Origin of the sequence: Arthrobacter sp. NPDC057009, assembly GCF_042673905.1 — a bacterium.
Taxonomy (GTDB): Bacteria; Actinomycetota; Actinomycetes; order Actinomycetales; family Micrococcaceae; genus Arthrobacter.
Genome location: NZ_JBHUSB010000021.1, coordinates 1 through 57671 on the forward strand (window position 1 = coordinate 1; position 57671 = coordinate 57671).

Annotated in this window: 44 protein-coding genes and 2 pseudogenes (1 of these 46 running past the window's edge); 21 read left to right on the forward strand and 25 right to left on the reverse strand. The window is 61.1% G+C overall.

Annotated features, from left to right (window positions below; all coding sequences use genetic code 11):
* From ACFTR6_RS18285 to ACFTR6_RS18300, 4 genes and pseudogenes are all read left to right on the forward strand, one after another.
* Positions 1-386: pseudogene (locus ACFTR6_RS18285) on the forward strand (hypothetical protein); the annotation flags it as partial.
* A gap of 283 nt (positions 387-669) precedes the next feature.
* Entirely contained in the window at positions 670-1926 is a 1257-nt protein-coding gene (locus ACFTR6_RS18290) for an MFS transporter (protein WP_377958922.1), read from the forward strand.
* A 102-nt stretch (positions 1927-2028) separates the two neighbouring features.
* The gene (locus ACFTR6_RS18295) at positions 2029-3249 is read left to right on the forward strand and encodes a multidrug effflux MFS transporter (protein WP_377958923.1); all 1221 of its coding nucleotides are present in this window, start codon (positions 2029-2031) and stop codon (positions 3247-3249) included.
* On the forward strand, positions 3246-4451 hold the full coding sequence (locus ACFTR6_RS18300) for an MFS transporter (protein WP_377958924.1): 1206 nt from the start codon (positions 3246-3248) through the stop codon (positions 4449-4451). The genes ACFTR6_RS18295 and ACFTR6_RS18300 overlap by 4 nt, the downstream gene beginning before the upstream one ends.
* A 767-nt stretch (positions 4452-5218) precedes the next feature.
* Here the strand turns inward: ACFTR6_RS18300 and ACFTR6_RS18305 are convergent.
* From ACFTR6_RS18305 to ACFTR6_RS18315, 3 genes are all read right to left on the reverse strand, one after another.
* On the reverse strand, positions 5219-6655 hold the full coding sequence (locus tag ACFTR6_RS18305; RefSeq protein ID WP_377958925.1) for an MmgE/PrpD family protein: 1437 nt from the start codon (positions 6653-6655) through the stop codon (positions 5219-5221).
* A gap of 531 nt (positions 6656-7186) precedes the next feature.
* Positions 7187-8689, reverse strand: coding sequence for an NAD-dependent succinate-semialdehyde dehydrogenase (locus ACFTR6_RS18310; protein WP_377958926.1), 1503 nt, complete (start codon positions 8687-8689; stop codon positions 7187-7189).
* 88 nt (positions 8690-8777) lie between these two features.
* Complete coding sequence (locus tag ACFTR6_RS18315; protein ID WP_377958927.1) at positions 8778-10463, reverse strand: thiamine pyrophosphate-dependent enzyme; 1686 nt, start codon at positions 10461-10463, stop codon at positions 8778-8780.
* Between the two features lie 577 nt (positions 10464-11040).
* Between ACFTR6_RS18315 and ACFTR6_RS18320 the strand changes: the two genes are divergently transcribed.
* Entirely contained in the window at positions 11041-11694 is a 654-nt protein-coding gene (locus tag ACFTR6_RS18320) for a GntR family transcriptional regulator (RefSeq protein WP_377958928.1), read from the forward strand.
* 124 nt (positions 11695-11818) lie between these two features.
* Here the strand turns inward: ACFTR6_RS18320 and ACFTR6_RS18325 are convergent, their stop codons facing one another.
* Positions 11819-12220, reverse strand: coding sequence for a hypothetical protein (locus ACFTR6_RS18325; protein WP_377958929.1), 402 nt, complete (start codon positions 12218-12220; stop codon positions 11819-11821).
* A gap of 230 nt (positions 12221-12450) precedes the next feature.
* Complete coding sequence (locus ACFTR6_RS18330) at positions 12451-12786, reverse strand: YegP family protein (protein WP_377958930.1); 336 nt, start codon at positions 12784-12786, stop codon at positions 12451-12453.
* Positions 12787-13213: 427 nt separating this feature from the next.
* On the opposite strand from ACFTR6_RS18330, the gene ACFTR6_RS18335 reads away from it, so the two are divergent.
* Together ACFTR6_RS18335 and ACFTR6_RS18340 are read left to right on the forward strand one after the other, a co-directional pair.
* Entirely contained in the window at positions 13214-17161 is a 3948-nt protein-coding gene (locus ACFTR6_RS18335; RefSeq protein WP_377958931.1) for an NACHT domain-containing protein, read from the forward strand.
* Positions 17162-17950: 789 nt separating this feature from the next.
* Positions 17951-19378 carry an IS1380 family transposase gene (locus ACFTR6_RS18340; protein WP_377958932.1) on the forward strand — a complete coding sequence of 476 codons (1428 nt, stop codon included), beginning with the start codon at positions 17951-17953 and terminating at the stop codon, positions 19376-19378.
* 350 nt (positions 19379-19728) lie between these two features.
* Here the strand turns inward: ACFTR6_RS18340 and ACFTR6_RS18345 are convergent.
* The 5 genes and pseudogenes from ACFTR6_RS18345 to ACFTR6_RS18365 all read right to left on the reverse strand — a co-directional run.
* Positions 19729-19881, reverse strand: a pseudogene (locus tag ACFTR6_RS18345) (IS1380 family transposase); the annotation flags it as partial.
* Positions 19882-20244: 363 nt separating this feature from the next.
* Positions 20245-21585 carry an MFS transporter gene (locus tag ACFTR6_RS18350; RefSeq protein ID WP_377958933.1) on the reverse strand — a complete coding sequence of 447 codons (1341 nt, stop codon included), beginning with the start codon at positions 21583-21585 and terminating at the stop codon, positions 20245-20247.
* Between the two features lie 239 nt (positions 21586-21824).
* Complete coding sequence (locus ACFTR6_RS18355) at positions 21825-22679, reverse strand: bifunctional 5,10-methylenetetrahydrofolate dehydrogenase/5,10-methenyltetrahydrofolate cyclohydrolase (protein WP_377958934.1); 855 nt, start codon at positions 22677-22679, stop codon at positions 21825-21827.
* Positions 22680-22835: 156 nt separating this feature from the next.
* The gene (locus ACFTR6_RS18360; protein WP_377958935.1) at positions 22836-24503 is read right to left on the reverse strand and encodes a GMC oxidoreductase; all 1668 of its coding nucleotides are present in this window, start codon (positions 24501-24503) and stop codon (positions 22836-22838) included.
* 455 nt (positions 24504-24958) lie between these two features.
* Entirely contained in the window at positions 24959-25663 is a 705-nt protein-coding gene (locus ACFTR6_RS18365; RefSeq protein ID WP_377958936.1) for a GntR family transcriptional regulator, read from the reverse strand.
* A gap of 275 nt (positions 25664-25938) precedes the next feature.
* Between ACFTR6_RS18365 and ACFTR6_RS18370 the strand changes: the two genes are divergently transcribed.
* From ACFTR6_RS18370 to ACFTR6_RS18380, 3 genes are all read left to right on the forward strand, one after another.
* Entirely contained in the window at positions 25939-27207 is a 1269-nt protein-coding gene (locus ACFTR6_RS18370; protein ID WP_377958937.1) for an ABC transporter substrate-binding protein, read from the forward strand.
* A 154-nt stretch (positions 27208-27361) separates the two neighbouring features.
* Positions 27362-28183 (forward strand): carbohydrate ABC transporter permease, encoded by an 822-nt coding sequence (locus ACFTR6_RS18375; protein ID WP_377958938.1) that lies wholly within the window; start codon positions 27362-27364, stop codon positions 28181-28183.
* Between the two features lie 3 nt (positions 28184-28186).
* The gene (locus ACFTR6_RS18380) at positions 28187-29017 is read left to right on the forward strand and encodes a carbohydrate ABC transporter permease (RefSeq protein ID WP_377958939.1); all 831 of its coding nucleotides are present in this window, start codon (positions 28187-28189) and stop codon (positions 29015-29017) included.
* Between the two features lie 186 nt (positions 29018-29203).
* Here ACFTR6_RS18380 and ACFTR6_RS18385 read toward each other — a convergent pair whose 3' ends face one another.
* The 7 genes from ACFTR6_RS18385 to ACFTR6_RS18415 form a co-directional block, all read right to left on the reverse strand.
* Positions 29204-30232, reverse strand: coding sequence for an ROK family protein (locus ACFTR6_RS18385; RefSeq protein WP_377958940.1), 1029 nt, complete (start codon positions 30230-30232; stop codon positions 29204-29206).
* 91 nt (positions 30233-30323) lie between these two features.
* Complete coding sequence (locus ACFTR6_RS18390) at positions 30324-31442, reverse strand: Gfo/Idh/MocA family protein (protein WP_377958941.1); 1119 nt, start codon at positions 31440-31442, stop codon at positions 30324-30326.
* Positions 31443-31523: 81 nt separating this feature from the next.
* Positions 31524-32720 carry a lactonase family protein gene (locus tag ACFTR6_RS18395; protein ID WP_377958942.1) on the reverse strand — a complete coding sequence of 399 codons (1197 nt, stop codon included), beginning with the start codon at positions 32718-32720 and terminating at the stop codon, positions 31524-31526.
* Positions 32717-33838 (reverse strand): hypothetical protein, encoded by a 1122-nt coding sequence (locus ACFTR6_RS18400; protein ID WP_377958943.1) that lies wholly within the window; start codon positions 33836-33838, stop codon positions 32717-32719. The genes ACFTR6_RS18395 and ACFTR6_RS18400 overlap by 4 nt, the downstream gene beginning before the upstream one ends.
* Positions 33838-34305 carry a DUF6379 domain-containing protein gene (locus ACFTR6_RS18405; RefSeq protein ID WP_377958944.1) on the reverse strand — a complete coding sequence of 156 codons (468 nt, stop codon included), beginning with the start codon at positions 34303-34305 and terminating at the stop codon, positions 33838-33840. Before ACFTR6_RS18405 ends, ACFTR6_RS18400 begins: the two co-directional genes overlap by 1 nt.
* 229 nt (positions 34306-34534) lie before the next feature.
* On the reverse strand, positions 34535-35851 hold the full coding sequence (locus ACFTR6_RS18410; protein WP_377958945.1) for an MFS transporter: 1317 nt from the start codon (positions 35849-35851) through the stop codon (positions 34535-34537).
* Positions 35852-35964: 113 nt separating this feature from the next.
* Complete coding sequence (locus tag ACFTR6_RS18415) at positions 35965-37203, reverse strand: ROK family transcriptional regulator (RefSeq protein WP_377958946.1); 1239 nt, start codon at positions 37201-37203, stop codon at positions 35965-35967.
* A gap of 156 nt (positions 37204-37359) precedes the next feature.
* Between ACFTR6_RS18415 and ACFTR6_RS18420 the strand changes: the two genes are divergently transcribed.
* Together ACFTR6_RS18420 and ACFTR6_RS18425 are read left to right on the forward strand one after the other, a co-directional pair.
* Positions 37360-38493, forward strand: a complete 1134-nt coding sequence (locus ACFTR6_RS18420; protein ID WP_377958947.1) for an FUSC family protein — start codon at positions 37360-37362, stop codon at positions 38491-38493.
* A gap of 46 nt (positions 38494-38539) precedes the next feature.
* A complete protein-coding gene (locus ACFTR6_RS18425; protein ID WP_377958948.1) occupies positions 38540-39541 on the forward strand; it encodes a sugar phosphate isomerase/epimerase family protein in 1002 nt (333 codons plus the stop codon).
* Positions 39542-39644: 103 nt separating this feature from the next.
* On the opposite strand, the gene ACFTR6_RS18430 is transcribed toward ACFTR6_RS18425, so the two are convergent.
* From ACFTR6_RS18430 to ACFTR6_RS18445, 4 genes are all read right to left on the reverse strand, one after another.
* Entirely contained in the window at positions 39645-40607 is a 963-nt protein-coding gene (locus ACFTR6_RS18430) for a VOC family protein (RefSeq protein WP_377958949.1), read from the reverse strand.
* A gap of 42 nt (positions 40608-40649) precedes the next feature.
* Complete coding sequence (gene purU / locus ACFTR6_RS18435; RefSeq protein ID WP_377958950.1) at positions 40650-41528, reverse strand: formyltetrahydrofolate deformylase; 879 nt, start codon at positions 41526-41528, stop codon at positions 40650-40652.
* A gap of 64 nt (positions 41529-41592) precedes the next feature.
* Positions 41593-42303, reverse strand: a complete 711-nt coding sequence (locus tag ACFTR6_RS18440) for a methylenetetrahydrofolate reductase (protein ID WP_377958951.1) — start codon at positions 42301-42303, stop codon at positions 41593-41595.
* 180 nt (positions 42304-42483) lie between these two features.
* Positions 42484-43839: an aminomethyl transferase family protein gene (locus ACFTR6_RS18445; RefSeq protein WP_377958952.1), complete on the reverse strand. Its 1356-nt coding sequence runs from the start codon at positions 43837-43839 to the stop codon at positions 42484-42486.
* Between the two features lie 271 nt (positions 43840-44110).
* Between ACFTR6_RS18445 and ACFTR6_RS18450 the strand changes: the two genes are divergently transcribed.
* The 8 genes from ACFTR6_RS18450 to ACFTR6_RS18485 all read left to right on the forward strand — a co-directional run bounded on the left by ACFTR6_RS18450 (position 44111) and on the right by ACFTR6_RS18485 (position 51451).
* A complete protein-coding gene (locus ACFTR6_RS18450) occupies positions 44111-45277 on the forward strand; it encodes a 4-oxalomesaconate tautomerase (protein ID WP_377958954.1) in 1167 nt (388 codons plus the stop codon).
* Positions 45274-46299: an amidohydrolase family protein gene (locus tag ACFTR6_RS18455; protein ID WP_377958955.1), complete on the forward strand. Its 1026-nt coding sequence runs from the start codon at positions 45274-45276 to the stop codon at positions 46297-46299. The genes ACFTR6_RS18450 and ACFTR6_RS18455 overlap by 4 nt, the downstream gene beginning before the upstream one ends.
* A gap of 20 nt (positions 46300-46319) precedes the next feature.
* Positions 46320-47003, forward strand: coding sequence for a 4-carboxy-4-hydroxy-2-oxoadipate aldolase/oxaloacetate decarboxylase (ligK, locus tag ACFTR6_RS18460; protein ID WP_377958956.1), 684 nt, complete (start codon positions 46320-46322; stop codon positions 47001-47003).
* Positions 47004-47006: 3 nt separating this feature from the next.
* Positions 47007-47855 (forward strand): polyphosphate--glucose phosphotransferase, encoded by an 849-nt coding sequence (ppgK, locus tag ACFTR6_RS18465; protein WP_377958957.1) that lies wholly within the window; start codon positions 47007-47009, stop codon positions 47853-47855.
* Positions 47856-48236: 381 nt separating this feature from the next.
* A complete protein-coding gene (locus tag ACFTR6_RS18470) occupies positions 48237-48527 on the forward strand; it encodes a DUF2218 domain-containing protein (protein WP_377958958.1) in 291 nt (96 codons plus the stop codon).
* A gap of 258 nt (positions 48528-48785) precedes the next feature.
* Complete coding sequence (locus tag ACFTR6_RS18475; RefSeq protein ID WP_377958959.1) at positions 48786-49508, forward strand: RusA family crossover junction endodeoxyribonuclease; 723 nt, start codon at positions 48786-48788, stop codon at positions 49506-49508.
* 595 nt (positions 49509-50103) lie between these two features.
* A complete protein-coding gene (locus tag ACFTR6_RS18480; RefSeq protein ID WP_377958960.1) occupies positions 50104-50631 on the forward strand; it encodes a hypothetical protein in 528 nt (175 codons plus the stop codon).
* Positions 50632-50692: 61 nt separating this feature from the next.
* The gene (locus ACFTR6_RS18485) at positions 50693-51451 is read left to right on the forward strand and encodes a hypothetical protein (protein ID WP_377958961.1); all 759 of its coding nucleotides are present in this window, start codon (positions 50693-50695) and stop codon (positions 51449-51451) included.
* 27 nt (positions 51452-51478) lie between these two features.
* Here ACFTR6_RS18485 and ACFTR6_RS18490 read toward each other — a convergent pair whose 3' ends face one another.
* Both ACFTR6_RS18490 and ACFTR6_RS18495 read right to left on the reverse strand, forming a co-directional pair.
* Positions 51479-52753 (reverse strand): RES family NAD+ phosphorylase, encoded by a 1275-nt coding sequence (locus ACFTR6_RS18490; protein WP_377958962.1) that lies wholly within the window; start codon positions 52751-52753, stop codon positions 51479-51481.
* 112 nt (positions 52754-52865) lie between these two features.
* Complete coding sequence (locus ACFTR6_RS18495; RefSeq protein ID WP_377958963.1) at positions 52866-53864, reverse strand: hypothetical protein; 999 nt, start codon at positions 53862-53864, stop codon at positions 52866-52868.
* Between the two features lie 627 nt (positions 53865-54491).
* Between ACFTR6_RS18495 and ACFTR6_RS18500 the strand changes: the two genes are divergently transcribed.
* A complete protein-coding gene (locus ACFTR6_RS18500) occupies positions 54492-54737 on the forward strand; it encodes a hypothetical protein (protein ID WP_377958964.1) in 246 nt (81 codons plus the stop codon).
* A gap of 1030 nt (positions 54738-55767) precedes the next feature.
* Here the strand turns inward: ACFTR6_RS18500 and ACFTR6_RS18505 are convergent.
* Positions 55768-56808, reverse strand: coding sequence for a YhcG family protein (locus ACFTR6_RS18505; protein WP_377958965.1), 1041 nt, complete (start codon positions 56806-56808; stop codon positions 55768-55770).
* 646 nt (positions 56809-57454) lie between these two features.
* Positions 57455-57671, reverse strand: the 3' portion of a protein-coding gene (locus tag ACFTR6_RS18510) for an Lsr2 family protein (protein ID WP_377958966.1). 110 nt of this gene lie beyond the right edge of the window; the window shows 217 of its 327 coding nt (coding positions 111-327); its start codon lies off the right edge, out of view; the stop codon is at positions 57455-57457.

Consider the following 57671-nt stretch of genomic DNA (forward strand, 5'->3'; position numbering starts at 1 on the left):
TGGACGGATCGCAGGCGATCTTCGAACACGCCACCGGCGGCAAGCTCGAGTTCGCCACCCCGCGCTACGAAGACGTCATCGCCATGAACCCGGACACCTACGACTGGCTGCCCACCGATAACGAGGGCGTGTCCGAGAAGTGGCTGGGCACTTTCACCGAGCGCAACTTCCGCATCGGCTTCGTCCGGCTCGATGCCGGCGCGACCTACCAGGCCGGCCAGTTCCCGTCCATCGAAATCCTGTTCCAGACCAAGGGCCAGGTCACCGCGGGCGGCGAAAAGTACGGCCCCGAAACCGGCTACGAATTCCTCGCCAACGAAGGCCCCGTGCCCGTTGAAGCGATCGAACCCACCGAATTCCTCCGCTTCGTCCTCCACACCTTCTAAGAACCAGATACACCAGCGGGCAAAGACCGCCGCCCGTTCTGCTCCTGAATGCCTACTGCCGACAGGAGGGGCTCATGCCCATGACTGGGTTCACCAACCGTCGAGTGCGCCTCTTCCCGGCATCCGGCTTGCTGCGGCCAGTAGGTGGAGCTATCGGCAATGGCGCATGCGGCAACCATTGCCGTCGCAGCAAAGATTCGGAACAAGGGGAGGCCTGCACCGCAACCAATCGGATCTTCGAGCAGCGTTACGCCAATCTCCTTCCCGTGAAAGGTCTGCCCTCTTGGTTACCGCCACAGAAAACACCACTCGGAACTCCGGGATCAGCCCGGGGCTCACCCGGCTATTGGCCTTCACAGGTGGTGCCGCTGTCGGAAACCTGTATTGGGCGCAGCCGCTGCTCGGAGACATTGCCGCGACGCTGCGAGTCTCGCCTGATACAGCCGGGCTACTCGTGACCCTAAGTCAGCTCGGGTACGCCCTCGGGATATTCCTCGTCGTGCCGCTTGGTGACACTTTGAACCGAAGACGCATGATCCCAATGATCATGTTCTTGTGCTCCTTGTCGCTGGGGGCATGCGCTCTGGCGCCGAACTTTGCTGTCCTACTGACCACGCTTGCGTTAGTGGGATTCACCAACGTGGCCGGGCAACTGCTTATCCCGCTGGCCGGAGATCTCGCCACTGATAATCAACGGGGACGCGCAGTCGGGACAGTAGCATCAGGATTCCTCGTCGGAATTCTCCTGTCTCGGACAGTCAGCGGAATCGTGGCAGACGCCTTCGGCTGGCGCACGATTTATGTTGCAGCGGCAGGCATGATGCTGATCCTCGCGGTCATTATGGGGCGTGCGATACCGGCCCTGCCATCTCGAGTCCGCATACCGTACGGCAGACTGCTCCGCTCGGTAGTTGAGGCCGCCGCACGACACCGCCCCGTGAGAGTCGTCCTGATCTTTGGTGCCGCCCTGATGTGTGTTTTCACGGCTTTCTGGACTGGACTCACGTTCTTGCTTGCAGAGAGCCCGTTCATGTTCACAGCATTTCAAATCGGTCTCGTAAGCCTGCTCGGTGTGATGGGAGTCATCGGCGCCCAATTCACGGGGCGTCTCTTCGACCGCGGACGGTCTGTTTCTGCCATCGGTGCAGGACTTGCAGTCACCCTGGCTTCCCTCGTTGTCGCTTGGTTTTGCGGGTCCTCAATCGCGGGAGTGCTCATAGCCGTCGCACTGCTTTCAGTCGGCGTCCAGTCAGTGCTGGTACTCCTCCAGACCATGATCGTCTCCATCAACCCTGAGGCACGAAGCCGGCTCAACACCGCCCTTATCGTTGCCAATTTCATTGGAGGTGCCACGGGATCCACTATCGCAGCCCTCCTATGGCCAATTGGCCGATGGGCTACAGTCATGGGTGCTTCCGCCCTTGTCGTCGTAGTCGCCCTAGCCATTTGGTTTATCCAGAGAACGCGATCTCTCACCGCGTTTAAAAACGCGTTACCAGCGACACCTGCTCGAGACGAAATCTCTAGCCAGCAAAACTAGATGCCTAAACGCAAGCCTCGCGCGACCACGACAATTCTGCCCCCACTACGTAGAGGGGTTGCCCTGGACGCTGCAGAAGGCCCATCCCGCGAGTGGAACAGCATGGTCAGCACCGATAATGCGGCTGCAGCATCACGAACGACAATAGGCCGGCCACTGGCCATTGTCCTTGGTCTGCTGACGATCTTCGGTCCGATTTCAACCAACCTCTACCTGCCAGTACTCCCGGCACTCACTGCAGACTTTCAAAGCAGCACTTCGGAGGGACAGCTAACAGTCACAGCCTGTCTGCTCGGCTTGGCAGTAGGCCAAGTCATTGCGGGCTCCCTGTCGGACCGCTTTGGGCGCCGCAGGCCACTATTGGTCGGGGTGCTCACCTATGTGGCGATGTCAGTGGTGTGTGCCGTCAGTCCGACTATCGAAACCCTTATTGCGGCGAGATTCGTCCAAGGATTGGCCGCAGCAGTGGGAATCGTCACTGCCCAGGCCGCCGGCCGGGATGTATATTCAGGCGGAAAGCTCGTTCGCTATTATGGGCGTCTTACGGTCCTGGGCGGAATGTCGGCAGTGCTCGGCCCGCTTATCGGAGGCCAGCTCGCGAGGTTCACCGATTGGCACGGTGTATTCCTCTTCCTGGCGACGGCCGGAGCATTGGTCATGCTGACCGCCCTTGTGTTCTTCCCTGAGACCCTGCCCACAGGGTGCCGGTCAACAGGGGGCTTTTCCCAAGGCATGCGAAACTACCGCCAGCTACTTACCGACCGCACGTTCGTTGGAGCCGTGTTGATTACGGGTCTTACATACTCCGCCATATATGCCTACCTCGGTGCCGCAACCTTCGTCCTTCAAGGAATGTATGGGCTTTCACCCCAGGAGTATTCGTTTGCCTTCGCCCTGAACGCGGTGGGAGTCATGGTTTTTGGCCATGTTGGTGGCCGCCTTTCCGAGCGGTGGTCCGAGAAAAAAACATTGGGCATAGGTCTCGGCATGGCCATGAGCGGGTCCTTGGGCTTGCTCGCTACAGCCCTGTCGAGCCCGCCTTTGATCGGGATTCTTGTCTCACTATTCGTGATGGTGGGTGGCGTAGCCATGGCAAGTCCTCCCGCCACGTCCCTTGCCTTAAGAGATCATCCAGAGATTGCCGGCACCGCTTCCTCCATGGTTGGACTGTCCCGGTTTGCTCTCGGCGGTCTTACTGCCCCTCTGGTAGGAATCGGCGGGCCTGACACCGCCGTCCCCTTCGGAATTGTCGCAGTTGCTTCGGTTTCTGCAGCAATCGCCTGTTTGGGTCTCCTTGGCTCACGGCAGAGGCTTCGATCATGACGACGGGCTGGCGGATGACGCTCAGTGTGCAGGCGGTCCTGGCGCAGGCATCCTGGGTGGGCATCAGAGTGATTATTGGATACCGGGCACTATCTGAGGGCGCCGACGCAGTCTTTCTCGGTGTTCTGGCTTCAAGCTTCGCGCTACCCGCACTCGTGGCGGCCCTGCCTTCCGGCCGCCTGGCCGATAGATTCGGCGGACCGGTCATGACCCTGGTAGGCCTGGTAACGGCCATAGCCGGAACCGTAACCATGCTGGCATTCCGCGGACTCTCAGTACTGCTGGCGGCCAGCGCCATCATCGGGCTGGGCAACCTCCTGGTGATAGTCGGCCAACAGGCCTTCGTGGCTCACGTAAGCCACGGTGACTCACCCGACAGCGCATTCGGGACGCTTGCAGCCGCTGCTTCCACCGGTCAACTCATTGGCCCGCCGGCCGTGACCCTGGCGGCATCGCTGGGAGCCCCGACCGGGGGACAACCGGACACCACTATTGGACTCTTGGTTTGCGTGTCATTTAGCGCCCTGGCCGCTCCTGCCTACCTCCTCCTTCGGCTCACAGACGCTCGGATAAGTGGCGGGAGACAAGAAGCATCATCCGACCCCATCACTGTCGGCGACGTCCTCAAAGCGCCAGGCCTCTGGCGCTCACTGGTAGTCAGCGGCGCCGTGCTCGTCACGGTCGACCTGATGTACGCATTTGTACCGGTGTGGGCGGCAGAGCAAAAAGTGAGCGCGGCTGCAGTAGGAATGCTCCTGGGGTTAAGGGCTGCAATTTCAGTCCTCAGCAGGCTCGGACTGACCCGGCTTGTCAACCGCTTTGGGCGGAAGGTAATGATTATCTCTTCCATCACCGCAGCCGTCCTCTCTCTCGCGATCCTACCCTTGGTGGGCTTGTGGGGCGCTGTCGCCGTGATGGTAGGACTTGGCCTCGGACTCGGCATCCCCCAACCGCTCACCATGGCATGGGTGGTGTCTCTAACTGCCGCCTCCAGCCACGGAGCTGCCCTGGGATTACGTATGACAGTCAACCGCCTGGCGCAGATCACACTACCCATTGCCGTTGGCAGCCTTGCAGCGCCCGTGGGCGTCCTTGGAATCTTCTGGGCAAACGCAGCTCTACTTGTCGGTGCCATTGCTGTCCTAGCGGGCGCGGACACCGATCCCAGAGCTTCACAGGAGAAGAATTATCGACACGATTAGACTGGACGGGGCTATTGGCTTCACGGGTACGTCTACATGAGTCGTGTGCTCGGCTGGCAAGGTGCAAAGTAGCCCACAATGACCGCTGGCAGAAGTCCGTGACGAGATCTCCGCCCATTGACAAGACCGCTATGCGGATCTTGGATCAGAGTCCCTCGGGACATCCTAAAGCGGCCGAGCAGTGCGCGCACCGCACTCTCTAGGGCCTCGACCCACAAGAACATGCCCTATCCCGATGGCCCGCCGATTTGAGGGCCGTCTACCCCTACCATGGCATTCCAAAAGGATCGTTGACGGGCCATGCCTGTACGAATGATCTTGAGGGGCACGACAGTACAGGGGACTTTTCCGTGGAGCTGAAAGCTTCAGTCGCTTGCTGAGAGCCATCAGCGAAGCTCGTAGTTCTCTTGCTTTCGGGAAGACTCTTGCCTAAAACCCGGCCTTCAGCCGAGCCAGAACCAGCAAGAGATGCAATGTCCTTCTTTTCAAACAATTGCATCGCCCTACCTTTGACCCTGGGCCAATACTTATAAATTCCCACAATATAGGATATGCCTCAATGTGGAGCAGGGGAATACTTTCCCAGATAACCCTGGCGGGCGAGCAGCGGGTCTGCCAACTGCCCGAAGCCGCTTACGACTGAGCCCGCCCGCCTGATGAATCCCGAATGGAGCGGCTCGAACGACCGTTGCCATTCCGCGTGCGGGTCCGGACAGCTATGCTCGTTCTCCGGACCCCGTCCGCACGGTCATCTCAAGAGCACGCGGCTACAGGGCGGAACCGGCTAGCATCTCCATGAGGGTCGCGACGTCATCAACGTTTTCCAGGTTGAGGATGGTTTCCGCGGCTAGTGCCGCCATCTCGTCGGTCAGGACTCCCTGCGCGCAGGCCTTGAATTTGGTGACCAGGTCGGCGTCGCTCGCGCGTGACTCAGGCACGTCGTTTGTCATCCAGCGGGCATAGTCGGTGCTGTGGACGAAGCTGGTGCCTCTCGTGAAGACCTCGACCTGTGCTGGTCGGCGCTTGAGATTCCGGCGACCGTCTACGATCAGGTCTTCATAGCGGCACTCCTCGCTGCGGTAGTAGACCTCATGAGAGACACGTTTTGCGAAGGCGCGGATGTCCTCGCGGGCCAGCGTTTCGGGTGCCTGCCACTGGGGCCCCCACGGCACACGATGGGCCGCTACGGCGATGTTGTAAGGCAGGCTGGAGGCTGCCTCGACATGGTCTTCGATGTCGGTGCTGTTGTACTTTGGAAGTCCGACCAGCCCTTCGTTGCGCACCACTACCTTTTCGATGTCGTCCGGCTTCAGGTCATGCTTCGTGAGAATGGCATCGAAGCAATCCAGCGGTGCTTGGTGCGATCCACAGCAGGGCCAGTACTTGTAGCCGATCGCCTCGAAGCTCCAGTTCTCTCCCAGTCCGACGGTTAGCTTGTCCCAGTCACAAGCCGGCGAACCGTTCATGGCCCAGAATCCATAATCACCATCGAGCACGGTGGCGTCGCCCCGGTAGCCTTTTTCCGCGAGCCGCGCGGTGACGATTCCGGCTTGCGCCGCCCATCCCGACGGGCCGTATTTCGCCATTCCAACATGAATCGTGTGGTTGTATTTGACGTGGGATGCGACCGGGGCATGATAGCCCGCCAGCCCGAGGGCATGGGCCATGCGCTCGGCGTCCAGGCCCATGATCCGCGCCGCACCGGCCGTGGCGCCAAACTGCGTACAGCCAACGCCGAAACTTTTCAGGGGAAGGCCGCCCGGCGTCGCCCGCAAATTACCGAGGGAATCGGCGACGCGGCAGCTCATTTCGTGCGCGACCGCCAGCGCGGCGATAAGGTCCTTTCCGGTCGCATGGCGGACCTCGGCCATGGTCAGAGCCGGAGGCACGACATATGGGGTTACGTGCGCTGGCGGCTGCAGGGCACAGTAATCAAGGGCATTCATAAGTTCGCCGTTCACAAAAGCCGCCATGGACGCCGGCAGTTTGTCCCGGCGGCCGACAACTGTTGCCTGAGGCGTCCCGCCTTCTTCGCGTGCGAACTCCAGCGCGAGGCGCCCCTTGTCCAGGAGGTGCCCTCCCAGTCCGCACGCCACCGTATCCAGCAGGAGACGCTTAACCTCCTGCACAACGTGATCCGGGAGGTCCTCGAACTTCAGATTGGCGCTGAAGTCCGCCATACGCCTCGTGACGCTCTCACCCATGGTGCTTCCCTCCGAAGCATTTCGCAGACTGCGTCGCTTCAGTCCCCAGGCTCCCCACTGTGAGGCTCCTGGTATCGAACATGCCACCCCAGCAACCGCGATGTCTCAACACGCTAGTAATACTTCCTTCTCGTAGCAGAAGAGGTCTGATGACTTTCCGGCCCGTCGTATGGCCTGACAAGGCACCACCTCGAACCCTGATAAAGTGACGATATCCGGCTATATAGGATTTCGTCAACAACTTCGGCATAAGACCCTCTGCTTCGAAGGTGACGCTCCTGCTGATGCACCTGCACGAAGTTGGGAAGAAGATGTAACGGCCGGTCCCGGCAACCTACCCTTGACCCTCACTAGCATCCTTGACGAGAAGGCGAAGCCGGACATTCGGCCTGCCTCACGGGTGGTTTTCCGAGCGCCCCTCAAGGCTGCGACTGGAACACAGATGCTACGACTGGATGCAAGCGCACGAACGCCTACAGCAAAGGCCGGGCCTGCCGCTTCATGTTGGCGGGCCCGGCCTTTTAGGTCCGGTTACCCTGCGTAGGGGTCGGTGATGCCGATGTATTGGGTGGTGGTGTACTCGGCGATGCCTTCGGAGCCGCCTTCGCGTCCGAGGCCTGACTGCTTGACGCCGCCGAAGGGTGCTGCGGCGTTGGAGATGACGCCGGCGTTGAAACCGACCATGCCGAACTCGATCTGTTCCGCGACGCGCAGGAGACGGTTGAAGTCGCGGCTGTAAAGGTAGGAGGCCAAGCCGTACTCGCTGGCGTTGGCCAGGCGGATCGCTTCCTCTTCGGTGGCGAAGGTGATGACGGGGGCGACGGGGCCGAAGATCTCCTGGCGAAGGATCGCGGCATCGATGGGCACGTTGCCGAGCACGGTGGGCTGGTAGAAGTACCCGGCACCCTCAACGGGCGAGCCGCCTGTCACCGCGACAGCTCCGGCGTCGACGGCGGCGGTGACCAGGGCGTGCACGTCGTCGCGGGCGCCGGCGTCGATCAGCGGACCGACCTGGGTGGCGGGTTCGGTGCCGCGGCCGGTGGCCAGGGCGCCCATGGCGGCGGCAAACTTCGCGGTGAACTCGGCGGCGACGGATTCGTGGACGAGGAAGCGGTTGGCGGCGGTACAGGCTTCTCCCATGTTCCGCATCTTGGCGGCCATGGCTCCGTCGACGGCGGCGTCGAGGTCGGCGTCGTCGAAGACGATGAAGGGCGCGTTCCCCCCGAGTTCCATCGAGGTGCGCAGGACGTTCTTGGCGGCGTCGGCCATGAGCCGCTTGCCGACAGGGGTGGAGCCGGTGAAGGAGACCTTCCGCAGGCGGGGGTCGGCCAGCAGCGGCCCGGAAATACCCGAAGCCGACGAGGAGGCGACGACGTTAAGGACGCCGGCGGGCAGGCCGGCGTCGAGCATGGTCTGGGCGAAGTACTGCGCGGTGAGCGGGGTGAGTTTGGCGGGTTTGAGGACCATGGTGCAGCCGGCGGCGACGGCGGGGGCGACCTTGCGGGTGGCCATGGCGAGCGGGAAGTTCCACGGGGTGATCAGCAGGCACGGGCCGACGGGTTTGTGCTGGACGAGGATCTTGTTCTTGCCTTCGGGTGTGGTGAGGTAGCGGCCGTAGTCGCGGACGGTTTCCTCGGAGAACCAGCGCAGGAACTCGGCCCCGTAAGTGACTTCGCCGCGGGCTTCTGCCAGGGGTTTGCCCATTTCCAGGGTCATGAGCAGGGCGAAGTCCTCGGCGCGTTCGGTGACCAGGTCGAACGCGCGGCGCAGGATCTCGGCGCGTTCCCGCGGTGCGGTCCGTGCCCAGGACGCCTGGGCGGCGTCGGCCGCATCGAGTGCGGCGATCGCGTCCTCGCTGGTGGCGGAGGCGAGGGTGGCGAGCACCTCCCCGGTGGCCGGGTCATGCACGTCGAACGTGCCGCCGTCGGACGCGTCCCGCCACTGGCCGTTGATGAGCAGGCCGGTCGGCACGGAGGCGACCAGCGCGGCCTCGCGCTCCGATGAGATGGCAGGGGATAGTGCAGAAAGAGTCATGAGAATGTCCTTCGGAAGTGTCAGTAGCTGCCGTGATCTTCAGGGTCAACTGCAGCGGTGAGGTTGGGGGCGTTGCGGGGGAGCGTTCTTAATAGGCCTTGACCCTCTGCTCGACCACGAGGTGAATAAGTGCGAACACTTTGTCCTGGTCGATGGTCTGGAGCGCCGCCTTAATGGCGGTGGGGACGTCCGCGTCGCGTTCTACTTTAATGCCGAAACCACCGAAGGCTTGGGCCATGAGTGCGAAGTCCGGGTTCTTCAGCTGTGTTCCGGAAACGCGCGCGGGGTAGTGGCGTTCCTGGTGTGTGCGGATGGTGCCGTATTCCTGGTTGTCCATCACGATTACCAGGGGAGTGGCGCCGTACTGGGCGGCCGTGGCGAGTTCCTGGCCGTTCATGAGGAACTCGCCATCACCGGCAATCGTCACCACGCGCCGGTCCGGGTATTCCAGGGACGCTGCAATGGCTGACGGAACGGAATAGCCCATAGAGCCGTTGCGGGCGCTGATCATGGAAGCATAGCGTTGGGTGGGGAAGTAGCGGTGCGCCCAGTTTGTGTGCTCACCTGCGCCGAGGGTGACCATGGCGTCTTCGGGCAAAGTGGGCACGAGGTGGGCCATCAGGGTGTCCATCCGGGCCTGGCCGGCTGATGGCGAGGCGGTGGGGAGGGCGGCGAACGATTCCTGCTCGTAGCGCATCCTCAATGTCCAGGCCTTCCATTCCTCCTTGACCGGGAGCTCGATTTTCGCGAGGTCACGGACGAAAACGTCCGGCTTGGCCACGATCTGGTAGGAGACAGGTCCGGAACGCCCGCGGAGGGACGGATCAATGGTGACCAGGAAGTTCTTCTTATTCCAGTCCTGACGGCAGACGAAGCCGTCGGTAATGACGTCGCCAGGAACCGTGCCGACGAAGATCAGCAGATCTGTTTCTTCGAGCAGGTCGTAGGTGGGGCGGGGACGTCCGTAGCCGATGGGGCCGACGTATGAGGGCGAATCGAACGGGACGGTGCCTTCGGTGCGCCACTCAGCTGCGGCAGGGATGTGGTGCTTCTCCAGCCATGCGGTGAGCTGGTCGGCGCCAGCCTGAGTCCAGTCATTGCCGCCGGTAACGAACAGGGGCTTAGTGGATGCCGCGAGGGCAGTGGCCAGGGCTTCCGAGTCCACGGTGGTCATGCCACCGGTGGCCACAGGGATCGGGGGGTGGAGTTCGCCCGAGATCTGCTGTCGGATGACATCTTCGGGCAGTCCGACGACAACGGGACCGGGGCGGCCGCTCATGGCCGCGAACAGGGCCTCAGCGACGATCTCGGAAGCACGCTCGGCGTGATCCAGGACCATGACGCGTTTGGCGCCGGTGTCGAACCAGGCCTTTATGTCGAATTCCTGGAAGGCCTCGCGGTCACGATGGGCGAAGGGGATGAGTCCCACAAACAGCACCATGGGTGTGGAGTCCTGCCAGGAGGTGTGCAGGCCAACGTGGGCGTTCGCCGCACCGGGACCCCGGGTGACCATGGCAATGCCCGGTAGTTGGTTCATTTTGCCGTCGGCCTCAGCCATGTAGGTTGCGCCACCTTCGTGGCGGCAGACGATGGTTTCAATCTCGGACCCGTACAGTCCGTCAAGAACATCAAGGAAGCTCTCGCCCGGCACTACATGGGCCCTCTTAATCCCGTGGGCAACAAGGGTGTCAACGATGACGTGGCCTGCTGATTTCATTGGGCGTGCCGGCGTATTCGTTGTTGTCTCGGAGGGTTCGGCCAAGGTTTGCGTCATTGCTGCGGTGCCTTTTGTAGTTGTTTCGGTATGGAATCAGGTGTTGGGCCAGCTTCCCGGGGGAATGCGAACTGGCGAAGCGTTTGCATGAGTATGGAGCGGCATGACCTGATGATGGTGCGGGCCTCAACGCCGCGTAGTTTAGATCCGCTACGCATCCAGGCCTTTGTTGCTGCGAGGACGTTGGGCAGTGCTGCGTGCATGCGTGCGTGCAGGCAACGGGTCCTCTGCTGGAGACGTAGTGTGCGGTTCGCCCCAGGGGACTACATATGCCTCCTTTTCCGAATAACCCCTTCCCCTGAGATCCCAAAAGGGTGTCCGGCCAGAATGGTGCGCCGTCAAAAGGGGTACTCTCTTGACGGCCGTTGAGGGCCAGGCAGATTCAAAAATATCCCATAATTTAGGATATGATAAGTATGTCGTAACGCCCGTGCGGGTGCCCCGTGAGCCGGTCCATCGCGTGCGCCACGACGGCATCCCGGACGCGGGCGCACCGCAACAGCTCCGTCAACTGTTGCTGCGGCCGGCCCTACCGGATGCTTTGTCGCATATGCGCGAGCATTGATTGGAGAAAAGTTTGAAGGAAGCGTCAGGGCTAGTAGACATGACGCCCCAGTCGACGTCGGTCAAAATCGCGGATTTGCTGCGAGAACGCATTGTCGATGGATATTTCGCTCCCGGGCAACAAGTCAACGAGGCGCAGGTCTCTGCCCAGCTGAATCTTTCGCGCGGACCCGTTAGGGAAGCGCTACAACGGCTGAGCCAAGAGGGATTGCTCGTTAGCAAGCCCAACAGGGGAGTGTTTGTAGTTGAGCTCACTGCTGATGACGTGGACGAAATCTACGGAGCCAGGGAGATCATTGAACTCGGCGCCGCTGAACTGATCGCGAATCAGTCAGGGGGGAAGAGAAACAAGACGGCAAGCAGACTGAAGAAGATCGCCTCTAGACTTACCGAGGCCGCAACCTCTGACGATTGGCAGAAGGTACGCAAGCTGGACCTCGAGTTCCATACGACCCTCGTCTCCGAGTCAGGCAACTCACGTCTCCTTCGCGCCTACACGACACTAGCCACTGAGGCGCTGATTTGCATGAAGAATCTGGAGCGGGCATATCCGACTCCGAGTTCTGTGACTCACCACCTCGTGATGGCTGAGCTGATTGCTACAGGCTCAATGAAAGAGATCCGCTCCTCATTCCACCGACACTTGTCCTTAGGTGAATCGACGTAAGGGGTGCGCCCTGACCTCACATAAACATCGCGCCGATAATGGGGATTTCGTCAACCTAGGGGAGTGGGTCCCACGACTGTCGCCCCGTGCTAGCCGCGCCTTGCACGGGGCGCCCAGCTAGTCTTCAAGCACCGCGCGCCGCTGCCGCGTCGTGGAGGTCCGGCAGGTACTTCTCCTGCTCCTCGATCTTTCGGCGGTAGAAGTCATGGGCAGCTTGTTTGGTGATCCCCAACGCTTCACCGATCTGGGCCCACGTCGCGCCGGCCTCACGTGCCGATTTGATGACGTACCAGCGCCTGCCCGTGAGCAGCTCGACGGCTCTCGCGTTCGCGCGCAGCGCCTCAAGCGCCGCGACCTCCCTTACCTCCGTAAGGAACTGTGCCGCGGCCGCCCGCGCCCGGTCGCTGCCGGTGGCAGTCATCTCACGCCAGGTCTCGCCGTTGTTGAAGTCTTCCCACACTTTGAGCACCTCGTGGACATCGCCGCTGTTGAGTGCCTGCTCCACCGACCCCGCATCACGATCCATGAAGTCAAGCTAACTTGACGCCTCCGACGGGTCAAGAGAAATACTGGTCCGCTGTGGACTGCGGCCGGCCACCCCGGCGGCCACACGCGGTTACCGGTTGCTTAAGGACGCAAGACCTGGCAACTGGATGAGCGATTCCCGCATCAAATGACCGCCCGGATCGAACGCCGATAACGATCCTTATGTCAAGCTGGGGCTCAGAAGGGGCCGAAAGAGGCCCTCCCCGGCGCTCAGGAGAGGTTGTGTATTGCACCGGCCCAGCGGGGGCCGGACACGGCTCTGCGGACGGCCCTGGCGCGCGCGTGAAAGTCAATCTTTGGGACCCGCGCGGAATCGGCGGGCTGAGCGGCATCGTAGGCTCGGGGCTGTGTGGTATCGACGGTCGTTGTGCAGTGGTCGCTAATCAGGCCCATGCCGGCGTACTCGCGCACAGCGGCGATGCCGGCAACGGCGTCGGTCTTGGTGTTAAAGGGCTTGGACACTGCCATGATGGTGCCATCCGGCGCTGTCAGCCGGAACCTATAAGCCGCTTCCTCGTCGACAAACAGTTCGAACATTCCTGCCATTGCGATCCTTTCGGTCTGCGGGACCCCCGAGGCTACGTCTTTGCCGCTCTCAAGTACGAGGCATCGTTGCCTCCGTGTTTTCAGTGGTATCCCGCCATCCAAATTTCCATCAATTCAGCATGCGTTCCCCGAGTCTTCCCTAGGGACGCCTGCCCGCGCAAGGCTTTGTCCGGCAATCCAGAGCAAGTGATCCCCCGCTCTCAGGCTCAGCCCAGGGTCAACAACGAGCACGCATGACTCACCGGCTGATATTCCACGTTATGTAAAGTAGTAACGACTGGAGCTTTGAATCTGCGACCATTCGAACCTAGGCCCCTAACGGCGTGGATGGAAGTTCTCCCCCGAACCGCAGAACATTCTCTCCTACTGCGCCCAAACTGGTCACGTCATTCCCGGTCATTAGCAAACCATCTGGCATCTTTGTACTGTGGACTACAACCTAGAAGCGCTGAGCTGGCGGCAATTTGAACAGATGACGCAAGCGCTGGCGCTGCACCATATCGGGCCTTCAGTTTCAGTATTTGGAGATGGGCCGGACGGCGGCAGGGAAGCAACCTGGGAAGGCACCGTCCCTTCGCTTGGTTCTCTTCCCGAATGGGATGGGTACGGAGTCCTGCAGGCAAAATTTCACGTACACACGGGTGACGTCGCGGATAATCTCGGGTGGCTCACCCGTCAGGTGAAGAGTGAGCTGAATGATTGGGCTAAGCCGGATACGAAGCGACTGAGAAAGCCCGATTTCCTTCTCTTTGCTACCAACGTCCGTCTCTCACCGGCAGGCAAGGACCAGATTAAGAGGACCCTGACGGATGAGGCACTAAGACTAGAGCTTCCCCTGAAGGAGTCGCGCGTCTGGGATTACGACGATTTGCGAGCGATCCTCGACGGCGCAGCTGATATCCGTTCGGCTTACGCGGCACTCATCACTCCCGGGGACCTAATAAGCCGCCTAATCGATCAAGCCGATGCGCAGGAACAAAACTTTGCAGAAGCCTTGACTCTCCATGCAGCAAGCGCCTTCGAGGACGACACGTACCTAAAGCTATCGCAGGCCGGAACCTACGGCGACCGGCGCATAGCAGTCGCAGACGTATTCGTCGACCTCCCCCTCGAGGAGCCGATGCACTTCAGTAACATCGGCACCGAAACAGACGATCCTGAAGAGGAGTCAAACGTAGTTGCCGCGCTCGTTCGCCGCTTCGATGAGCTTGCCACAACACCCGACGGGGACCACGCTCAGAAAAAGAAGTGTGTGCTGATCGGTGGGCCAGGGCAGGGTAAGAGTACGGTGACTCAGTTCCTGGCGCAGTTGTACCGCGCGACCTTCCTTTCAGGATCGACGGTAATGGCGGACGCAGATCTAGCGATTAATGTCAAGGGGGTACTAGCCAGAGCAGCGTCTATAAACGTTCCCCACCCGCGCGCTAGGCGTTGGCCTTTCAGAATCGATCTTACAGATTTGGCGGACTCACTAGCCTCCGGGCGCTCCAATGGGCTGCTCGAATATATCGCTAATGCCATTTCCAAGAGCTCCGAACGGGATGTCAGCACGGATCGCATACATGGCTGGCTCGGCGAGTTCCCCTGGCTGCTTATACTGGACGGTCTTGATGAAGTTCCGAATTCGAGCAACCGTGACCAGGTCATTAGATGCGTACAGGATTTCAATATCAAGGCGGTTGCAGCAGGTGGGGACGTCACAATACTGGCAACTACCCGACCGCAGGGATATAGCGAAGAATTCAGTCCTGCCTCATTCAAGCATATTGAACTTGCGAGCCTACCCCTAAAGAATGCACTATCTTACGCTAAGGGATTCATCGCAGTCAGGATGCCCGAAGGATCCTCACGAGCGGAAGCAGTGTATCAAGGTCTAGTGCGGGCCAGCGCAGACGAAAGCACAGCGAATCTTTTTACGACACCTCTCCAAGTTACTATCTTGACGGTACTCGTAGAAACAAGCGGCCAAGTTCCGCGAGACCGCTGGCGGCTGTTCTCCAGATATTATGATGTGATTAATCAACGCGAACTTGAAAAGGGCGGTGAGCTCTCCACCCTATTGCAAGAATACGAATCCGATGTGGTGTTCCTGCACCGACACATTGGAAACTTACTCCAGCATCGAGGGGCAAGAGCTGGTGATACTTCCGCGACAATCACCCGCGAAGAATTTCTACAAATAATCCGTGATCGCCTTTCGGCGATGGATCACGAGCCTTCGAAAGTTTCATTCCTTGCAGAAGAATTTGCCCGACTTGTAACGGACCGACTGGTCTTCTTGGCCGTAATAAACTCGGAACGCATCGGGTTCGAGATTCGAAGCCTCCAAGAGTACATGGCCGGTGCCTATATATCGGATCTTCCCGACTCGCAGATTGTCCCCACAATTCGCTCGTTATCAATTGACCCCTACTGGCGCAATGTTCTTCTATTCGCTATAGGTTACATATTCACAAGCAAAGATCATCTGAAAGCTGAGATACCCCAGCTTTGCGAGGAACTTGATGATGATAGCGTTGATGGGATGCTAGTTGTGCCGGGTGCGCAATTGGCGTTGGACATTTTGCGTGATGGCGCCACACAATCACAGCCAAGATTTGCTAGAAGACTGGCGCGCAAAGCGTCAGCACTCTTGATTGGCCCGGTCCAAGAACGTGTTGCAGAGTTTTCACGTTTCGCTGATGACGTTGTTTCTCCGATACTCAAAGAAGCAGCTCAGAGCCTGGACCCAACAACTACTACCGGATGGATCAACCGAACTCTTGCTTGCCTGGCGATCCTTCCCCCAGGGGAAGTGCGCGATGCTCATATTTCATCAATCTTCTCGCTGGCTGACGAAACTGCTCGCAAGGGAATACTTCGTATTTTAGGTGAACGGCTTGAGAGCTCTGCACTAGACGCCCTAAAATCCCAGCTCGGCAACTACAGTCCGGCTCTCTTGCTGGGTGAAACCGGACGAGCCGGCATACGTTTGCATCGACACGAGGATGAAATCCTACCTGATTGGTTCCATGCGGTGCTGAGCGTTTCCAGCCGCTCTGGTGACCGAATTTTCGTTCGGGTTGGCTCCCATAAGGAGGCCAGGATTCGTCTCTCTCTTATGCCCATCAAGGAGAAGTTGGATGACTGGATAAAGCTATCCGAACTCAACTTCGAACATGCTGCCTGGCGCTTCCTGTCAAAAATCGGTTCATTCGTTCAAGATCCATCAACTGATGCTTTAGCCGATCTCATCCTCGGTCTTAAGGCCTTGGATCCTGTGGAGCGAGAGGTGGCACTGATGGGACCCTGGGTTTTGGCTGCCTGTTACGAAGCGGCCTCGAAATATCCGCACTCCTACGGTGCGGAAACTTTTGATGATGCTGCAGATTTCCTTGTCGCAGCTTGCAGGGCTGGTGAATTGGGTTCGGCTGGTGACTGGGAGCGGACTGAAGCGCGTTACCGGGCACTGCAGGGAAAGCCGATCAGGCCCGTCATCGGCCGTCCTGGTACGGAGGAGCCGAAAGCGTCTCTTCCAATTTGGCCAGAACTGGCGGATGCGGGCATATCCCTTCTAGGCCTGAATGCAGGGTTCACGCATGGGTACGCAACCATGCACGAAACCGCTGCCGAGCAGGCGGCTGACCTCGAAGAGCTAATGATGTTGGCGGATAGCACCGTCGGCGCTTCTCAGGCCGCCGCCCTTACTAACTACATCTCGTTCGCGGCGACGATGATAGTGAACGGCTTCAACCCATTGCATACCACCCCGGCAGCAGCTCTACCAGCCTGGGCACGCGTGAGGCAGCACTTAGAGGCGGAAGTTCAACAGCTCCCTGCGAATTCACCGTTGTGGGGCCGGTGGGCCTTCATTGGTCATCCAGAACAGACGCAACGTGAGGACTATCCAATTCTCTTGGAAAAGTTAGGCGGTATGAAGCTGGAGGATGCACGCTTCGGAATCGTCTCAGATGACTTGGAATGGGTAAAGGACGGAGCGACATATTCGACTGACGGTTGGCGCCGGTATCGACTTGCGACGAGCTATTCTCCGAGCATCATCAGGAAACTTCGTCCGCACGAGCAACACTTCATCCGCGCTGCACGCGCTAAGGGGGGGATGGCGGCTGAACTTGCCGCTTTCTTGGATGTATGTAACGCAACTTCCGGCGCATTGGATGACGGTTCGCTAGATGATCTTATTTTGTCTTTCTTCCAAGCAGAAGAAGCGGGCACCGGAGACCTACTAGAACAGCTATGGATGGTGGGCGCCATAGAGAGCGCCGAATTAGCACCTCTTATACGTCGGATAGTTCACGTTTCGATGAACCGTTATCCAATACAGGCTGTTCGATTTGTGGAGTTGCTGACTAAATCGAGTATTGCGGAGGTGTGAACTCATCCATCCTAGACCCAGGTCTAGGCCCTAACGGGGTGCGCATTAACCCCGATTTTTCGTTGGGTCGGGTGATGGCCGTGGTCGCGGTCAGCGCGGTGGCCGGTGGTTGTTTTCTGTTTTCGGGCAGTCTGGTGTGGCCCTTTTGGATCGCCTTGGGGTTGGGCGCCGGTTCCACTTCCGGTGGTGGGGCTGGTTGTCGGGGCTGGGGTGAGTGCCTACTCAGCCGGGGGCGGCCAGGGATTGTTTGACCTGACTTGGCTCACGGGTCGTGGTTTCGCGGTGGCGCAGCGCTCTGACCTGCAGTGATGTCGGCGGAAGAATGCCTTTTCACGCACTAATAGTGTTCGCTAAGTGTCACCCCGGGGCGTTCAGCGGTCGGTTGGGACGGGCGTCCGCGAATGACGGCGTGCAGATCTCCGAGAAAATGGGCAGTCGAGAGGATCCAGTGGACGGCGTCAGCACGGCCCAGGCCACGGCCGACCTTAGTAAGTTGCTTCAGCGTGCTTTTGAGCTGTGGAAAAACGTCTCTGTGCTCGAGTGTGGTGCCGACGGTCCTGTGCAAAGCCTGGTAGACCCGCCGGCGACGCGAATTCTCCGATTCTTGCGGCGCGTTGGCCGCTCGCGGGCCGGGAAAACGCAGTTGCCAGCCCAAAGCCACGCACTAGCCCCGGGTTTTCCTGAGGCGGCGTTGCTGGGCGCGTGTTTAAACAGGGGAAGGGTGCTCTGAGCTGGGAAAATAGTGGTTGTCGAAGCCGTTATTTCGCCGAGCGAAGGAGCACCCTTCCGGTGTCTTATCCTACCCGCGCATTCCCTTCCGTTCCTGTCACTTTCACCGGCCAGTCGCTGGTCTCCCACGCCGGCGCAAAGGTCCTGTGCGACTTCATCGATGCCCTCGGGTTCCGCCAGTTGTGCGAAGAGCGGCTCGGCCAGTTCGTACCTGCCGGCGCCATTCACCGGCCCGGACGGGTCCTGGGCTCGCTCGCGGTGATGCTCGCGGCCGGAGGCGAACACGCCTCGGACCTGGACATCCTGCGTTCCTCACCCGGGGTCTTCGGTCAGCTGCCCTCGAACGCGACCGTTTCCCGGTTCTTCGAACGCACCGTGACCAACCCGGAGCTGTTCAGCTACGGCATGGAAACCCTCACCCGCGAACTGCGTACCCGGGCCTGGAACGCCGCAGGGAACCGGAACCCGGCACTGGCCGCGACAGCCGCGGACCCGCTCATCATCGACCTAGACGCGACCCTGGTGACCTCGCACTCCGATAAGGAAAACGTCGCAGGAAATTACAAGGGCGGTTACGGGTTCGCCCCGTTCATCGCCACCGCCGATTACGGCACCGGCAACGGCTCCGGGGAGATCCTCGCCTGCGTGTTGCGGCCCGGGAACGCCGGAGCGAACAGCGCCGAGGACCACATCAGGGTCTTCCACACCGCCATCGCCCAACTCCCGCACGGGTTCTATGACGAGACCGGGGCGCTGGCCGGGGAGAAGGTCCTGGTCCGCACCGACAGCGCCGGGGCCTCACGGAAGTTCCTCTGGCACCTGCACAGCCTCGGCGTGCAGTTCTCCACCAGCTACACCCTCCCGGTCGGCAAGGCCCACATGATCGATTGGATCACCGACAAAGAGTACTGGCAGCCGGCCCTGGACCAGCACGGCCACGACCGGAGCGATGCGTGGGTCATTAACGCCACCGACATCATCCCGCTCACGGATTACCCGCCAGGCACGAAACTGTTCCTGCGCGCCGAGCCGCTGCACCCCGGAGCGCAGCCGAGCCTGCTCGATGCCGACGGGCACCGCATCACCGCCCTGCTGACGAACTCTCCGCGCTGGCACGGACCGTTCCTGGACGCCCGGCACCGCGCCCGGGGCAGGTGTGAGAACAGGATCAAAACCCTGAAAAACACCGGCCTGGGCAAGCTGCCGTTCTTCGACTTCGCCGCCAACCAGGCCTGGGCGAACATCGCAGCCCTGGCCTTCAACCTGGTCTCATGGCTCCAGCTCACCGCACTCCCGGATGCCCACCACGCCAAGGCCTGGGACATCAAACGCTGGCGCTACCGGATCTTCGCGACCGCCGGGAAAATCATCACCCGAGCCCGCCGCAACCAGCTCTTGCTACCGGAATCAGCGCCGGAGAAAAACCTCCTAAAACTGCTTGTGGAGAACACCGGCCGCCTCAAACGCCTCCTGCCAGCCCCCGGCTGAGCCAGGCACTCACCCCGTCCCGACGAGAAGACTTATCACCGGAAGTGGAACCGGCGCCCAACCAGGCGAGCCAACAGGCCGGATCAAACTGCCCGAAAACAGAAAACAACCGCGGGCCGCCCCGTCCACGAGGACCGGCAACCATCACGGACCATCATGAAAAATCGGGGCTAGGGAAATGAGCCAAGTCAGGCGGTGTGGCCCTTTTGGATCGCCTTGGGGTTGGGCGCCGGTTCCACTTCCGGTAGTGGGGCTGGTTGTCGGGGCTGGGGTGAGTGCCTGCTCAGCCGGGGGCGGCCAGGGATTGTTTGAGGCGGCCGGTGGTTTCCAGGAGCAGTTTCAATAGGTTTTTCCGGGGCTGAGTCCGGCAGCAGGAGCTGGTTGCGGCGGGCGCGGGTGATGATTTTCCCGGCGGTCGCGAAGAGCCGATAGCGCCAGCGTTTGATGTCCCAGGCTTTGGCGTGGTGGCCGTCCGGGAGGGCGGTAAGTTGGAGCCAGGAGACTGGCATCAGGGGCTGTCGACGGCCACTTCAGTGCTTCCTCTGTGCTTTAGGGGAAGCCAAGCGGTCCCCGGCCTAGCCCTCGTAGCCGGCGGGGACGATCCACACGAAGCCGGCGGATCCCTGCACCATGAGAAGGTGCCGTCGGCGTTGGTAGAGGACCGCCACACTCCGGCACCCATGGCTGTCTCAACCACTCCCCTAGATTAACGAAATATTCGTTATCGGCGTTTTGGATGCGGAGCTAGAAGTAGATTCAAGGACTCGCCTCACACCGCTTTTGGGAGCGTTTTGGCTGGGACAATCTCCCGCACCGACCGAGGTAGGGCCCTGCCACCAACGCGTGCAGGGCCCTACGGCGTCCAACTACTTTTCGTGTAGAGCTTTGTCTCTGGGGCTGAGCCGATGCGGTGCTGTCTCCCGGACCGTGAAGGCGGTAGCCAGTGAGATGCCCGCGACTAGCATCAGGTAGAAAGCGGGGGCGAAGGGGTTCTGTGTGACTCCAACGAGGTATGTGGCCACGAGTGGAACTGTGCCTCCGAAGATGGCTGCCGTAAGCCCGTATGCCAGGGCAAACCCGGAGTACCGCAGCCGGGTTGGGAACAGTTCGATCATGACGATGGCCGTGATGCCGGTGACTGCGCCCCGGATGACACCCATGAGGGTCTGCCCGGCGACAGCGAAGGGTGCCGTGCCCTGCATCATCACCATGTATGCGGGGAAGGCCATGACTATGGCCAACGCCAGGCTGCCGAAGAGTACCGGCCGGCGTCCGAAGCGGTCGCTGAGTCGACCCGAAACCACTGTGAATGCCATGGCCACAATGGTGGCAATCAGAGTGGCGGTGAGGGCTTCAGATTGACTGATCTTGATGGTGACCAAAAGGTAGTTCGTGTTGTAGGCCTCCATGAGGTAGATAGGGAGCATCGCTACGATTGCCAGTCCAGCGCATTTCAGCAGCGACCTGTAATGTCCCCGCACCACGGCGCGGAGCGGGAATTGCTCGACTTCACCGGCGTCCTGGATTGCCCGGAATGCGGGCGTTTCATCGAGGCGGCGCCGGATGTAGAGGCCGATCAGACCCAGCGGCCCGGCTACCAGGAAGGGCACGCGCCAACCCCAAGCTTGCATGTCAGCGGGGCTAAGAAATGAGGAAAGCGTGGTGATCACTGCCAGCGCCAGCAGGTTGCCGACGAAGGCCGCGGCCATGACGAGCCCAACGAGGGAGCCACGTTTGGTGGATTTTGCGTGTTCGACAATAAAGGCCAGGACTCCGCCCAGTTCGCCTCCGAAGGACAGGCCCTGCATGATTCGAAGAATCACAAGCAGGATGGGTGCGGCAATGCCGATCGCGTCATAGCCGGGCAGCAGGCCGATGCCTACCGTTGCCACGGTCATCAGCATGATCACGAGAATTAGGGTCTTTTGGCGCCCCAGTCGGTCGCCCAGGGATCCAAAGATGAGGCCGCCGAAGGGGCGGGCAAGGAAGGTCACCGCGAACGCCGAGAAGGCCGCCAGGAGCGAGACGGTGGGGTCGGTAGAAGGGAAAAAGACTTTCCCCAGAGTTGCTGCGAGCAGGCCAAAGGCGATGTTGTCGTAAAACTCGACTACGTTGCCGGCGGATGCTGCCGCCACTGCGTGGCGGGCCGACACTGCCTCGGGTTCTGGCTTTGTAGGTGCTCCGGTTGGACTCAGCGGTGAGCTCATATTTCCTCCGAGATGATGGGTAGGCCGAGGGGCATCTTTGCCCTGTAACGGCGCGCCCATCCAGCCAACGCTGATTCCGCACATGTGTCAATAGTTTTGCTGGCAGAATTGTTAATAATTCTTGCCGCTACTTGAGTCGGAGAGAGGGATGCCGCCCGGGGAGCGTGCTGGAGGTGCTGGGCTTAAACTCCAAATCGCCCCACCCACGTGGGCTGAGGCGAAGTGGAGCAGCTTGTTGGTTAGGTGGCTGTGAGGGTCCGGGCGTCCAATGCCGCGGCAACGGTCTGCTCGAGGAGCGTGGCTATGGTCATTGGGCCTACGCCTCCGGGGACTGGGGTGATGAGGCTGGCGGCTTCGCTGGCCTTTTCGTACTCCACGTCTCCTACATTGCCTGGGTTGTATCCTGCGTCGATGACGACAGCGCCCGGTTTGATCCAGGACCCTTGGATGAGCTCCGGACGGCCGACGGCCGCGATGACAATGTCGGCGGTCGAGACGATGGCGTCGAGGTCCTTCGTCTTGGAGTGGCAGTAGGTGACGGTGGCGTCCCGTTCCAGCAGCAGCATTCCAGCCGGTTTGCCAAGGATCGGGCTTCTTCCGATCACGACTGCATGTTTTCCTGCCAGTGGAACGTCGTAAGCGTCCAACAGGGAGAGAATGCCTCCCGGCGTAGCTGCCCTGAATCCGGTGGCGCCGAGTGCCATCTTGGCGAAGGAGGCGTAGGTGACACCGTCAACGTCCTTGGAAGGGATTATCGCTTCGAAGGCTGCCCGCCCGTCGACGTGTGCGGGGACGGGGTGCTGGAGCAGGATTCCGTCTACGCCAGGGTCCTGCGAAAGCTCCTCGATGCGGGCGACGACCTCCTCGGTGCTGGCTTCGGCAGGTATTTCGATCCGGCGCGATTCCATCCCAACAGATTTGCAGCGGTTGGCCTTCATCCGCACATAGGTCTGCGACGCGGGGTCGTCACCCACGAGTACGGTCGCGAGCACTGGCGCGCGGCCATAGATGCGGGTGAATTCCTGGACGTCGGCTTGGATGCGGTCGTAGGCTTTCGCGGCGACGGCTGTGCCATCAATGATCTGCGCTGTCACTGGTGCTGGGTCTCCTCGTCTGTTTGGCGCCGCGCAGGCTCGGTTCAGAGGGTGGTGAAACGATCAGCTTGGCGGCAGAAATGTAGGTGCCGAAATGGCAGTGGGCGGGAGCCGATTAGCGATTCCCGCCCACTGCTAACAGTTCGTCCGGTCTGGTTAGAGCGTGCCTGCTGCGTGTTCCTTTGCAATGTAGTCGCAGGCCCTGGCGGTCAGCGCCATGATGGTAAGCGTGGGTCCCACCGCTCCGTTGGAGACGTAGCTGCTTGCGTCGGTGACGAAGAGGTTCGGCACATCCCAGGACTGGTTGAATTCGTTAAGCACCGACGTGGTTGGGTCGTTGCCCATGCGTGCGCCACCGCACTCGTGGATGGCAGCTCCCATGGCCAGGCTCTTCTTGAATCCGAGCCTGAAGATTGCCCGGCTGACTGGGTCCACATTGGGCCAGATTTTCTTGGAGTCCAGTCCAAGCGCGGAGCCGGCGAAGTTGATGCTGTAGCCCGATGCCAGTGCCATTTCTTTCAGGCCAGCCACCTGGGCACGCATGAGGTTGCGCTCGTTGTCGGTGATTTCCAGCCGGATACGGGGCGCGGGAATACCCCAGGCATCCTTGCGTCGGCGGTCGATGGTGATCCGGTTGCTGCGGTACGGAAGCATCTCGCCGAATCCCATGAGTCCCACGACACCGGGTGCGCCCTTGGGAACCGGCATCCGGCCGATCGTGCCTTGGACGGCCCACCCGCGCGCGAAGTTCGTTTCCTGTTTTCCGTCCTTCTTCAGGTTGTCGAAACGCGGAATGTACACCCCGCCAACCGCCGGGTAGTAGGGGTCTTCCGGTGCGGGGTTGACGACCTCATGGCCGGGGTTGGACGGGTCACCGCCGAACAGCAGGCTGGGGGTCTGGTCCATAAAGTAACTGCCCAGGAGCCCGGACGAATTTCCCAGACCATCCGGGTGGCCATCGGTGGCGGAGTTGAGCATGATCCGAACAGATTCAATCGTGGACGCGCACAGCACAACGACGTCGGCACTTACGTGCTGTTGCTTCTTGGTGAGACGGTCGATGAAAAGGACGCCGTCAGCGCGGCGCGTCTTGGAGTTCATCGTTACTTTGTGTGCGACGGCGTCGGTGCGGATCGTCAGGCGTCCGGTCTTCTTGGCTGCAACGATGCCTACGGGGACCCTGGCAAGGTTCGGTGCCTGGTAGCGCCACGGCACAACGTGCCGCTCCGGCCATTGGTTCTCCACTGTGCCCTTGAATTGCTTTTCGGCCTCTGTGAACAGGGAGGGACCGACGTAGCGGCCGTCGGGAAGGTTGCTCAGGTTGTCCGTCGTTCCGTACACGCCCATGTACTCTTCGACGTGGTCATAGTAGGGAGCGAGGTCCTTGTAGGAGATGGGCCAGTCTGCGCCGTGTCCATCGTGGGAAGCGGCCTTGAACTCGTGATCTGAGGACCGAAGGAGAACCCGGCCGTAGGCGTGGAATCGACCGCCCAGCTGGCGGCCTCGGATCCACAGGAAGTCCCCGCCCTCGGTCGTGTAGGGGTTCCGGAGATCATTGACGAGGAACTTGCTCTTCTGGGGCTGGAACATCGCGCGGCGGGCCTGCACGTGCTGACCCATGAGGCCTGCCTTGACCCGGTCGTAGAGACCGATGCTCATCTCTTTTGGATCTGCCGGCGGAAGGGGTTCAAAGTCCGCCTCGGTGAGGTCGCGGCCCGCCTCCAGAAGCAGAACTTCCAGGCCGCGTTCGGTCAGTTCCTTAACTGCTGTGCTGCCCGCCGGGCCAGATCCCACGACGACGGCGTCATAGTGCTTTTTATCCACGAGGGGAAATCCTTCCATTGGTGATTCTGGGGTCGTACGCGTTCATGCGCTCCGACCTGCGGGCATCACCGATCTTTTGAAACAACGATGTTTGTTTAGCTCCCGGACCGTTCATTCATTGAATGGTCTAGAACCTGAGGGGAGACAAGCGTACAAGTTTAGTGATTTATGTCAAGAAAATATTCCCAAACTATTCAAAATATGAACAGTTCCTTGGCCGCTGGTTCACGTGCGAACTCCAGCAGGCCGCGCACCCTCTGCCATCGACGCCGCTCTCCTGGAGAAGATGCAGCCAAAGGGCACGGCCGGGTCGATCTCTCCCCCATCCGGCGCCGGGCCGGCCCGGGGTGTACAGACCCGGCCGTGCGGCTCTCGACGGCGGCTTGAAAGCGCCTTAAAACGCCATTGCAGCTATAGCCCCGGGCTGCAGCTGCAATGTGCGGAACGAAGGGGGCTTAGACGGCGATGGGCTGGCGCTGCGGCGCCGCTTCCCGCTCTTCTTCTTTGATTTCCAGGAGTGTCTCGATGACGCTTTGCACGTGGCGGCGGGCAGCCTGCTCGGCCATCTGCGGGTCCTTGGATGTAACAGCCTCGATGATGGCCAGGTGCTGGCCTAAAGAAACCTGCGGCCGCCCGGGACGCTGGGACAGCTGAAACTGATGACGGACGATTTGGGAGCGCAGTTTCAGGATCAAGGCCGTCGCTATTTCCTGGGCTCCGATCTCAGCGACCAGCTCATGCAGCTGCGAATTGAGCCGGGCGTACGTCCGCAGCTCAGCCCCTGCCACCGCTTCTTGCATCTGGGTCCCAATGCGGTTAAGGCGCTCCGCTTGTTCGGCAGTCACGCGCTCCGCAGCCCGGGCGGCGATCAGCCCCTCCAGGACACCACGGCACTCCAGGATTGCGATGGCCTCGTCCAGGGAAACACGACGGACGCGCGCGCCCCGATTGGGAATCTTCTCGACGAGGCCATCGCCCGTCAGATCATCGATCGCCGAGCGCACGCTGCCCCGGGTGACCCCGAACATTTCCATGAGCTCTGCTTCGACCAGGCGCTGTCCGGGCGACATTTCTCCGCCAAGGATCGCACGTCGTACTCCGTCCACTACCAGCTCCGTCGCGGCAGCTCCTGACAGGACGTTCTGTCCCTCACCTTGCATCAGTGCCTCCCTCAGGCCCAGTCGTCATTGACTTTAAATGTTGCCAATAGTGTAAGCGATCCGGGCTGGCAAGCTCGCCCAGATGCTTTCCCAGATCTTTGTCACGTACTGGGGCTGAGAATGAAACTACAGAAAGATTGACATTCATGGCAACTAAATTGTTGCCAATAATAGGTGACGAGCCTAACATTGGGATGCGGCTAGCCGCAGCAAGACGGCAAAGGAGCAACGTGCTCGCCCGCCGCATCAACCAGGGCGCTCTGGCCCAAGGAGGAATGACAATGTCGTCGATCAAGAAACGCCACCGGTGGATGGCTGCCATCGCCGGGGCCTGTCTGGTCCCCGCTCTCGCCGCTTGCTCCTCAGGCTCTGCCGGCACCAATAACTCCAGCGGCGGAACGCTCCGCTTCCTCGGCCACACCGGTTTGCAGGCTTCGATGGACCCGGTGATCAAGTCTTTTAAAGAAGCCCACCCGGACATTGATGTACAGGTCCAGTACTCCCCCGCCGGACCCACATACGGACAGACTCTGATTACACAAATCCAGGGCGGCAACGCACCGGATGTCTTTTACGGCAACGGCGGTACCGGTGCCACCGAGTCGCTGATCCCCTTGGCCAAGTCGGGCAAGCTGCTGGATCTGTCCGATCAGTCATGGGCGTCCAGCATCCCTGCGGAAGCCGCGGACATGTACAAGGTCGACGGCAAGGTCTACGGCATGGTCATGGACGCCGCTCCTCACGGAATCCTGTTCAAGCCCGCAAACCTGACTGCCTTGGGCGTCAAGGCGCCCGAGACGTTCTCCGATGTCCTGAATATTTGCAAGACAGCCCGCGCGCAGGACAAATACGGCATCGCCCTGGCCGGCCAGTCTGCGGGATTCGCCGCCGAGATCGTCGCGGCCAGCCTCGTGTACAGCAAGACACCGGACTGGAACGCCCAGCGGACCGCGAACAAGGTCACTTTCGCCGGCACCCCGGAATGGCAGGAAACGCTGAAGCGGTTCCAGCAGATGCGTGACGCCCAGTGCTTCCAGCCAGGGGCGGAGTCTGCGAGCACCCCGCAGTCATTCCAGCCCATGACCGCCGGGCAGACGCTCATGACCATTGTGCCGTCCGGGGCGCTTGGCTCCGTGGCCAACGGCAGCCCGAAGGACTGGGCGATGGTTCCCTTCCCGGGTGACACGAAGGACCAGACACGGGCACCCATCGGATACCAGGACGGCCTGGCGGTCTCGGCCAAAACCAAGAACAAAGCCGCGGCACTGGAATTCGTGAAGTTCGTTGCAGGCCAGGGCGCGGCCACACGCGCCGAGCTTAGCGGCACCGTCACCCTCGCTGATGCCAAGAACGCGAAACTCCCCCAGAGCCTGAAGGGCTTCGAACCGTACATCACCAAGGGCCAGACGATCCCCCGGTCCCACGACACCTGGGCGGGCGGCGGCGCACTGAACACGCTCAGCACCGCCGTCATCTCATCGATGAACGGCCAGGCGTCCATCCCCGACGCTTTGAAGACCGTCGATGCTGCCTGGGGCAAGTAGAACAATGAATGTCGACGAACGAGTAGCCACGCGGCGCTCCGGGGCCCGGGCGGAGGGCGATGCCCTCAGCCCGGGGGCACCCGGGAAACCACGCACCCGCAAGAGTGGCCGCAGCCGGCTAACGGTTCCCTTGCTGTGGGCGGTCCCTGGAGTCGTGATCGCCCTTGCTGTCCACTTCTTGGCGGTCGGCGCCGGCGCCATCTATGCCTTCACCGACTGGAACGGCACCGACACCCCCACCTGGATCGGCCTGGACAATTTCAAGGAAATCTTCCAAAGCACCGAAGCACTGGGCTCAGTCATCAACACGATCCTGCTGTCCTTCGTCGCCGTGGTGCTGTCCAACATCTTCGGAATGGCCCTGGCGATGGGCCTCCACCGGACCATACGCTCCAGAAACTGGCTGCGCGGCATCTTCTTCGCACCCGTGGTGCTGAGCCCTCTGGCGGTTTCCTACATCTGGCAGTTCATCTTCGATGCACAAGGTCCCCTGAACAAGCTGCTGGAAGCGGTCGGACTGGAATCATGGGCGCGCCCGTGGCTGGCCGATCCCACCTGGTCTAAATGGACCATCCTCGTCGTTCTTGTCTGGCAGTATTCCGGCCTGGCCATGGCCTTCTACCTCGCAGGGCTGCAGAGCATCCCTGCTGAAGTCGAAGAGGCCGCATCAGTTGACGGCGCCTCAACCCTGCGCCGGCTCCGGTCTATCACACTGCCTCTGCTGGCCCCCGCGGTAACCGCCAGCGTGACCATCACGACCGTGTTCAGCCTTCGGGTCTTCGACCAGGTTCTGGCCCTGACTGGCGGCGGACCCGCCCAGGCATCCGAAACACTCGCGACCCAGATCTACGCCCAAACCTTTGTCGCAGGCCGGTTCGGCTACGGTGCAGCCCTTGCCCTCGTGCTGACGGCCCTTGTCGCTTTTGTCTCGATCATGCAGCTGGTTGTTCTGCGCGCCCAAGAAAAGAGAATCTAACCGATGTTCCCCTACACCCGCCGAACCTTCGGCCGCGAACTGTTGCTCCTGGCCGTGGGGGCCATCTGGGCCATTCCCTTCTTCCTCCTGGTCACGATCTCCCTGAAGCCCTCAGACGAGATGCTGCTCAACCCCACAGGAATGCCCACCAGGCTTGACACCTCCACCTTCCCCCAAGCCTGGAAAGGCAGCGCCGGCGTCAGCCTCGGAGAGGCCCTGGTCAACAGCCTTGTCATCACCCTCGGCAGCGTGCTGGCGCTGATCGCCATCGGCTCGATCTGCGCCTACGTCGTCGCACGCCGGGGCGGACGGATGGGAGCGGGCCTGTATGGCCTGTTCGTCGTCGGAATCATCCTGCCCTTCCAGCTCGGCATCGTCCCGGCGTATGCCGTGCTGCGTGAGCTGAACCTCGCCGGTACTTATCCGGGCATGATTCTGCTGTACACCGGGCTGCTCATGCCCCTGACGGTCTTCCTCTACACAGGCTTCGTCCGTACCCTGCCCAAGGACTATGAAGAAGCGGCCTTCGTGGACGGCGCCTCGCGGCTGCAAACGTTCAGAAAGATCGTCTTTCCCCTGCTGCGTCCCATCACGGCAACCGTCGCGGTCCTCACCGGCGTCATGGTCTGGAACGACTTCTTCGTCCAGCTGATCTTCCTCTCCGGAAGCCAGCTGCAGACATTGCCCGTGGCGGTCTATTCGTTCGTCGGCGAATACATCTCCCAGTGGAACCTCATCTTCGCGGCAGTAGCCATCTGCATTGTCCCGGTCCTGGCGTTCTACGTCTTCGCCCAGCGCCAACTGATCAGCGGCTTCACCGGCGGCATCAAGTAGGCCCACCGCCCCACCTCGGCAAAACCCGAAAAGCACCACAGTCTTCCCCTCAGGGCAGGCTGTGGTGCTTTTCGCTTCCCATGTTGATGCTCAGCGGAATGGCTGTGGACCTGAGCTTTAAAGTGCCCGGCCCGCACGGTCCGTCCCCGGTATGTCAGGACAGGCCGGCTGCCCAGCGGTGGCATGCTACAAAAGCGATCCGACCGCTTCTTTGGCCAGGACGCGGTGGGTCAGAAGGCAGCTGAGTCCGCGGAAGAGGGCGTCTTCCCCACCGTCAGCGAGGCTGATTGTCAGGCTGCTGGTAGCCATGGGCGCGCACTGGCCAAAGATGGACTCACGTATGCCAGCCAGAAGGTACCCGGGCTCCCGAGGCTGCCCGCCGACAACGATCACCGAGGGATTCAGAAGAGTTACGGCCCCGGCCAAAGCTCTCCCGAGGCGGCGACCGGCCTCGCGGGCAGATGCCGCGTCCGGCGTCCCCGTGGTGAGGACGAGTGTCGGTGAACCGCATCGGCACAAAATGTCCCCCTCGCTTTCGGAGGGGGCCAAAATGCCAGCGGCGCCTGTGGAACCCCTCTGCAGTTGACCCCCACTGAAAATTGCCGCGCTGGGGCAGCAACCAAGGTGGACATAGAGAAGGTTGGCGTGGCCGGGCCAGCGGGCCATCCGCTCGTGGACTGCGTGCAGATTGACGTCGCTTTCCACCACGACCGGCACCGCCATTGATTCCGCAATGAATCCGGTGATGTCAAAACCCGCCCACGCCGGCAACTGCCGGGATCGCAGAGGCTTGCCGGTGCCATCGATAATTGCGCTGAGCCCGATACCGATTCCGGCCAATTCTTCAGAGCCCCGCTCGATGCTGGCCATCATCTCCGAACCGGACGTAAGCACAGCCGCCAGCGTCTCCTGCGGCAGCTGTTCCGGCCCGACCTCAAGAGAACGGAGCAGCCGGATCGTGCCGCCCAGGTCGATGAGCGCCATCCTGACCTGGGTAGGAGAAATATGCACTGCCAGGGAAAGCCGTGCGCCAGGGTTGAAGACGACAGTCGACGGCGGGCGTCCGCCACTGGACGCTGCCTCCCGGCCCGGCACGACAAGGCGCGTTGCCGACAGGGCGTCGAGCCGGGAGTTCAGGGTGGACCGGGCAATACCCAGCTCAAGAGCGATGTCGCTGCGCGTCCGCGGCCGGCCGTCTTTCAGGAGCTCGAGCACTTCCCAGACACCTGCGTAATCAACGGTCCGGGGTGGCCGGCCTTTACCGGAGGTCACCGCCGGGGAACGTGCGTGCATGGCTGGACAAGGCTCACCGCTGCTGGTCGAGGTGGACCCACTGGCCCGACCTCGCAGAGCTTACAACCGCGTCAACGATGCGGGCAGAGTGGAGCCCGTCGGCGAAGGTGGGCAACCCATCGCGGGTTTCACCGCGGACTGCCGCATAGGTGTCCTCGACAAAATTCTCGAAGCACTGCGCATAGCCCTGTGCGTGTCCTGCGGGAAGGCTGGAAAGGCGCCGCTGCTCGGTCGATCCCAGGGAGGGGTCCCGATGCACGACTTCCGCCGGCCCCTGGCTTCCAAGCCATACAGTTTCCGGGTTCTCCTGGTCAAAGACGGCGGACTTGAGAGCGCCATCGAATTCGAACCAGAGCCGGTTCTTCCGGCCCGCCGAAACCTGGGAAACAGTGACCGTGCCCAGGACGCCGGAAGCGGTCCGGAAGATGACGCTCGCGGCATCTTCGGTGTCCACTTTCGTCAGCTGCGTCATCCCGTCACTGCCGCGGGGACCCGGGCGTTCGGGGACGGAAATGGTCATCTCGGCGAAGACCGAGGCTATGCGCTCACCGGTGACGAATTCCATCAGGTCACACCAATGGGAACCGATATCGGCGAATGTGCGGGACGGCCCCCCGGCCTTGGAATCCACCCGCCAGCTGGTTGACTCAGGGGACAGCAGCCAGTCCTGCAGGTAACTGCCGTGCAAAAGCTGCCAGGTGCCGAATTCCCCGGCAGCGGCCCTGGACCGGATCTCCCGGACCAGGGGATGAAAGCGGTACACAAAAGGGACGGTGGCTGTGCGGCCGGCACCGGCCGCAAGCTTGACGAGCCGCTCTGCCTGGTCGCTGTCCACGGACAACGGCTTCTCACAGATCACGTGCGCACCGGCCGCGATGGCCGCCTCGACGTGCTCAACGTGCAGGCCGTTGGGACTGCACACATGGACAACATCGGGCCGCAGCTGCTCCAAATCCGCCAGGGAGCGGATGGGTTCGGTTCCCCACGCCGCTGCAGCCTCCACGGAGCGTTCGGGTGTGGAGGCCATGACGCCGGCAAGCTGTCCTCCTGCAAGGAGCGCGGCGCGCCGGTGGACGGCGCCGATCATGCCGGTGCCGAGGATGGCGACTCTGGGTGCAGGACTGTGGTTCATGGTGTGGCTTTCCGTGGTCCGGGGTCATCTCTGTGGATGAGCAGGGTTTTGGTACTGGTTGTGCTGTGTGTTCAGGCAGGTTCAGCCGTCAAGCGCGACAAACTGGACGAAGGCCGGTTCGGGGACTGCGATGTCCGTCAGCGGAGTCAGGGCCCCTGTGTCGTTGTCGAGCCCGTAAGAGCGGACCAGGCCAGCCGGTCGGTCGGCGACGAGCATGAAGGACCCGGAAGGATCGATGGTGAAGTTCCGGGCCGCTACACCTGGGTGCAGTGAAGGCGCCAGGGACACATGCCCCAGCCTGGTGAGCTTGCCGTTTTCGTCGGTGCCAAACCATGCCAGTGTGTCTTCGCCCCGGTTGTTGACGTACACAAAACGGCCATTCGGGTGGACGCGGACTTCCGCAGGCTCGTTCAGGCCTTCATGACCGTCCGTGGTGCCGACCCGGTCGAGGAGCCGGAGCTCTCCCGACTGGTCGCCGAAGGCCATGGAGGCCAGTTCCGAGGCGAACTCCAGCGTTACGAATGCGTTCCCTGTAGCGGGGTCGAAGGATATGTGCCGGGGGCCGGTCTCTTCGGGGAACTGGTAGGTGAACGCCGGTTCCAGGGTCGCCCCGAGCCTGTAAACGAAGATGCGGTCGGTGCCCTTGTCCGCCACCAACACGAAATGGCCGGAAGGGTCGATGACGGCACAATGCGCGTGCGGGCTGGCCTGGGCGTGGCCGCCGGCCTGTGGCGAGAAGTTGGGGTCCTTCCCGTGACCTTCCATGACCTTGACGTCGCTGAGCGGGCCGATGCGTCCGTCCGGTTCCAGGTCATAGACCAGGACGGCGGAATCGTCGTAAACGTATTCCACGGTCCATTCGCCGTCGGGTCCTTTGACGGCCCGCTCGACATGATCGAAACTGCCGTGATTGGCCGTGACGAGGCGCCGCTGGTCATCGCTCACCGACAGGAACGTCGGGAAGGGGCCCGGGGCGGGGCGTGAGTTCAGCGGTGTGAGGCTCCCGTCCTGCCTGTTCACCGCGAAGGCGTGCACGGCGGCAGGGGCCTGTACGGGTCCCCTGCCGTCCGTTTTCCGTTCATCGACGGCATACAGCGTGCCGGTGGAGGCTGCGTAGGCCAGGTATCCGGCTTCGGCGGGCGCTGCGGTGTGGCCTGCTTGGGTGAGTTCGCGCCCGTCCTTGCTGACCTCCAGGATGTGGATCCCGCCGCTGCCGGGGCTGGAAGCGCCGGTGTAGGTTCCGATGAAGGCGATGAGGCCTGGTGCGCGTCCGCTCATGATGCGATCAGCCTTTGCAGCATTTCCTGGTGTCGGCGGACCTGGTCGACTTCGCTCATCAGGTCTTCTTTGGCGAGGTCCTGGAAGTAGCGCTGTCCCTCGTATTCGGAGTTGATGTACCCGTCGAAGCCGCCTTCTTTCAGGGCGTTGATTGCCGCGTCGTAGTCGATGGCGATTTCCTGGAACTGCCCGGGCTTGCCCGGTACCGGGGACATGTTGTTGAACTTTCCGTGCACGTGCGTGATGTGCGGGGCGAGGTGCCGGAGAGTGTCGGCCTTCGTGTGCGAGAGGGTCAGGGCTTCGGCGACCACCACATAGTCCAGATCGCGGGGGTCCTGGACGTTCGCGTCGGTGAACTGTTTGACCCCGCGGAACGCCTGAAGGAAGTCCTCCTTGCAGCTCCCCGATTTCAGGTACCGGTTGAACTCGGAGCGCAGGTTGCCGGCAGTGTCATTGGCAAGATCGACATAACCGAAGGGCGCTTCACCGCGCTGCAGGCGCACGGCGAGCTCGACCGAGGCGTCGCAGGCGGCTTCCTGGGCTCCGCGGCGCTGGAAGGACGCGAGCTGGACCTCGGAGGGCCGGAACTGGAAGATGCCCAGGTCAGGCACGATGCCCAGGTGTTTGGTGTTCGTCAGGTCGATGACGTCAAGGATCTCATTGACCTGCTGCCCTTCGAGGGTCATGGGCTGGTGAATTTCCTTGCCAAGGCGGATGTCCAGTTCCTCCGCCAGGGGCAGGGCGGAAATCAGGACGGACACCGGCACCACGGACAGGACACGGACGTTGCTGAAGCCAAGTTTCTTCGCGAGCCGGAGGTCATGACGCAACCGTTCGGCGCATTCCTCGATCGTCATGACGTGATCGCGGAACTGCAGCACGTCCATGCCGACGTCCATGGCTACGGGGGTGGTGCCGAAGTCCTCCATCCACGTGAACCACTGGCGGATGAAGTCCTCCCCCGGGTCGGGGTAGCGCAGCGACATTTCGTCGATGATTTCGATGCCGTCAGCGCCGAGGTTCTGCCCGACTTCGCGGAGCTGGCCTTCCAGGTCCAGTTCCTTGAAGAACTGGGTCTGCTGGTAGCTGTACAGGGACACGCCACGCTTGATGGCCATCAGTTTTCCTCCTGCTCGTTCAGGGTCAGTTTGTAGGTGACGATCTGCGGGGCCTTATCCGACCCTGCACCGGTACCCGGCTTGGGCGGGTTTTTCACCCATTCCTCGTCTGTGGGGAGATAGCCGTAGGCTGCCAGCACGGACTGCTGGAATCGGACGGTGTGGTTCCCTGCGGCCAGACCTCCTGGAGCGGTGACGTGCAGGATGGCTTCATCGTCGTAATCCCAGTGTTCATGTACTGCTGTTCGAATTTCGTCAAACGTGCGCGGAGGTTTGCCGTTAATTTCGAAGCGTTGGACCTCGGTCGGGTACTCGGTCCCGTCGACTTCAAGGTAGTAGCCGTTGTGCAGCGACAGGTACACGCCGCGGTAGTTCGCGTGACGGACGGCAAGGGAAAAACCGGTGACTTCCCCGTCGTTCACTTCGTTCTTCAAACTGTCGGACCGGATCAAAAAGTTCTCAAACATTTCCTACATGCCAATCGTGGGTGTTAAGGGGCTTCATCTTTTCCGCTGCACGGGGCTTGTTGCTGCAGTCGGCGGGTGGACAGGACCCCGAAGGCCCCGGTCCTCGTAAACGGCGGGTTTTTGGTCCTGGTCCCTGGAAGGAAGACTTCAGGGTGACGGGGCGGGGAGCGGGCGGCGCACTGCGGTGAAACCCCGAAGCCGGCCGCTCCCCTCCATCACGCGACCATGGTCAGATGGCGGGCGCGGCTTCGAACCGCTTGACGTCCTGGTGGCGGGAGTGGCGGAAGAAGGCGATCCAGATGATGGCCGTGAGGATGGCGGTTCCTACCGGCAGGAGCCACAAGGGAGCCCATGCCTCGGGCCCGGCTGTTGGGTTTGCCGCGACGGTGGAGCCAAAAATCTGGCCGGACAGGAACGTGCCGATGACAGCACCGAGGCCTGAAATGACGAGGATCAGCATGCTCTGTGCCTGCGCGGTCAGTTCAACGGGTGATACCTGATCGATGTACATGGCGCCGACGACGAGGAAGAAGTCGCTGCAGATGCCGTGGAGGGCGATCGCGAGGATGGCCAGCCAGTGCTGGTCACCGGCGGCGGCGATGAACAGGGCGAAGCGGACGCCCCACATGAACATGCCGGCCAGGAGGGCCCATTTCATGCCGATCTTCTTCAGCACCCACGGGATGGTCATGATGAAGAGAACTTCCGAGGCCTGCCCGATCGCCAGGACGCCTGCAACGTTCTCAATGCCAAGGGCACCCAGGTAGGGGGACGAGAAGGCGTTGTAGATTGCCAGGCCGATGGAGGTGAGGGTGGCGCAGATCATGAACACGACGAAGTTCCTGTGGCGGAGCAGCTGGAAGGCCTTGGCGCCGATGACGTCGCCGATGGAGAACTTTACGCCCTTGGCTGGCGGCGGGGTGGCGGGCAGGGTGAAGGCGTAGAGGCCGAATGCGAAGCTGGCCACTGCCGTGACGTAGAAGATCGAGGGTGATGCGGACAGGCCCAGTGCGCCGACGAACAGACCGGCGATGACCCAGCCGAGGGTGCCGAAGACCCGGATGTAGGGGAACAGGTCCTGGCGGTTTCCCAGGTGGCGGAACGCGATCGAGTTGCTCAGGCCAAGGGTGGGCATGAAGAAGAGCATGTAGGCGAAGACCAGAACCAGGACGAGGTTGCCGTTGCCGGCCTGCACGGCTCCGGGAAGGAAGAGCATCAGTGCGCCGCCGGCGAAGTGGGCGACTCCGAGTACCTTCTGGGAGGACATGAACCGGTCACCGAGTGCGCCCAGGAACATGGGGGAGACAATGGCAGCGACTGCGGCCAGCAGGTATGCGTTGGCGATGATTGCCGGCAGACCGTTGGTTGCCAGGACAAGGCCAAGGGTGGCAAACCAGGAGCCGAAAACAACGAACTCCAGCAGCATCATTGCGGTCAGTCGGGGAAAGACGGTTTTGTTGGTGCTGACGGAGGCATCACCGGGAAGGGTGGACGAAGCGGCTGTCATAACCGGGGCGTCGTGGCCCGTGGGATGACTTCTCATCATTGAGATTCCTTTGCTTGAGCGGAAGACCATTCATTCCTTGAATGGTCTTTATCCAGTGGGGCGTCAAGCGTACAAGTTTAGTGATTTATGTCAAGGAAAAAGTTTTCAACCATTCATTTTCTGAATGGTTGAGCTGCTTGCATCCATGCCGATAGGTCGCTGGCGCCTTGTCCCGTGTGTTCCAGGACGGCAGCCACACCACCAAGGAGGGTGGCGTCAGCGTTGACTTCAGCGGCGCGGAAGCGGATGGATGGGGAGACCGCTTTCAGGCTGTTGACTTCCGCTGACGACAGGAGGCTTTTGAACACGAGTGACCCGCTCCGGCCCAGCAGTCCTCCAATGACGATCATGCTGGGCGCCATCACCTTGGCCGTACTGGCAAGTGCGCGGCCCAGGTGCCGGCCGGTCTCGTAGAGGACCCGCTGGCACGCAGGGTCTCCTTCCTTGGCGGCCTCAATGACCTCAGCCAGGTTGCGTTGCGTGCCACCTGAAGCCCTCAGTGCGCTGAGAATGGACCTCTCGGACGTCACCGTGGTGAGGCAGCCGCGGCTTCCGCAGAAGCAGACGGGCCCGTTGGGTTCGAGCATCATGTGCCCGATTTCGCCGGCCATCCCGTCACCGCCGTAATAGATCTTGCCGTTGATCACGAAGCCGCCGCCGATCCTCGAGCCGCAGGCGACATACAGGAAGTCATCCATGCCACGCCCTGCTCCCCAGGTCCATTCTGCGAGGGCCGCGAGGTTGGCGTCGTTCTCCACGACGACCGGAACCCCAAGTTCCCCTGCAAGGGCCTCCTCGATGACGATGTCCTGCCAGGACGGAAGCTGGAGGCGCGCCCAGGAGGCGATCTTGCCGGAGGGTCTCGCGATCGGTGCCTGCATGCCCACCGCGACGCCCGCAAGATCGCGGACTTCCAGGCCGGCGATTGCCGCCAGTTTATGGATCATTTCCAGCGCGATTTCGGGGTTCCCGCCCTCGGCTTCGGAATCTTCCTCGAACGTCACCTCCGCGTCGTACCGGTCGCCGCGGCCAAAATCGAACAAGGCGCCGTGAAGGGACGTCACGTTGACCTGAATGGAAACCACTGCGCCCTGCGTGGGCACCAGTGCCACGAGGGATTCCCGGCCGTTTAGCGGCTGCAGTTCAACGGCACCCTCGTCCCTGAGGGCTTTGACAATGTTGTTTACCGTCGCAGGAGAGAGCTCAACGCTTCTGGCCAGGGCGGCCTGGGATGTAGGTCCATCCTTCCTCAGCGCCTCGAGTACCTTGAGCGTATTGCCGCGGCGCACCCCCGAGGTCCTGGCGCGCGCCGCTTTCGTCTGTTCTGCCCGGGTCCCTGACTGCTTGCTCACCCCGCCAGCCTACTCTTCAAAAATTGAACGATCAAGGCGTCGCTCTTGCTTCGAATGTTTCTTTTTTGTAGATTGTGGGAAGGCGCTGCTGCAGATTCCCAGTCGACCTGACGTCTAATCCCCGTTTCCTATCCCGTCCCTGACCGCGGAGCCATCATGTCCGGCACAGATTCAGCTCGTCCCCACGGTCTGGTGCGCGGCTGGTGGGAAGAGATCGCGACTTTCGCGCCGGATACCGGCGGCCGCTGGAACGCACTTCGTGTCAGTGTCGCTGTCACCGCACCGCTGTCGGTGCTGCTGGCGCTGGGCCATCCCGAGCTGACCAGCCATGCCGTCTTCGGAGCGCTAAGTTCCGTTTACGGCAAGAACTATGTGGCGCGCGACCGGTTGCGGGCGCAGCTTGGGGCCGGTGCTGCGTTGACCGCAGCGGTGACAGTGGGCGCGGTCGTGGGCGTTGCAGGTCCCGCTTCTGCCTGGTCCGTTGTCCTGATGAGCCTTCTGTCTTTGGCCGGCTACCTGATGACCAGGCGATTCGGGTGGCTGCCTGTCCCCTCCCTTTTTCTCGTCTTCGCTGCCGGAACGACATCCTTCATCCCGCATGACTGGGCGGGGGTGCTGGTGGCCTTTTGTCTCTCTGCACTCGCGGCAGTGTTCGGCGCTGTTGTGGGACAGTCCGGGATGCTGTTTCCAAGGGCCCGGTCACAGACAGTTGCTGCCCCGCTCCCGACGCCCCTGAAGAAGATCTTTGGCGCCCCTGGCGCCCGCACCCAGATGCTGCAGTACGCGATAGGTCCGCTCGTTGCCGGCGGCACCGCGACGGCACTTGGGCTGGGACACCCCTACTGGGCTGCAGTCTCCGCGACAGTGCCCCTCATGGGCACCACCCTCGGAGCGCAGCTGGGTCGTGCCACCCTTCGGCTCCTTGGCACCCTTGTGGGGATCGGTATCGCCGCGGCCATTATCAGCCTGCTGTCCCCGGCCTGGATGCTGGTCCTCGCGGTCGCCGTGCTCCAGGTCCTGATCGAACTGACCGTCACCAGGAACTACGGCGTTGCCGTAGCGTGCATCACCCCCGCAGCGTTGATCCTTAGCCACCTCGCTGCACCCACGGATGTGGGAGGGCTTCTGGCGGACCGGGTCCTGGAGACCGCACTGGGCATCACCGTCGCGACGGCGGTCCTCCTCCTGCGGGTTCCCCGCCGCACCGGTCTCCATTCCGGCACGCCAACACCTGCCACCACCGCCATGCCAACCCCCCAAACACCGGCGGCCAACGATGGTTCCGCCTAAGCCCGAAGCACCTGCCTCCGGCAGGTCCGCCCAGAAGGAGATCCACATGTCCCGTCCCTACACCTTGTTTACCGGCCAGTGGGCCGACCTGCCCTTCGAGGAAGTCGCCAAACTGGCCTCCGGCTGGGGCTACGACGGCCTGGAAATCGCCGTCTCTGGGGACCACCTGGACGCCTGGCGCTGGGACGAACCCGGCTACGTCGAATCCAAACTCGAGATCCTGGACAAGTACAACCTGAAGGTCTGGGCCATCTCCAACCACCTCAAGGGCCAGGCCGTGTGCGATGACCCGATCGACTTCCGCCACGAAGCGATCGTCGGGACCCGGGTCTGGGGCGACGGAAACCCCGAAGGCGTCCGCACCCGCGCCGCCGAGGAAATGAAGCACACCGCACGCCTGGCCAAAGCACTGGGTGTGGACACCGTGGTCGGGTTCACCGGCTCCTCCATCTGGCAGTACGTCGCGATGTTCCCGCCCGTTCCGGAAAAGGTCATCGACGCCGGCTACCAGGACTTCGCCGACCGCTGGAACCCCATCCTGGATGTCTTCGACGAATGCGGGGTCCGCTTCGCCCACGAAGTCCACCCCTCCGAGATCGCCTACGACTACTGGACCACCGTCCGCACGCTCGAAGCGATCGGCCACCGCGAAGCGTTCGGGCTGAACTGGGACCCCTCCCACTTCATGTGGCAGGGCATCGACCCCGTCTCCTTCATCTGGGACTTCAAAGACCGGATCTACCACGTCGACTGCAAGGACACCAAGCTCCGCCAAACCGGCCGGAACACCGTCCTGGGCTCCCACCTGCCCTGGGGCGACCCCCGCCGCGGCTGGGACTTCGTCTCCGCCGGCCGCGGCGACGTCCCCTGGGAATCCTCCTTCCGCGCCCTCACCGCGATCGGCTACACAGGCCCGATTTCGATCGAGTGGGAAGACGCCGGCATGGACCGCCTCCATGGCGCCCCCGAAGCCCTCGCCGCACTCAAAAAGTTCGACTTCCCCGCCTCCCAGACCAGCTTCGACGCCGCCTTCAGCACCAAGAACTGAAGCCGTGCTGTAACCACCTGGAGAGAAAGACGACGAAAAGTCCCGCCGCTGAGAGCGGCGGGACTTTTCGTTGTTGCGGTTCTGGTTTCCTTGGCCGGGCAGGTTAGTGGACGACCGCGGCCTCGACCGGCGGGGTCCCGTGGGTGTGGAACGAGTCGATGGTCTTCAGGCCCCAGGCCTGGCCCTTCTTTCGTTCTTCCTCCGTCCAGTTGACGGTCTGCCAATCAGGGTCGAGGACCAGGCGTGCGCCGGCGTTGCAAAGTTCGATGCGGTTGCCGCCGGGTTCGTAGACGTAGAGGAAGAAGGTCTGCTGGATGGCGTGCTTGTGCGGGCCGGTTTCGATGAAGACGCCCTGTTCCAAGGCGATGTCGGCCGCCCGCAGGATGTCTGCCCGGGTGTCCGTCGCGAAGGCAATGTGGTGCAGGCGCCCGGAAGTTCCGGTCCGGTCACGCGTGTAGACCGCGTCGTAGCCCTTGTTGGTGAAGGTGGTCCAGCTGCCGGCGACCGATCCGTTGTCCAGGACAATCTGCTCGGTCACGAGGGCCCCGAGCATGTCGCGGAGGAAGTCGCGGTTGGCTTCCACGTCAACGCCAAGGTAGTTAATGTGGTCGAGCCGGCGCACGCCCACGCCGCGGCCCGGGTATGCCTGGGCCTGGTTTTTCAGGGACGGCTTGGACTCCGAGGGGGCTGTGAACTTTTCGGATTCCCAGTACAGCGCGAGCTCGTGCCCGTCTGGGTCGCGGAAGACGTAGGTCGGGCCGTATCCGGGGTCTCCGTCTTCCCAGCCGATGCCGTAGCCGGCCGCTTCGATTGCTGCCACCCTTCCGTTCAGGGCCTCCTGGCTTGATGCCCGCAGGTGGGTCCGCTGGATCCCCGAGGTCTCGTGCTGGGACAGCGAAATTGTGTGGTGTTCGTATTCGTCCCAGGTGCGCAGGAATACCTTGCCGTCCTGTTCGCCGTTGAGGGACATTCCCAGGTAGTTCACGAAGAACTCGACGCTCTGCTCCAGCACGGGGGTGTTCAGGTGCAGGTGGGACAGGTGTGCGACCTCATGCCGGAGGGGCATTGCAGTCTCCTTATCGTTAGAAGTTATTTGTTGCTGGCAGTTTTACTTGCGGAAGATGACGGTGGTGTTGCCGTCGCGAAGAATGCGGTCTTCACTGTGCCAGGCCACCGCCTTGGCCAGAACCAGCCGTTCGACGTCGGCGCCGCGCTGCATCAGCTCGGCCGCCGTGTTCGCGTGGGTCACGCGGACGACGTCCTGTTCGATAATCGGTCCCTCATCCAGGTCTTCGGTCACATAGTGTGCCGTTGCCCCGATGAGTTTCACACCGCGTTCCTTTGCCTTCTGGTAGGGCCCGGCGCCGATGAAGGCGGGAAGGAAGGAGTGGTGGATGTTGATGACCGGCACCCCGACCTGGTCCAGGAAATCGGACGACAGGATCTGCATGTACCGTGCGAGCACGATGAAATCGACATTCCCCTTCAGAAGCTCGAGGTGTCGGCGTTCGGCAGAGGCCTTGTCGTCCTTCGCGACGGGTACATGGATGTACGGGATGTTGAACTGCCGGACATCCTCGCCCAGATCCGGATGATTAGAAATCACCATGCTGATGTCAATGTTGAAGTCCCCGCGGCGGTGACGCCAGAGGAGGTCCAGGAGGCAGTGGTCGATCTTTGAGACGAAGATGGCGACACGTTTCCGCCGGGTCGCATCCACCAGTTCCCACTCAAGGTCCAGCGGCCCCAAATTGTCCCCAAGCGCCAGGCGCAGCTCGTCAATCCGCGTTCCGAGGTCTGGCAGGTGGAACTCCGTGCGCTGGAAGAAGCGGCCACTTTCAGGATCCGTGGAGTACTGGTCCAGCGAGATGATGTTTGCCCCGAGGTCTGAGAGCAGGGTGGACACTGCCGAGACAATGCGCGGTCTGTCCTGACCCCGGACCAGGAGTCGGCCGATGTCGTTTGGCGTATGGGGTGTGGCGGTCATCTTTGTCCTTTGCTTTACGGGGAGGCACCCCGCTCGTTCATTCCCGCCCTATCGGCGGCAGGTCTTAGTGAAGGGTCGCAAGTGTTTTCTGGCGCCAGGACTCGGCACCGGCGACATCGTTGAAGGTGAACAGCCGCAGCCCTTCGATGTTCGTCCCCGAACCGGGAAGACTGTCGGCAAGGCTTCCTACCAGCTGGTTCGGGCTGAACCCGGCCGGTGAGAAGAACTTCCCCAGAAGGCCTTTCTGTTTCTGGAGGAACCGTGCGGATTGTCCGAGTCCGATTCCGGCTGAAATGCGGATCAGCTTTTGACGGCTGACTGGGCCGGGCACGCCGACGATGATCGGGACATTGATCCCCCGGGCCGCGACGTCACGCGCCCACCGGAGGGTTGTCTCCGGGCTGAAGCACATCTGCGTAACGATGCGGGACGCGAACGGCGCCTTGGCTTCAAGTGCCGCCCACAGCGCTTCATCCGGGATCTTGGCATGCCCCTCCGGGTAGCCGGTGACTCCAACATCAAACGGTGCGCCCATCTCACTGAGCGCCCGAAGGAGCGAAACGGCGTCGGGAAAGATCCCAACGGGTTCGGCCGCATCGCCGCCCAGCACGAAAACGCGCTCGACCCCCGCATCTTTCAGCTGGGCGACGATATCTGCAAGTTCGGCCCCGTCCAGAATCTGCCGCGCCGGAAGATGCGGATTCACGTTGTATCCCCGGCGGCTTAGCTTCGTGGCCAGATCAATCGTTGCTCCGATGCCTTTGGCTTCGGTCACCGTGATGGTGATCGGAACCTCAGTAGGTACGTGCTGCAGAACAGCATCCTCCGTGCCTTTGAAAGGCATGACTTCAAAGCTTGCCCCGGAAACCAGCTTGGCGAGGTCGCTCCTGTTCCTGGAGCGTGCGGGTCGTATCATGACGGACACTGGCTGTCACTCCTTCGCACTGGCCGCCGCTCAGGCTTTGCGGTAGGTTTCGCGGGCGAACTGGACGTAGGGTGCCGGTGCAACAGTTGCGCGGATTTCCACCTGGCGGTGCTTTTCAACAGTGGGCTTCGTGGAGTTCTCCTTCTCGCCCCACAGCACAGTCACTTCGGTGCCCGGTTCGCTCACGGAGGCATCGACGCTGGCCAGGGAGACCATCAGGTGCTCGTTGGAAATGTAGCCGGCGTCCATGGACAGGCCAACGCGCTTGCCGTCCTTGACGACCTGGTCGATGTGGAACAGGGCGTACCGGGCCTTGGGCATTTCGATGTATTTCGCCGGCGTGCCCTCCTGGTAGAGGCTTCCGATCGCGGCGGTGACGTCGTCGCTGTTCCAGACGAGGGTGACTTTTTCCTTGTTCGTCTCGGTGGCGATCTTCTCCAGCGCTTCGCGCCCAACGAAGTCATGGTCGAAGGCTACGATGCGTCCGTAGCCGATGTCGTACGGGGTGACGTAGTACTCGGTGATGTCCTCGGAATCCATGCTTCCGCCGAGGGAACCCATTTCCTTGACGTCGAGCCATTCCCGGTAGCCCTTCAGGTTTTCGCCGAAGATCGCCGGCATCGGCGACGGGATCCAGGCCGACTCGAGGTTGGCGGTGGAGTAGGCCTTGGCGCCGGCACGGACGAGTCCGTGGTCCTTGCCGGCTTCAAGCAGCGCGGCGAGGACTTCCTGGCCTTCGTCCCAGGGGCCAAACAGTTCGAAGCCCGGCTGGCCGGCCATACCGTGGCGGATACCCCGCACACGCTTTCCGGCGATGGTGAAGTCTGCCATGTGGAAGAACTTCACCGACGGCACAGGTGCGCCGCTGGCCTGTTCGAGGATCTTTAGCGCGGTCGGTCCCTGCAGTTCGTAGCGGTAGACCTTGGGAGGACCGGAGACACGGTCGTAAGAGTTTTCGTCCCGTTCAACCTGGGCGTCGTAGTCGCCGATGCTCAGGTTGTACTGGATCCAGTTCAGCACCATGGGGTGGCCGACGAGGTCAAAGCTCTCCTCATCGAGGTACACCAGCACGGCATCGCCGATGAACTGCCCGTCGGGGTTGACGGCGACATACTGCTTCGCCTGTCCCGGAGCGAAGGTCTTGAAGCTGTTGACGCCGTGGTCCTGAAGCAGCTTAAAGGCGTCGGGGCCGGTGATGTAGAGATCAGTCATGTGGTGCGACTGGTCCAGGAGTGCGCAACCCTCGCGCCAGGCGCTCTGCTCCGAACGCCAGTTGGTGAATTCAGCAGCCACCGGGAAAGTGTGGGGGCGGATCGGGGAATTCCGGAGAAGGGCAACCGGGCCCCCGCTGCGCTCAATGGCTGCTTCCATATTCTCGACGGTCACGGGACAAAACCTCCTGATAGATGATGGGCCGTCCGACCCGCCAAAGGAGGAATCGACATCCTTGGCGAAGTGAACGTAGTCACATCCTAGCCAGATGCCAACCAAATTGGCAACAATCTGAGCGCCAATCTTCACCCGCTCTTCGCCTTGTACCAAAGAGGCCGCAACTTTCATGGCGACGATATTGTCAACAAAAAGGTTGCCGGTTAGATTTGATAGACCCGCCGTTGTGGAAGGTCCCAGCGACGCGGCTACTTGAAGGCAGGGCGGCATGAACGTCGGAACCCGCGGCTCCCAGCTCGCTATCCCGTGCTGGATCATGCGCGGTGGTACCTCAAAGGGCCCGTTCTTCCGGGCCAGGGACCTTCCCGCCGAAAAGGATGCCCGCGACGCTGTCCTTCTGGCAGCGATGGGCTCCCCGGACCCCCGGCAGATCGACGGCCTCGGCGGCGCGCACCCGTTGACCAGCAAGGCCGGGATCGTCTCCACCAGCGACCGGGACGACGTCGACCTGGAATTCCTTTTCGCCCAACTTCAACCCACGAGCGACACCGTGGACACCACGGCCAACTGCGGAAACATGCTTGCTGCCGTTGTCCCCTTTGCCGTCGAATCCGGGCTGTTAGCACCCGACGGCGACTTCACCACGGCGCGGGTGCTCACCCTGAACACCGGCCTGGTCGCAGAAGTCACCATCCAAACTCCCCTGGGCTCAGAGCGCTACGTCGAGTACAGCGGCGGCGCCCGCATTGACGGCGTCCCGGGTTCCGCCGCACCTGTAGAGATCAACTTCCTCGACACCGCGGGGTCGGTCTGCGACTCATTACTGCCCACCGGCAACCTGAGGGACACTGTGGACGTGGACGGCCTCGGGCCGGTGGACGTGACCTGTATCGATAACGGCATGCCGTTGGTGATCGTTCAGGCAGCCGCACTTGGCCGCACCGGGCAGGAAACCGTGGCCGACCTCAACAAGGACACCGAACTGAAGACCCGGCTGGAAGATCTGCGGATCAGCTGCGGGAAACTCATGGGCCTGGGAGACGTTACGGATCGGAACTACCCGAAAATGACCCTCATCTCGGCGCCCGCAAGCGGCGGCGCCTTCAACACGCGCAGCTTCATCCCGCATGTCTGCCACGAATCCATCGGCGTCCTCGCCGCCGTCACCGCTGCAACAGCGGCAGTACTCGACGGGACGGTGGCACACGACATCGCTGAGCTTCCCACTGGAGCCCAGCCGGCGGTGTCCGTGGAACATCCCAGTGGCGAATTCACTGTCAGACTCGGTCTCGATCCTGCCGAACCTAACCGCGTAATGAAATCCGCATTGATCCGCACCGCACGGCTTCTCATGGCCGGGAACGTCATGGTCCCCTCCCGCCTCGGGACACCTGTGTCCCAGCCCTCTTCATCTTCCCAGGAGCACACAGAATGATCATCGACATCCACGGCCACTACACGACCGCTCCGCCTGCACTGGCACAATGGCGCGACCGCCAGATCGCCGGGCTCACTGACCCCTCCGCCGCACCCCGCCGTGAGGACCTCAAGATTTCCGACCCCGTGCTGCGGGAAAGCATCGAACAAAACCAGCTGAAGCTGATGGACGAGCGCGGCATCGACCTCACAGTCTTTTCGCCCCGCGCCTCATTCATGGCACACCATATTGGCGGGTTTGAGACGTCCGCCGAGTGGGCCGCCATCTGCAATGAACTCTGCTACCGGGTCAGCCAGCTCTACCCGGAACGCTTCGTCCCTGCGGCGATGCTGCCCCAATCACCCGGAGTGGACCCCGCCACGTGCATCCCGGAGCTCACCAAGTGCGTGGAGGAATACGGGGCCGTCGCACTGAATCTGAACCCGGACCCGTCCGGCGGGCATTGGACCGCACCTCCGCTGACCGACAGGTCCTGGTACCCCATCTACGAAAAGATGGTGGAATACGACATCCCCGCCATGGTCCACGTCAGCACCAGCACCAATCCTGCCTTCCACACCACAGGAGCCCACTACCTGAACGCCGACACCACAGCGTTCATGCAGCTCATCCAAGGCGACCTCTTCAAAGACTTCCCCACCCTCAAGCTGGTCATCCCTCACGGTGGCGGTGCCGTCCCCTACCACTGGGGAAGATTCCGCGGCCTGGCCATGGCCCTAAAAAAACCCGCCCTGGAAGAACACCTGCTCCGCAACGTCTTCTTCGACACCTGCGTCTACCACCAGCCCGGCATCGACCTGCTTCTCGACGTCATCCCCACCAGAAACATCCTGTTCGCTTCAGAAATGATCGGCGCGGTCCGGGATATCGACCCCTGCACCGGCCAAAACTTCGACGACACCGCCCGCTACATCGAAGCGGCAGGCCTGAACGAAGCGGACCAGGCAGCCATCCAAGAAAACAACGCCCGTGCCGTCTACCCCCGCCTCAACACCCTGCTCAAGCAGCAGGGCCGCTAGCCATCCCAGGAGCCAGAATCATGCAGGAACTCGGAGTAGTCCACACCAACATCAACCGCGCGAGCGAACAGGACGTCAAAGCCCTCTCCGCATTCGGCGTCAGCACCATCCACGAAGCCATGGGCCGCCTGGGTCTCATGCGCCCCTACATCCGCCCCGTCTACCCGGGGGCCACCATGTGTGGCACCGCCGTCACCGTCCTGCTCCAGCCCGGCGACAACTGGATGATGCACGTCGCCGCTGAGCAGGTCCGCCCCGGCGACGTCGTGGTCGCAGCATGCACCACCGAAAGCGAAGACGGCTTCTTCGGCGACCTGCTCGCCACATCCCTTCAGGCCCGTGGAGCGAAGGGCCTCATCATCGACGGCGGCTGCCGGGACGTTGCCACCCTTCAGGACATGGACTTCCCCGTCTTCAGCCGCGCCATCAACTCCAAAGGCACCGTCAAGGCCACCCTCGGATCCGTAAATGTTCCGGTCGTCTGCGCGAACGCACTGGTCAACCCGGGAGACGTAGTGGTTGCCGACATCGACGGCGTTGTGGTGGTCCCCGCCTCCCGGGCCGCTGACGTGGTGGAGGCCGCCCGCAAACGGGAGGACAACGAAGAAGCCAAGCGCCAACGCTTCGCCAACGGAGAGCTCGGTTTGGACATCTACAACATGCGCGCACCACTCGAAGCAGCCGGCCTCCGCTACATCAGCTAACCAATGAAAAACCAGAACGGAGAGAACCGGCTCACGACCGACCGCATGATCGGGGTAGACATCGGAGGCACCGGCATCAAGGGCGGCATCGTCAACCTGGCAACAGGCCGTCTCGAAGGCGACCTGGTGCGCCGTGTTACCCCTCAACCAGCCACACCACAGGCCGTTGCCGACACCGTCTCCCAAGTTGTCCAGGAACTCAACCACCACGAGAACGCCCCGGACCCGGGATCACCGGTGGGCGTGACCTACCCAGGCATTATCCACAACGGCTACGCCCGGTCCGCCGCCAACATGGACCCGTCGTGGATCGATTTCGACATCACTACTCTCTTCACAGAGACACTCGCCCGGCCGGTGGAGGTCCTCAATGATGCCGATGCGGCTGGACTGGCCGAAGTCGAATTCGGCGCAGGCAGAGGCGTAAACGGCACAGTGCTGGTCCTCACCCTCGGCACCGGCATAGGATCCGCATTCATTTACAACGGAAAGCTCGTGCCAAACGCGGAACTGGGCCACCTCGAAATCGACGGCCACAACGCGGAGTCCAAGGCCTCCGCCGTCGCCCGTGAGCGGGACGGCTTGAACTGGGAGGAATACAGCGTCGTCCTGCAACGCTACTTTTCCCGGGTGGAATTCCTGTTCTCCCCCGAACTCATCATCGTGGGTGGCGGAATCTCCGAACGGACGAATGAATACCTCCCGCACATGAAGCTGCGCACTACCGTCGTCCCCGCCAAGCTGAAAAATGAGGCCGGCATCGTGGGGGCCGCACTCCAAAGCGCCAGGACTTCCCGGCCTTTATGGCATAACCAGCAGCCTTTACCGCTTCCGTCGTCTTCCCTGGCCTAGCCACTGCCGCTGGTGGACGGCCGCATAATGCGACAATCCCATACCTTCTAATCGTCGAAATCGGCGCCAATGCACCATGAGGAAAACATGTCAGCAACCAACCCGCACAACACAGCAGAACAAACTAGCCAACCCCCGGGCCGGAAAGAAGTGACGGACTGGACCACTCTCAAAGACCAAATGATAGAGATCCGTGTCGATGGCACCGCGACTGACCGAGGAAGGGTGGATGACGTCATGGCCGACGGCTCCATCCTCTGGCTGAGCAACGATGGACCATCCGGGCGGCGCATCATCGAGAAGGAGCCGGGGACCTCTGTCCACCTGGACTGAAGTTAAAATGGACCCCGCCCATTGCGGAAACAGATAAAAGGAAACCCAATGAGCGAACGTCTTTCTACTGCCCTTGTAACGACAGCTACGCCTGAGCGCTATGCGAAGCAGCTGGCTTCACACCTCGGCCGCCGCTCTCAAATCATCGACGAACCTGACGGGCTACGGATCGTCTTGGAGACTGGTGATTGTTTGCTGCAGACGCGAGCAGGCGTTCTTGTCATGAAAGCGCGGGCTGATTCTGAGCCGAATCTGGAAACGGTTAAGCGGGTCATCGCAGTCCACCTCGAGAGGTTTGGACAACGCAACGAACTCCGCGTCGAGTGGGACGCCAGTTAATTCGTCACGAAGAAGCACACCCCAACCTGACGTCAGGCAATCGCCTGGAAGGCGTCAGAGTAGAATCCGTTTTCCTTTTAGCTGACGCACCCTGGTGAAAGTCTTAGTTCTCAACCTGACACATACGGTCGCGTAAGCCGGTCCTCCAATACGACACTTTTGAGCGACGCCCCTTTCGGATATTTGCGTGGGGATGCTGCCCTCCCCCTAGGCGTATGCCCTGATCAGTAAAAAAGGGACCGCTGATAAACTTTGACAGTGCAATTTGATGGAATGCCTAACGAGGATGGAATGAGACGAACTACTTCAGCAGAAGCCACCCACTTCAGCGTTACCCAAATCTTTGGATTCGACGCTGCGGTCCGAATTGAAGCCAGCATCGATCCCGTTTCACTCCAGACAGATTCCGACAGGAAGAAGACCTTTAAGGCTGCTCTAGCTACCGCCATAAAGGGCGGCACAGATCGCATCTTCACCGGTGATGTGAAAGCAGAAATCACTTGGTTCGTCTCGGAAGAACGCCGCTACAGCACACACATCGTGGCGGACGTCGACAACATCATCAAGCCATTATTCGATGCCGTGACCGGTCCTGATGGAATCCTGATCGACGACAATCAGGTTCAACAGATTGGAGCGTCGTGGCTCGACGCTGAGCCTGGGAATCTGAAGTTCACGATGGTAGTCACTGCACTTTCCCCCGATGAGTTCATCCCCAGAACAAACCTGAAATTTGTCGATTTTGGAAGCCCCTATGGATGCATGCTTCTGCCAGACGGTCCTAGGATGCTGAGACGCATGCTGATGAAGACGACGGCAGATGCAATCCGCCACCATAGGGAACTGTTGGCCACCGGGATAGAACCGGTAGCAGCAAGAATGCACATGCCAATTCAGCGGTTTTATCCTTCGGCACGGCTGCGGGGCTTCAAGGTGGAACCACTTTCTACTGCACAGGCTTCGCTACTGGCGGACCCGTAAACCGCCCCTGACCTCACTAGCTCAACTCCACGGCCGTGCGGGCAGCAGCGAAGCGCTTCAAGCGCCTGATCAATCTTGTCGACAATAATGGTCAGGAGTTGCCGGAACGTTTCGATAGGACCGCTACTGATGCTGGTCGGGAAAGGGCTGGGACTGAAGCGCCCCAACAGCCATGTGAGACCCACCGGGGCGAGTCCGCGCTCATTATTGAGAACTCCGTACGGATTGCGTCGGCGACTCGGAACAACTTCCCTCGTTGATCACAAATTGTGGAGCGCCCGCAGCGACATGCTAAGGACTGTGAAACAATCAGTCGAGCAAGTTACCTAGGACCCCGTGAGCGGTCGTATACAGAGACGGATGACCGATGGCCCGAACCAAACCAGGGCTAAGCGTTATTGATTTGGCAGATACAGATGTGGCTTCGTCGAATCACTTTTGGTCCGGGCGAGCCCAAGTATTTGTCAAGGCGGAGCGAGCCGCGGGTCTGCGACTCGTCGTCCATGAGTACCTAGCGGCCAGGCTAGCCAATTCTGTGGGCATACCGGTGCCCTTTGGAGAAGTGGCTGGTATCCACGCGAACAGAGAAGCCTGGGTGAGCGCCATCGCTGGCCGTGACGGCAAGTTGTACCCTCCTCCCAGGATGGAAGACGTTGTGGAGAACGAGCGCCACATCCTCGCAGGCATCGCCGTTTTCGACGTATGGATCTTCAACCCTGATCGTGCTGAGCAGAACCTCATTTGGTCTGAGGACATTGGGGTTTGGGCAATAGATCACGACATGGCATTTTGCGGTAACAACGAGGATGGGACCGCGTGGATGGACGAAAACGTCTATGCGTCGTTCAATCCCGGAAAGCTAGCGAAACTCGGCCTGAACCAACGCGACACAAAATCTTGGACAGAGCTCATATGTGTCCAGGGAGCCGGCATGAGCCGGGCAGCGGTTGATTCGGCTCAACGAAGGGGACTCCTCACCGTTGACAATGCTGCTCGGTATAAGCGCTTCCTCCGCAAACGATCGGTAGGAATCCACGATCTTGTCTTCCGATCCATGAACTTTAAAGAGATACCGGGGATTGATGCTTCCCTCCGGGGAGCCAGCCAGCCGATCCTGTCATAATCGTGCTCATGTTCGACTGCCCGACCGTCCGCTTATCGACCTGAGCAAGAGGAACGCACCAATGCCCGCTCCTTGGTTCCTAGTTCAATACACCCACGAACTTCGGCGCCACGAGCCCAGGAATGTCGGTGTTGCCCTCAAGGATCCAAGTGGGCAATGGCATCTGCGCTTCTTGGGCGAAACCGCTGACTTGGGCATTGACGGGTACAGGCTGCGGGGGCTCAAGCTGAATAAGAGGTTGTTCGAATCCTGGATCGCGTTCTACCGCCGGAAGGCAGCTAGTGACGAATGGGAAGATGTCCTGGCGTTTCAGTCAGAGAAGCCGACAAACCTGACGGTCCGAAGCGCCGGTGTACATCTCAAAGACGAAAGCGATTGGGACAGCTTCACCCAGCAGTTGCTTACTGAGCTGGTCGACGATCCCCATCGTGAGACCAATGACCTGGATGCCAAAATAAGACGTCTTCTACAACGGGCCGGCGTCAGACCTGACGAACGGGTCCCGTTGAGAGGCAAGTGGGATCCTCAAGGGGCCGAACAAGACATCCTCTTTGACTTCGCCATTCCCGAAGCTATGCAGCCCAGTGTCATGGCTAAAGTCGCCTTTCAGCCCTCATCGATCCATGCATTCAAGGGACGCGTCGATGCTGTCCATCGCGTCACGCCCACGGCTAAGTTTGTCGCCTTCACCTCGTTCTCCGGTCAGAATGAGGAAAAGTTGGACGAACTCCTCATGCCGTTGGAAGCCGGCGCACATCCTATTGATGTGGACGACGCCCATGCACCGGAAGACCTCCGCGATTTTTTCCACCTGCCATGAACGCTATGATTCCCTCGGCACCGCCCGTCAATCCACGACGTCACCACCGTGCACACCCCATGCCCGCGTCCTTTTCACGGCGATATCGCGGTCCACGCTGTACCTCCGCACTGTCTTGGGATCGATTACGAATAGCGGTGCCGACGTGCCTCGCTCGATATCTCGTTCAAAGCGCTGCAAACGACTCACAGATTTCCCCACGCGCTCAAACCAGCGTGGGTTGCCGAAGAAGAGCACCACATTCTTACCCCCTTTGCTCACCAGCGAGGGGTAGACAATACCGTCGATGCGCGGGCTCGACCAATACCTGAAAGCGTCGGTGAGTACCTGCGTTGGCGCGTAGTCCACTGGATGATTGCCATCGAGGATGACCGGCTGAGTGATTCGCTGGACGTAGTATCCGAGCGACGCCAGTCGGTTTTCTCCTTCTACCGGTGGCGAGTCGTCGAAGACGCTGCGGATGGGAAGCGACTGTGTTAGATCAAGGACGCGTAACGGCTGTTGAGCAATGAAAGTGCCCGCGACGACTTCGTCGTAAGGACTATGTGAGGCGACTTCGGCGCAGGCGGTTTCGGCATTGAAGGCTGCGTAAAACATGGGGACGCCCTGTGCGTTCATACGACCTGCACTCGCACGATCTTCAGGGGCCGGTCCAAGTACGGACTCGGGAGCCCCTCGCGCGTCCCGCTCGAGCTTGCGGCAATCACGTTCGGTGCGCGCGCGATATAGCTTCGTTCCGCGCGCGAGCGGCTGGATGAGACCAGCGTGCTCCGCAGCGAACACGAGCAGCGAACGCACGAATTCGTAGTTTTTCTCAGGTACGGTTTCTGCCTTGGACCCGCACGGGATCGAAAGGAGTCGGGACTCATGTTTCACACTCTGCTCGAAGTCGTTCCATTCGAACTCCACGCCCGCCTCGTGGTCCATATCGTACGGTTCGAACCAGTCCGATTCTTCTGAAATGAGCCCTGCTACAAGTTTGCAAGCTGGGTCCAACACTTCGGATGTGACGCACCTGTCGAGCAGCGCCTCCACTACATCCTCGGTCGTCATTGGTTCTAAGATCTGCTCACGATCGAAGAACTGCCCCTCGTGGTTGTAAGACCGGCTCGCAGCCTCATCCACGAGTTCCGCGATGCGCCCCAGGTTCACCACGGGCCCACCTGATGCGAGTCCGATCTGCGCACAGAGAGTGCAGACGCCGTCCTTGGCATGCTGGTTAACCCGGCGAAGCAGGAAGGGGTCTGTGATGTGCGAGAGGCACATCGAGTCGTCGGTCGTGTCTATACGCGGAAACTCCATGAGCACATCGTGCCCGATGCCCCCTCGTCATGCACGCCCATCTCGTTGGCAGACTGCTCGGCGCTGCGGCACGACGCGACGGACTGTGAGCCGCGCCTACGGCGACGCCCGGCTAAAAAGCATAGGACCAATGGGCCGTTGGATCCTCCGTACCATTACCTGAGTACTTGATGGCTTCATCATTCCTGCGAAGCATCTGTTCCACGTGCACGGATCTATTAGTTCCGCTGACGGGAAGATCGATGGAGAGATTTAGGAATTCTGAGTCTAGGAGATGCTTATTACTCTCCCAATCAACGAAGTTCGATTGGAATCGAACCCGCAGTGTCCCTGGACCGTTGACAATGAACCCATCTTCTCGTTCAACTACACCCGCATGTCCCAGTCCTAGGGTCTGCTCAGGGATACCCCGGGATGGGGACGTCAAATGCACTGTCTCTGCAATCGGACTAATCTCCCCGCTAATGCGGTGCCGGGGAAGCATCACGCTGGGTCTGTTGAAAGTGTGTTCAACGAAGATGTCCGCATAACCCTTGAAGTACATTCCCCCGTTGAAATCTGAGTCTGGGTTCGGGTCCGGGTACATCTCAGTCCATGTCACTCCGATTCGCAGCACGTCCACGTTAGGAATCTGCACAGCAGGTACGAACATCCGCAGAATTTCGTCGCGCGCGGCTGATCTAGTGCCTGTTCCTTCCCGGATTGGAATCTCTCTGGAGGAACTCCCGTTCGCGAGCTTGAGGACATACGGAGCGCGTTCACTCGAAATTGCCAGAGCCCTGACCTTTCCTCCTTCGACCTCGATAGTGCGATCCCGAAGCAGCTCCGGCATGGCTTGATCAAAATGGCTCTGCACGCTCGGCCACCAATTACTCATCTCAAGTGCAGTCCAGGGCCTGTGCTTGCCTGTCTTTTCATCAATGCCAATGATCAAGATTACGGGTTCCCCGGCCGCCCGGTTCAAGCTGCCGGCCAGTTGTCGGACGAACTTCTCTTTTACGGCCGCCGGCCATTCAGCTTTGAATTCGACCAGATCGTCCTCACCGGCCCTATGGGCATGGATTGCATCGATTGCTGACAGGACGCGCATTTCGAGTTCAGTGGACTGCAATGCTGTTGCCTTTCAGTGCTCAGGTCGGTTGGCCGAGTCTCGGGCTATTGAGACCAACTAATCATTCCATCATCAAGGCGAAGCTTCGTGTAAGGCTACGTCTCCTGGCTAAGGCAGCATGTCGAGCACCGCCTCGCGCGGGTTGTCGCAAGCTTGGCACTGCACTAACTCCGGCCAGCGTAACCAGCATCTATCCGCAGGCTTCCGCGAGCGGTCTGCCGCACGGTCTTCGCCCCAACGCACTTCTCGGCCACTTTACATCTGGCCGCGCTGCCTCGACCTGATCCTGGTAAGTATCTTGCCTCCAGCAGCTTCAGCAGAGTGTGCGATTCCCATCGGATCAACGCCGATAACAGCGCGTATGTCGTCTTGGATCAGTGGCTTTAGGGTACTGTTTCGAGCAGCGGTGGCACCGGAGGCGGACATGATGGCGCGGCTGCATGGTAAGGCTGCAAGGTCGGCACTTCGAGCGTACGTTCTTTGTGGTCGTCGTAGTGGCTGTAGGAAGTGCCTTGTTTGGAGCGGCTTCCGGTTATTCCGCCATCATTGGCCTCGTCAGAAGCGGTGACTCGGCGGTACGCTCGCCCCAAGGACACGCCCTGAGTGATGACCCTACGGAGTTGTGACATGAGGAAAACCGGAAAGCTTCTTCTCGTTGTCCTGGGGGTCCTCGTTGTTTCCTCGGCCGCAGGATGGATAGGTGGACCCGAAGCCGGCGGCAGTGCCTTGCTCATGCTTGCAATCGGCCTGGGCGCCTATTTTGCTGTTGACTGGGGTGGCAATTACGCCACAAGGGTCGAAGGCTATCGACAGGACCTGATCTCGAAGAAGCGACTTTCAGGCAGCCATCTGGACATCGACCAAGGAGACTAGGACAAGGGCCCGACCACCTAGACTCCTCGAGATCAGGAATTTGTCCGAACGGTCTAGCATCGCCCACTTCGGGTTCCCGAGAGGAAATGGTCTAGACCCAGTCACCTCTGCCGGGTTTCGCAAGAGGGACGGCACTACCGCCCGGCGGGAGCAGCAACAAGATCAGGTGAGCGTCGCCCAGGGCACGCCGGCCGACGCCCTGACTGTCCACGACATCGGGACCGACGACGGAGCTGGGGGCCGCTGGTGTGGGGGACACCAGACGGCTGTCCGCCGCCGGCCGCCTACAAGTTTACTCCTCGGTAATCGCGTCACTCGCGGGCAAATGCCTCACAGCAGGCCGGCCAGGGTGAGGCCTGTGGCTGCTGCGCCGATCGCGCCGATGCTGTTTGCCAAGGCCACTGTGTCTCAAAACCTCTTTGTCGCTAAACGCTAGGGTTTCGAGATCTTTGATGTGACTGGGCAAAGGAATCAGACCGACTTCAGATGGCCGGTCTCTACTCGGCTGTTTCAAGCTTGGCCAGCACCTGCCGTGCGGCGTCCAGATGTTCGAGTGCCAGGCTGACGGCCTTCCTGGGCGGTACCGTGGCTCTGTTAGGCATTTTTTGCCAGCGTCAGCCGGTCATCTGCTAGGAGCTCGTTGAGCTGGTCCTGGACGTCCAGAAGCAGGCGGCAGAGCTCGTTAGCGGTGGCTCTCTCAATGTTCACGTTCCTAATCTTTCACTGTCGTGCTCCGCCGGCGTTCAATGTGTCGCCGTTGGGCAGCTTCCGTGGGCCCTTTGCCGCTGTTTTTGCTACCCGTCCTGGCAGTTTTTGATGTGTCCCGGTCGGAGGACTGATGTGGAGAGGTCTCAGGTATCTCCGTGAAGAGTGAAGTATCGGACAGGCCGGCGGCGGCGTGCATCAACTTCCTTCACGCCGTGCAACCGGCGACGCCTGCGCCGAGTTCAGTCGTGGCGTCGTTTGTGAGTTGAAGTGAGTATGGTGAGTTTGTCCTGGGCGGATGTTGGGGGCGCGTTCTCTGGCCGGTTTATTCTTCTATGGAAGCGGCCCAATCCAAGGCTGCCGTCAGGTGGCTTTCGTCTGGAAGAGCCTGTTGTTCTTCGGCCGGGAGTTTGTCGTAGGTGTAGGCGGCGACGGCCATTGGCGATGTCGAGCGTCCGAGGCTGTATCTGACGCTGCGGTCGTTCTTGGTTCCGCAGATGAGTATCCCGATGGTTTCGTTGTGATGGTCGCGGCGGAGCACGTCGTCGACGAGGGCGACATAGAAATTAAGCTTGCCGGCGTATTCGGGCTGGAACTTGCCGGTCTTCAGCTCGATGACCACATAGCGGGATTGCTCGATATGGAAGAAGAGCAGGTCTACGTAGAAGTCGTCACCGTCGACGTCGAAATGGACCTGGCGGCCGACAAAGGAGAATCCCGGTCCCAGTTCACGCAAGGTTTCGGTGATCCTGGTGGTGAGGGCGTTCTCGAGGTCACGTTCGGCTACTTCCCCGGAGAGGCCGAGGAACTCAAAGCTGTACGGATCCTTGGCGATCTGCTGGGCCAGTTCTGTTTCGGGTCCAACGAGCCGTTGGACAAAGTTGGACGGTGCGGCTCCGGTCCGTTCGAGGGTCCTGTTCATGATCATGTTCAGCAGCACGTTGCGGGACCAGCCGTGTTCGACTGCGGCTGCGGCGTATCGGGCCCGGCTCGTCTGGTCTTTGAGCTTGTCCAGGAGAATGGTCACGTGCCCCCACGGCAATTGCGCAACAGGCTGTTGCGCGATCGTGCCTTCTGCCCATGCGCCGGCGAAGGTCGTCATGTACTGGATATTGCGGGGCGACAAACCTGTCATGTCCGGAAACTCTGCGCGAAGGTCTTCCGAGAGCCGTTTAATGACCCGGCTGCCCCAGCCCTGGGCTTGCTGTTGCGCCCGGACTGCCGCACCGATGGACCAGTAAAGTTCGATGAGCTGGGTGTTGATAATCCGCAGGGCGGTTGTACGCGCTGCCCTGACATCCTGTTTCAGGCCCTCGAGGAGATCGGTGTAGCCGGTGGGTAGATCGAGTTGCCGGGGCGAAGTCATGGTTTTCATCCTATGGGGTGCTTCTTTCGCCTGCCTGAACGCGGCCAAGACTGTGTCTGGGGCCAATCGCGCAACAGGCTGTTGCCCAAATGGGGCTCGCAGCCCGCCGTGGATGATGCCGTGGTTGTCGCGTCGCCCGCCGCGCCGCAGGGGCCCCGCCGTACCGCGCGTACCTCTGGGTGACAGCAAGCCGCACTGCAGACCCGGGCCGGGAGCATTCGTGGCCTGCGGTTCCGTTTGCGGGAAGGGGTCGCACATCCGCCGTCAGCGGCGGCCTTGGTGAATATGGGTGAATCTTGTGAATCCTGTGAATTTGGCTACGGGTAGCCGGGGGCCAGGAGCCGGAGCGGCGACCCGCTCATCCCCCGGTGAGGGGGAACCAGTAGCGGAACAAGGGTGACTCAGTTGCCCATGGGGCCGGCCAGTTGCCGCCGCCGGTACGCGTTCCACGTGTGGTCACTGATCCCGTGTCGGGACCCTGCTTGGAATTGTCGAGCCAGTGTCTGGACAAATAGCGTCCACGCGGGCATGCCACTCCTCCCTCTGGCGGTGCGGCCTGCCGCGGAATCTATTGGATAAGCGAGGAATTAAATAAATCTGGCCAGAACTCATTTCGAGGTCTGGCCGGATTGGGTAATAAGCCGCGTTATTTCGCGGCCAGGTACTTCTCGACGATGTCGGCCTGGATGCGGCCACGAGTATTTACTTGGAGCCCGTTGTCTATCGCCCACATCCGAACTGCCTTAGTGTCCACACCGGAACTGCTGGTTTTACGAGGAGCCGGCCGGCCGCGTCCGCCGGAAGTCTTACGGGCGACGTTGGTGTATCGGCTCAGAGCGCTGCGGAGTTCATTTGCGTGCTCG

Coding starts and splice junctions, on each gene's coding strand:
- ACFTR6_RS18295 (WP_377958923.1), top strand. CDS start 2,029: ATGGTCAGCACCGATAATGCGGCTGCAGCATCACGAACGACAATAGGC.
- ACFTR6_RS18300 (WP_377958924.1), top strand. CDS start 3,246: ATGACGACGGGCTGGCGGATGACGCTCAGTGTGCAGGCGGTCCTGGCG.
- ACFTR6_RS18305 (WP_377958925.1), bottom strand. CDS start 6,655: ATGGGTGAGAGCGTCACGAGGCGTATGGCGGACTTCAGCGCCAATCTG.
- ACFTR6_RS18310 (WP_377958926.1), bottom strand. CDS start 8,689: ATGACTCTTTCTGCACTATCCCCTGCCATCTCATCGGAGCGCGAGGCC.
- ACFTR6_RS18315 (WP_377958927.1), bottom strand. CDS start 10,463: ATGACGCAAACCTTGGCCGAACCCTCCGAGACAACAACGAATACGCCG.
- ACFTR6_RS18325 (WP_377958929.1), bottom strand. CDS start 12,220: ATGGATCGTGATGCGGGGTCGGTGGAGCAGGCACTCAACAGCGGCGAT.
- ACFTR6_RS18330 (WP_377958930.1), bottom strand. CDS start 12,786: ATGGCAGGAATGTTCGAACTGTTTGTCGACGAGGAAGCGGCTTATAGG.
- ACFTR6_RS18350 (WP_377958933.1), bottom strand. CDS start 21,585: ATGAGCTCACCGCTGAGTCCAACCGGAGCACCTACAAAGCCAGAACCC.
- ACFTR6_RS18365 (WP_377958936.1), bottom strand. CDS start 25,663: ATGCAAGGTGAGGGACAGAACGTCCTGTCAGGAGCTGCCGCGACGGAG.
- ACFTR6_RS18370 (WP_377958937.1), top strand. CDS start 25,939: ATGACAATGTCGTCGATCAAGAAACGCCACCGGTGGATGGCTGCCATC.
- ACFTR6_RS18380 (WP_377958939.1), top strand. CDS start 28,187: ATGTTCCCCTACACCCGCCGAACCTTCGGCCGCGAACTGTTGCTCCTG.
- ACFTR6_RS18390 (WP_377958941.1), bottom strand. CDS start 31,442: ATGAACCACAGTCCTGCACCCAGAGTCGCCATCCTCGGCACCGGCATG.
- ACFTR6_RS18395 (WP_377958942.1), bottom strand. CDS start 32,720: ATGAGCGGACGCGCACCAGGCCTCATCGCCTTCATCGGAACCTACACC.
- ACFTR6_RS18400 (WP_377958943.1), bottom strand. CDS start 33,838: ATGGCCATCAAGCGTGGCGTGTCCCTGTACAGCTACCAGCAGACCCAG.
- ACFTR6_RS18405 (WP_377958944.1), bottom strand. CDS start 34,305: ATGTTTGAGAACTTTTTGATCCGGTCCGACAGTTTGAAGAACGAAGTG.
- ACFTR6_RS18410 (WP_377958945.1), bottom strand. CDS start 35,851: ATGATGAGAAGTCATCCCACGGGCCACGACGCCCCGGTTATGACAGCC.
- ACFTR6_RS18420 (WP_377958947.1), top strand. CDS start 37,360: ATGTCCGGCACAGATTCAGCTCGTCCCCACGGTCTGGTGCGCGGCTGG.
- ACFTR6_RS18425 (WP_377958948.1), top strand. CDS start 38,540: ATGTCCCGTCCCTACACCTTGTTTACCGGCCAGTGGGCCGACCTGCCC.
- ACFTR6_RS18430 (WP_377958949.1), bottom strand. CDS start 40,607: ATGCCCCTCCGGCATGAGGTCGCACACCTGTCCCACCTGCACCTGAAC.
- purU (WP_377958950.1), bottom strand. CDS start 41,528: ATGACCGCCACACCCCATACGCCAAACGACATCGGCCGACTCCTGGTC.
- ACFTR6_RS18450 (WP_377958954.1), top strand. CDS start 44,111: ATGAACGTCGGAACCCGCGGCTCCCAGCTCGCTATCCCGTGCTGGATC.
- ACFTR6_RS18455 (WP_377958955.1), top strand. CDS start 45,274: ATGATCATCGACATCCACGGCCACTACACGACCGCTCCGCCTGCACTG.
- ligK (WP_377958956.1), top strand. CDS start 46,320: ATGCAGGAACTCGGAGTAGTCCACACCAACATCAACCGCGCGAGCGAA.
- ppgK (WP_377958957.1), top strand. CDS start 47,007: ATGAAAAACCAGAACGGAGAGAACCGGCTCACGACCGACCGCATGATC.
- ACFTR6_RS18470 (WP_377958958.1), top strand. CDS start 48,237: ATGAGCGAACGTCTTTCTACTGCCCTTGTAACGACAGCTACGCCTGAG.
- ACFTR6_RS18485 (WP_377958961.1), top strand. CDS start 50,693: ATGCCCGCTCCTTGGTTCCTAGTTCAATACACCCACGAACTTCGGCGC.
- ACFTR6_RS18490 (WP_377958962.1), bottom strand. CDS start 52,753: ATGGAGTTTCCGCGTATAGACACGACCGACGACTCGATGTGCCTCTCG.
- ACFTR6_RS18500 (WP_377958964.1), top strand. CDS start 54,492: ATGAGGAAAACCGGAAAGCTTCTTCTCGTTGTCCTGGGGGTCCTCGTT.
- ACFTR6_RS18505 (WP_377958965.1), bottom strand. CDS start 56,808: ATGACTTCGCCCCGGCAACTCGATCTACCCACCGGCTACACCGATCTC.